Annotated in this window: 46 protein-coding genes and 1 rRNA gene (1 of these 47 running past the window's edge); 31 read left to right on the top strand and 16 right to left on the bottom strand. The window is 69.2% G+C overall.

Annotated features, from left to right (window positions below; genetic code table 11):
* From AR539_RS07020 to AR539_RS07010, 3 genes are all read left to right on the top strand, one after another.
* Positions 1 to 325, top strand: the end of a protein-coding gene (locus AR539_RS07020) for a hypothetical protein (RefSeq protein WP_157360942.1). It extends 344 nt beyond the left edge of the window; the window shows 325 of its 669 coding nt (coding positions 345-669); the start codon falls outside the window, past its left edge; it ends in the stop codon at positions 323 to 325.
* A gap of 611 nt (positions 326 to 936) precedes the next feature.
* A complete protein-coding gene (locus AR539_RS07015) occupies positions 937 to 2,295 on the top strand; it encodes a serine/threonine-protein kinase (protein WP_066434088.1) in 1,359 nt (452 codons plus the stop codon).
* Entirely contained in the window at positions 2,292 to 2,834 is a 543-nt protein-coding gene (locus tag AR539_RS07010) for a hypothetical protein (RefSeq protein ID WP_066434082.1), read from the top strand. The genes AR539_RS07015 and AR539_RS07010 overlap by 4 nt, the downstream gene beginning before the upstream one ends.
* Before the next feature lie 103 nt (positions 2,835 to 2,937).
* Here the strand turns inward: AR539_RS07010 and AR539_RS07005 are convergent, their stop codons facing one another.
* The gene (locus AR539_RS07005) at positions 2,938 to 5,151 is read right to left on the bottom strand and encodes a catalase (RefSeq protein WP_066434081.1); all 2,214 of its coding nucleotides are present in this window, start codon (positions 5,149 to 5,151) and stop codon (positions 2,938 to 2,940) included.
* A 212-nt stretch (positions 5,152 to 5,363) separates the two neighbouring features.
* Entirely contained in the window at positions 5,364 to 7,583 is a 2,220-nt protein-coding gene (locus tag AR539_RS07000) for an NADP-dependent isocitrate dehydrogenase (protein ID WP_066434079.1), read from the bottom strand.
* A 246-nt stretch (positions 7,584 to 7,829) separates the two neighbouring features.
* Here AR539_RS07000 and AR539_RS06995 point away from each other — a divergent pair, with 246 nt between their 5' ends.
* Positions 7,830 to 8,834, top strand: a complete 1,005-nt coding sequence (locus AR539_RS06995) for a trypsin-like serine peptidase (RefSeq protein WP_066434076.1) — start codon at positions 7,830 to 7,832, stop codon at positions 8,832 to 8,834.
* A gap of 307 nt (positions 8,835 to 9,141) precedes the next feature.
* Here the strand turns inward: AR539_RS06995 and purH are convergent, their stop codons facing one another.
* The gene (gene purH / locus AR539_RS06990) at positions 9,142 to 10,827 is read right to left on the bottom strand and encodes a bifunctional phosphoribosylaminoimidazolecarboxamide formyltransferase/IMP cyclohydrolase (protein WP_066434073.1); all 1,686 of its coding nucleotides are present in this window, start codon (positions 10,825 to 10,827) and stop codon (positions 9,142 to 9,144) included.
* A 152-nt stretch (positions 10,828 to 10,979) separates the two neighbouring features.
* On the opposite strand from purH, the gene AR539_RS06985 reads away from it, so the two are divergent.
* On the top strand, positions 10,980 to 12,332 hold the full coding sequence (locus tag AR539_RS06985; protein ID WP_066434070.1) for an MFS transporter: 1,353 nt from the start codon (positions 10,980 to 10,982) through the stop codon (positions 12,330 to 12,332).
* 118 nt (positions 12,333 to 12,450) lie between these two features.
* Here AR539_RS06985 and AR539_RS19800 read toward each other — a convergent pair whose 3' ends face one another.
* Positions 12,451 to 13,284 (bottom strand): collagen-like protein, encoded by an 834-nt coding sequence (locus AR539_RS19800; protein ID WP_066434067.1) that lies wholly within the window; start codon positions 13,282 to 13,284, stop codon positions 12,451 to 12,453.
* Positions 13,285 to 13,557: 273 nt separating this feature from the next.
* On the bottom strand, positions 13,558 to 14,124 hold the full coding sequence (gene purN, locus AR539_RS06975; RefSeq protein ID WP_066434066.1) for a phosphoribosylglycinamide formyltransferase: 567 nt from the start codon (positions 14,122 to 14,124) through the stop codon (positions 13,558 to 13,560).
* A gap of 39 nt (positions 14,125 to 14,163) precedes the next feature.
* Here purN and AR539_RS06970 point away from each other — a divergent pair, with 39 nt between their 5' ends.
* A complete protein-coding gene (locus AR539_RS06970; protein WP_066434065.1) occupies positions 14,164 to 14,604 on the top strand; it encodes a hypothetical protein in 441 nt (146 codons plus the stop codon).
* Positions 14,605 to 14,638: 34 nt separating this feature from the next.
* On the opposite strand, the gene AR539_RS06965 is transcribed toward AR539_RS06970, so the two are convergent.
* The gene (locus AR539_RS06965) at positions 14,639 to 15,955 is read right to left on the bottom strand and encodes a cell division protein PerM (protein ID WP_066434064.1); all 1,317 of its coding nucleotides are present in this window, start codon (positions 15,953 to 15,955) and stop codon (positions 14,639 to 14,641) included.
* Positions 15,956 to 16,209: 254 nt separating this feature from the next.
* Here AR539_RS06965 and AR539_RS06960 point away from each other — a divergent pair, with 254 nt between their 5' ends.
* Complete coding sequence (locus AR539_RS06960; protein ID WP_231728520.1) at positions 16,210 to 16,614, top strand: DUF4383 domain-containing protein; 405 nt, start codon at positions 16,210 to 16,212, stop codon at positions 16,612 to 16,614.
* A gap of 615 nt (positions 16,615 to 17,229) precedes the next feature.
* Here the strand turns inward: AR539_RS06960 and AR539_RS06955 are convergent.
* The 5 genes from AR539_RS06955 to AR539_RS06935 form a co-directional block, all read right to left on the bottom strand.
* Entirely contained in the window at positions 17,230 to 18,543 is a 1,314-nt protein-coding gene (locus AR539_RS06955) for an MFS transporter (RefSeq protein ID WP_082699230.1), read from the bottom strand.
* Between the two features lie 93 nt (positions 18,544 to 18,636).
* Positions 18,637 to 19,803 carry a phosphotransferase family protein gene (locus AR539_RS06950; RefSeq protein WP_082699229.1) on the bottom strand — a complete coding sequence of 389 codons (1,167 nt, stop codon included), beginning with the start codon at positions 19,801 to 19,803 and terminating at the stop codon, positions 18,637 to 18,639.
* Positions 19,800 to 21,038, bottom strand: coding sequence for an acyl-CoA dehydrogenase family protein (locus AR539_RS06945; RefSeq protein WP_066434057.1), 1,239 nt, complete (start codon positions 21,036 to 21,038; stop codon positions 19,800 to 19,802). Before AR539_RS06945 ends, AR539_RS06950 begins: the two co-directional genes overlap by 4 nt.
* 109 nt (positions 21,039 to 21,147) lie before the next feature.
* A complete protein-coding gene (locus AR539_RS06940; RefSeq protein WP_442854403.1) occupies positions 21,148 to 22,023 on the bottom strand; it encodes an SDR family oxidoreductase in 876 nt (291 codons plus the stop codon).
* The gene (locus AR539_RS06935; RefSeq protein ID WP_066434054.1) at positions 22,020 to 23,678 is read right to left on the bottom strand and encodes a class I adenylate-forming enzyme family protein; all 1,659 of its coding nucleotides are present in this window, start codon (positions 23,676 to 23,678) and stop codon (positions 22,020 to 22,022) included. The genes AR539_RS06940 and AR539_RS06935 overlap by 4 nt, the downstream gene beginning before the upstream one ends.
* 131 nt (positions 23,679 to 23,809) lie before the next feature.
* On the opposite strand from AR539_RS06935, the gene AR539_RS06930 reads away from it, so the two are divergent.
* From AR539_RS06930 to fdxA, 10 genes are all read left to right on the top strand, one after another.
* A complete protein-coding gene (locus AR539_RS06930) occupies positions 23,810 to 24,466 on the top strand; it encodes a TetR/AcrR family transcriptional regulator (RefSeq protein WP_231728519.1) in 657 nt (218 codons plus the stop codon).
* A 376-nt stretch (positions 24,467 to 24,842) separates the two neighbouring features.
* Positions 24,843 to 25,451, top strand: a complete 609-nt coding sequence (locus tag AR539_RS06925) for a helix-turn-helix domain-containing protein (protein WP_066434046.1) — start codon at positions 24,843 to 24,845, stop codon at positions 25,449 to 25,451.
* Between the two features lie 160 nt (positions 25,452 to 25,611).
* A complete protein-coding gene (locus tag AR539_RS06920; protein WP_066434045.1) occupies positions 25,612 to 26,946 on the top strand; it encodes an MFS transporter in 1,335 nt (444 codons plus the stop codon).
* 8 nt (positions 26,947 to 26,954) lie between these two features.
* Positions 26,955 to 28,337, top strand: a complete 1,383-nt coding sequence (locus AR539_RS06915) for an FAD-dependent oxidoreductase (protein WP_066434043.1) — start codon at positions 26,955 to 26,957, stop codon at positions 28,335 to 28,337.
* A complete protein-coding gene (locus AR539_RS06910; RefSeq protein WP_066434041.1) occupies positions 28,334 to 29,584 on the top strand; it encodes a CaiB/BaiF CoA transferase family protein in 1,251 nt (416 codons plus the stop codon). The genes AR539_RS06915 and AR539_RS06910 overlap by 4 nt, the downstream gene beginning before the upstream one ends.
* Positions 29,585 to 29,589: 5 nt before the next feature.
* Entirely contained in the window at positions 29,590 to 30,432 is an 843-nt protein-coding gene (locus AR539_RS06905) for an enoyl-CoA hydratase-related protein (protein WP_066436217.1), read from the top strand.
* 47 nt (positions 30,433 to 30,479) lie between these two features.
* Positions 30,480 to 31,454: a dihydrodipicolinate synthase family protein gene (locus AR539_RS06900; protein WP_066434039.1), complete on the top strand. Its 975-nt coding sequence runs from the start codon at positions 30,480 to 30,482 to the stop codon at positions 31,452 to 31,454.
* Positions 31,454 to 32,239, top strand: coding sequence for an SDR family oxidoreductase (locus tag AR539_RS06895; RefSeq protein WP_066434034.1), 786 nt, complete (start codon positions 31,454 to 31,456; stop codon positions 32,237 to 32,239). The genes AR539_RS06900 and AR539_RS06895 overlap by 1 nt, the downstream gene beginning before the upstream one ends.
* Before the next feature lie 31 nt (positions 32,240 to 32,270).
* On the top strand, positions 32,271 to 33,743 hold the full coding sequence (locus AR539_RS06890; protein ID WP_066434032.1) for an aldehyde dehydrogenase family protein: 1,473 nt from the start codon (positions 32,271 to 32,273) through the stop codon (positions 33,741 to 33,743).
* A 6-nt stretch (positions 33,744 to 33,749) separates the two neighbouring features.
* Positions 33,750 to 34,070: a ferredoxin gene (fdxA, locus tag AR539_RS06885; protein WP_066434028.1), complete on the top strand. Its 321-nt coding sequence runs from the start codon at positions 33,750 to 33,752 to the stop codon at positions 34,068 to 34,070.
* A 160-nt stretch (positions 34,071 to 34,230) separates the two neighbouring features.
* Here the strand turns inward: fdxA and AR539_RS06880 are convergent, their stop codons facing one another.
* On the bottom strand, positions 34,231 to 34,410 hold the full coding sequence (locus AR539_RS06880) for a hypothetical protein (protein WP_066436214.1): 180 nt from the start codon (positions 34,408 to 34,410) through the stop codon (positions 34,231 to 34,233).
* Between the two features lie 55 nt (positions 34,411 to 34,465).
* On the opposite strand from AR539_RS06880, the gene AR539_RS06875 reads away from it, so the two are divergent.
* From AR539_RS06875 to AR539_RS06850, 6 genes are all read left to right on the top strand, one after another.
* Positions 34,466 to 35,344 carry an HNH endonuclease gene (locus AR539_RS06875; protein ID WP_066434026.1) on the top strand — a complete coding sequence of 293 codons (879 nt, stop codon included), beginning with the start codon at positions 34,466 to 34,468 and terminating at the stop codon, positions 35,342 to 35,344.
* A gap of 92 nt (positions 35,345 to 35,436) precedes the next feature.
* Complete coding sequence (locus tag AR539_RS06870; RefSeq protein ID WP_066434025.1) at positions 35,437 to 36,603, top strand: glycosyltransferase family 4 protein; 1,167 nt, start codon at positions 35,437 to 35,439, stop codon at positions 36,601 to 36,603.
* Entirely contained in the window at positions 36,600 to 37,997 is a 1,398-nt protein-coding gene (locus AR539_RS06865; RefSeq protein ID WP_066434023.1) for a UDP-glucose dehydrogenase family protein, read from the top strand. Before AR539_RS06870 ends, AR539_RS06865 begins: the two co-directional genes overlap by 4 nt.
* A gap of 111 nt (positions 37,998 to 38,108) precedes the next feature.
* Positions 38,109 to 40,304, top strand: coding sequence for a sensor domain-containing protein (locus tag AR539_RS06860; RefSeq protein WP_231728518.1), 2,196 nt, complete (start codon positions 38,109 to 38,111; stop codon positions 40,302 to 40,304).
* Between the two features lie 141 nt (positions 40,305 to 40,445).
* On the top strand, positions 40,446 to 42,548 hold the full coding sequence (locus AR539_RS06855; RefSeq protein WP_231728517.1) for a putative bifunctional diguanylate cyclase/phosphodiesterase: 2,103 nt from the start codon (positions 40,446 to 40,448) through the stop codon (positions 42,546 to 42,548).
* A gap of 162 nt (positions 42,549 to 42,710) precedes the next feature.
* Complete coding sequence (locus AR539_RS06850; RefSeq protein WP_082699227.1) at positions 42,711 to 44,492, top strand: sensor domain-containing protein; 1,782 nt, start codon at positions 42,711 to 42,713, stop codon at positions 44,490 to 44,492.
* Positions 44,493 to 44,552: 60 nt separating this feature from the next.
* Here AR539_RS06850 and AR539_RS06845 read toward each other — a convergent pair whose 3' ends face one another.
* The 3 genes from AR539_RS06845 to AR539_RS06835 all read right to left on the bottom strand — a co-directional run bounded on the left by AR539_RS06845 (position 44,553) and on the right by AR539_RS06835 (position 47,101).
* Positions 44,553 to 45,395, bottom strand: a complete 843-nt coding sequence (locus AR539_RS06845; protein ID WP_066434019.1) for an SDR family NAD(P)-dependent oxidoreductase — start codon at positions 45,393 to 45,395, stop codon at positions 44,553 to 44,555.
* Positions 45,396 to 45,667: 272 nt separating this feature from the next.
* Positions 45,668 to 45,780, bottom strand: a 5S ribosomal RNA gene (rrf, locus tag AR539_RS06840).
* Between the two features lie 154 nt (positions 45,781 to 45,934).
* The gene (locus AR539_RS06835; protein ID WP_231728516.1) at positions 45,935 to 47,101 is read right to left on the bottom strand and encodes an adenosine deaminase; all 1,167 of its coding nucleotides are present in this window, start codon (positions 47,099 to 47,101) and stop codon (positions 45,935 to 45,937) included.
* 48 nt (positions 47,102 to 47,149) lie between these two features.
* Between AR539_RS06835 and uvrA the strand changes: the two genes are divergently transcribed.
* From uvrA to AR539_RS06820, 3 genes are all read left to right on the top strand, one after another.
* Positions 47,150 to 49,738, top strand: a complete 2,589-nt coding sequence (uvrA, locus tag AR539_RS06830) for an excinuclease ABC subunit UvrA (protein ID WP_066434016.1) — start codon at positions 47,150 to 47,152, stop codon at positions 49,736 to 49,738.
* Between the two features lie 254 nt (positions 49,739 to 49,992).
* Positions 49,993 to 50,673 carry a LysM peptidoglycan-binding domain-containing protein gene (locus AR539_RS06825; protein ID WP_066434013.1) on the top strand — a complete coding sequence of 227 codons (681 nt, stop codon included), beginning with the start codon at positions 49,993 to 49,995 and terminating at the stop codon, positions 50,671 to 50,673.
* Between the two features lie 359 nt (positions 50,674 to 51,032).
* Positions 51,033 to 51,959: a metallophosphoesterase family protein gene (locus AR539_RS06820; RefSeq protein ID WP_331457486.1), complete on the top strand. Its 927-nt coding sequence runs from the start codon at positions 51,033 to 51,035 to the stop codon at positions 51,957 to 51,959.
* Positions 51,960 to 51,994: 35 nt separating this feature from the next.
* On the opposite strand, the gene AR539_RS06815 is transcribed toward AR539_RS06820, so the two are convergent.
* Positions 51,995 to 52,522 carry a hypothetical protein gene (locus AR539_RS06815; RefSeq protein ID WP_066434010.1) on the bottom strand — a complete coding sequence of 176 codons (528 nt, stop codon included), beginning with the start codon at positions 52,520 to 52,522 and terminating at the stop codon, positions 51,995 to 51,997.
* A 214-nt stretch (positions 52,523 to 52,736) separates the two neighbouring features.
* On the opposite strand from AR539_RS06815, the gene AR539_RS06810 reads away from it, so the two are divergent.
* From AR539_RS06810 to AR539_RS06790, 5 genes are all read left to right on the top strand, one after another.
* Positions 52,737 to 53,639, top strand: coding sequence for an MSMEG_6728 family protein (locus AR539_RS06810; protein WP_066434008.1), 903 nt, complete (start codon positions 52,737 to 52,739; stop codon positions 53,637 to 53,639).
* A gap of 59 nt (positions 53,640 to 53,698) precedes the next feature.
* Entirely contained in the window at positions 53,699 to 54,610 is a 912-nt protein-coding gene (locus AR539_RS06805) for an SDR family oxidoreductase (protein ID WP_066434004.1), read from the top strand.
* Positions 54,611 to 54,655: 45 nt separating this feature from the next.
* A complete protein-coding gene (locus AR539_RS06800) occupies positions 54,656 to 55,066 on the top strand; it encodes a DUF1622 domain-containing protein (protein WP_066434001.1) in 411 nt (136 codons plus the stop codon).
* A 14-nt stretch (positions 55,067 to 55,080) separates the two neighbouring features.
* Positions 55,081 to 55,845, top strand: a complete 765-nt coding sequence (locus AR539_RS06795; RefSeq protein WP_066433999.1) for a YqjF family protein — start codon at positions 55,081 to 55,083, stop codon at positions 55,843 to 55,845.
* A 98-nt stretch (positions 55,846 to 55,943) separates the two neighbouring features.
* Positions 55,944 to 57,671 (top strand): HNH endonuclease signature motif containing protein (locus AR539_RS06790; protein ID WP_066433994.1); only part of this gene is annotated, 1,728 nt, incomplete at its 3' end.

Raw genomic sequence — 57,671 nt, 5'->3', positions numbered from 1 at the left:
CCTGCCGGCCGGGGACGGCCACCATGCCGGCAGCGCGCCTCCGGCAGGCTCGGCCCCTGGGGGAACCGCGCCCGAAGCTCCTGAGGGCAAGGAACGCCCCGGACCCTGGCCCAACGGGACAGGTCTGCCCGCTCCCAATGCCCTGCCGGCGGCTCCCGGTTCCGGATCCGCCAACACCCTCACGTCCGGTGGTCCCGGCAGCGCAGCCGCCTGGCTGCCCAGCCAGTACCTGGTGATCCCCACCTCCGGCTCAGAACCAATCCGTGGTCCGCTGCAGCACGTGCACTCAGCCGTCGCCGCTGACCCCGGTTCATCTCCTGACTAGTTAGCCGTCTCTGCCCTCCACAGAGCACGGCCACTCGGGCTGCCCTTGAGCGCCCGCCTACAGTCATCCAGGAGATCCCGATGGACGCCACCGTCCACTGCCGGCATTCCGGCACCCCTTTTTCGTCCTACCCACCCGACGCCCCGCCACCGGCGGCCGGCCCGCTGCATCCCGCGCGGGCACGGCACGCAGGGCCGCGTGCGCGCCATAAACCCTCCCCGCATCACCGGGAACGCCCGCCGTAGGAAGCCCGCTCCCCTCAAGTCTTGTGAGGCCGGAGCGAAGCCGTTGGGTCCGCTGGGGGACTCAACGGCCTCACAGGCTCCGGTACAGCATTCCGCCGTTGGGTCCGCTGGGGGACCCAACGACAAAGAGGCACCGGCAAAAGCATTCCGCCGTTGGGTCCGCTGGGGGACCCAACGACAAAGAGGCACCGGCAAAAGCATTCCGCCGTTGGGTCCGCTGGGGGATCCAACGGCACGTGGGATGCAGAACATCTGTCCCGCACAGCGGCCGTTGGTCCCCGGCCGCAGTGCGGGGACCGATACCCGTCCCGGTATCATTCATGAGGGGTGCCGCCTTGGCACCCGGGGGGAAGAAACGGGGACAGCGTGGACAACAGTTCGCCCACAGCCATCACGGACGAGCTCTTAAGCGGCCGCTACCGGCTCGGGGAAGTGATCGGCCGGGGCGGAATGTCGTCCGTCTACACCGCCACGGACCTGAACCTGGGCCGCGACGTGGCCCTCAAACTCTTTGCCCCGCAGTCCGCTGATCCTGACGAACTCCGCCGCCAGCAGGCCGAAATAGAGCTGCTGGCCACTTTGAACCATCCAAGCCTGGTGACCCTTTTCGACGCCGGCACGGACACCCGCATCCCGGAAGAACCCCGCCCGTTCCTCACTATGGAACTGGTGGAGGGCCAGGACCTCCGGACCCGGATCCGGCACAGCCCCCTGCCGCTGGATGAGGTCGCCGTCGTCGGCGCCGGCGTGGCGGACGCGCTGGCCTACGTGCACTCGCTTGGCATCGTCCACCGGGACATCAAACCGGCCAACATCCTCCTGGTTCCGGTCCGCCCCGGGGAACCGCTCCGGCCGAAGCTCACCGACTTCGGGATCGCCCGCCTGGTGGACGGCACCCGGCTGACCGCCACCGGGACCATGGTGGGGACCGCCGCGTATTTGAGCCCGGAACAGTCCCGGGGCGCCGACTTGGGACCGGCGAGTGACATCTATTCCCTGGGCCTGGTGCTGCTCGAATGCATCAAGGGTGAGCTCGAGTACCCCGGCAGTGCCGTGGAATCCGCCGTCGCCCGGCTGCACCGCGCCCCTGCCATCCCCGATTCTGTCCCCGCGGAATGGGCCCAGCTGATCCGGGCCATGACGGCGCTGGATCCCCTCGACCGGCCCTCGGCCCCAGACATCGAAGTGGCGCTGCGGCATGCTCTCGTCTCCCCCGGGTCGCTGCCCGGGCTCCTCGCGGAAGAGCGCACGCGCGTCCTGCCCGCCCCGCCGGCCCGGCCCCCGCGGCTGTCGCCCGCCGAAGCGGTTCCCGGCACAGGGGCCGCTCCGCTGGGCGCAACCATCCCCGCCGCTCCCATGACCGCGCCGCTGGCCCCCGCCACCCAGATAGCGCCGTTGACCGCCGCCGCCCCGTTGAACTCTCCGCCGGCCCCCGCCGGGCACGCCCCCGGCATCCGGGCCGGGCATCTGCTGGACCCGGACGCCGTCAGCGGCCAGCGGGCCAACCCGCGGTCGCTGGCGTCCCGGACCGCCGGCCGCTTCCGGCTGGCCCGCCGCCGGACCCAGATTCTGCTGGCGCTCCTGCTGCTGGCGCTGGTCACGGGGGCGGTCGCGGCCGCCGTCGCCCTCGCGGCCCCTGTTCCACCCGCCGTGGTGCCCTATCCGGCCGTCACCGGGGACCTGGGGCAGCACCTGCAGGAACTGCAGAAGAGCGTGGAGCCATGAACCTGACCTCCCCGCACCCCAACCGCATCCGGCCGCATCTCGCGGGCTGGGTCCTCGGCACGGTACTGCTCACCGCCGCCCTGGCCGGCTGCACCGCGGCGCCCGACCTGGACCGGGACGCGGCCCGGCAGCTGCAGTCCCTGGTCCTGTCCGTCACCGAGGCGGCCGCAGCCGATGACACCGCAACGTCGCTGAAGCACCTCGACGAGCTCAAGCTGCAGCTGGACGAGGCGGCGGCCCGCGGCGAGGTGTCCTTCAAACGGCACCAAAGCATCCAGAAGTCCGTCGACGCCGTCCGGGCCGACCTCAACGCCCGGCAGGCCGAAGCCGAAGCTGCCCGGGTCGCCGCCGAGCAGGAACGGGCGGTCCAGGAAGCTGCAGCGCAGGCCGCTGCGGCCGCTGCCGCCCAGGCCGAAGCCGCCGCAGCGGCCGCAGCGGCCGCAGCGGCCGCAGCGGCGGCACCCCCGCCCGCCGTCGCACCCGCGCCCGCCCCTGACAGCGGGAAGCCAAAGAGCAAAGGCAAAGGCAAAGACGGCTAGAGGTACTGCTAGACACCGCCGGCCGGCGGGAACATGAAAAAGGGAGGAGCCCGCGGGCTCCTCCCTTCTTCATTCCGGCTGACCGGTTGCCGGTGCCGGCCCTTTAGGCGCGGGCGGCCGGGAAGCGTTCCCAGGCGCGGTGCGCCGCCAGCAGGTCCGTGAGCTGGGAGACGACGCCGTCCGGGCCGTGCCCCAGGGCGATGCCGGCGGCGTCAGCCGGGATGCTCGCCGCGTCGAGGCATGTGACGGCCGGACCCCAGCCGCCGATGGCCTTGGCGTGCCGGAACATTTCCGAGAGCAGCAGCACAACCCGCGGGTCCAGCGACGCTCCCGGCTCGCCGGCCTTGGCGTCCCGCCCCTGCGCGGCATCCGGTGCCGGAGCGCCCGACGCCGCGACGATCACGGCGTCGAACTCGGTGGAGCGGGCCGTCAGGTACGTGCGTTGGACCGGCACGCCGCCGTCGGCGCCGCCCAGGAAGCCCCCGGCCGGTGCGATCACCAGCGGCACGATCCCGGCGGCGTCGAGCGCGGCCCGTGCGGCGCGGACCGCATCCAGGTCACTGTCCTCGTCGGCGATGATGCCCACCACCCGGCCGGACACCGGCCAGGACCCCCCGATCTGCGAGACCGCGGGGCTCGGGGCGGCATCCTCGACCTCTGCGGTGGGCTCCGGCGCCGGCATGCCGAGCCCGGCGGCGACGGCGGCGCACAGGGCGGCGTCGATGTTGGCCAGGGCCAGCAGCTGGCGCTGGCGGACCGCCTCTTCGCGGCACTTCCCGAGTTCGAAGGTGTACGCCTGGATCACGTGGTCCTGTTCCACCGGGGCCAGACTGCGGAAGAACAGCCGCGCCTGGCTGTAGTGGTCGTCAAAAGACGCCGGCGACTTGCGCTCCTTGACCGCTGCGGCGAGTTCTTCGGGAACGTCGATGAACGCCCCGACGTCGGCGCCGGCCAGGAACGGGCAGCCGCCGTCGAGCGAGTTCGGGTGGTACGGCGCCGCTCCCCCGTGCACCGCCGTCTGGTGCATGCCGTCGCGCAGCATGTCGTTGACGGGCGCGTGCGGGCGGTTGATGGGCAGCTGGCTGAAGTTGGGGCCGCCGAGCCGGCTGATCTGGGTGTCGATGTAGGAGAAGAGCCGGACCTGGAGCAGCGGGTCATTGGTGACGTCGATGCCCGGGACGAGGTGGCCGGGGTGGAAGGCCACCTGCTCGGTTTCGGCGAAGTAGTTCACCGGGTTGGCGTTCAGGGTCATCAGGCCGATCGGCTGGACGGGGGCCAGTTCCTCGGGGACGAACTTGGTGGGGTCCAGCAGGTCGATGCCCTCGAAGAATTCCTCCTCCGTGTCCGGGAAGACCTGGACGCCGAGTTCCCACTGGGGGTGGGCGCCGGCCTCGATCGCGTCCGCCAGGTCCCGCCGGTGGAAGTCAGGGTCCATGCCGTTGATGAGCTGGGCTTCCTCCCAGACCAGCGAGTGCACCCCCTGCTTCGGCTTCCAGTGGAACTTCACCAGGCTGGTCTTGCCCTCGGCGTTGACGAAGCGGAAGGTGTGGACGCCGAAGCCCTCCATGGTGCGGTAGGAGCGCGGGATGGCCCGGTCGGACATGTTCCACATGGTGTGGGCCTGCGCCTCGGTGTGCAGCGAGACGAAGTCCCAGAAGGTGTCGTGGGCGCTCTGGGCCTGCGGGATTTCGCGGTCTGGGTGCGGCTTCGCGGCGTGGACGATGTCCGGGAACTTGATGCCGTCCTGGATGAAGAAGACCGGGATGTTGTTGCCCACCAGGTCGAAGGTGCCCTCGTCGGTGTAGAACTTGGTGGCGAAGCCGCGGGTGTCCCGGACGGTGTCCGCCGAGCCGCGGGAGCCCAGGACCGTGGAGAAGCGGACGAAGACGGGCGTCTCGACGTCCTTGGCCAGGAACCCGGCGCGGGTGATGTTCGACGCCGACCCGTAGGACCGGAAGACGCCGTGCGCCCCCGCGCCGCGGGCGTGGACTACGCGCTCGGGGATGCGCTCGTGGTCGAAGTGGGTGATCTTTTCGCGCAGGTGGTGGTCCTGCAGCAGCACCGGGCCGCGCCGTCCGGCTTTGAGCGAGTGGTCGGTGTCGGAGAGCCGGAGGCCCTGGGCCGTGGTGAGGTACGCGCCGGACTGTGCCCGCGAGTTCGCCGGGGCGCCGGTGGGGCTGCCGGTAGGTGAGACAGCTTCGGGGCCCTGCTGGTCCGGTTTGGGCGGCAGGGGCTCCCGCGGCGTGGTGGGTTCCTCCAGCTGGGGCGGCTCCACGGAGGGGGCGCCGGGGATCTGGATGTTGTGCTCTGCTGGCATGGGATGACTCCTCAGGTAGGCAAGCCCAGCTTCGACGGTGGGCCGTGCGGCACCGCGGACAAAAACTAAGCTTGCTTAGCACCCTAGGTGACCTCACCCGCGCAGGCAACAGCCGTCCGGCGCGACGGACCCGGAAACGCCGGAGGGCGCACCGGAAAATCCGGTGCGCCCTCTGGCGTTTTGGAGCCGGCTGGACGCCGGCCGGGGACGTGCTAGCCGAGCATCGACAGCACTTCACTGAACTTGGCGGAGGGCCGCATGGCAGCAGTCACCTTGGCCTCGTCCGGGTGGAAGTAGCCGCCGAGGTCCACCGGGGAACCCTGGACGGCCAGGAGCTCGCCCACGATGGTCTCCTCGCCGGAGTCCAGCGCAGCGGAGACCGCGGCGAACGCCTTGGCCAGCTCGGCGTCGTCGGTCTGGCGGGCCAGCTCCTGGGCCCAGAACTTGGCCAGGTAGAAGTGGCTGCCGCGGTTGTCCAGCTCGCCGGCCTTGCGCTTCGGGGACTTGTCCTCGAGCAGGAAGGTGCCGGTGGCGCGGTCAAGGGTGTCGGCGAGGACCTGCGCCCGTGCGTTGCCCGTGGAGGTGGCCAGGTGCTCGAAGCTGACGGCGAGGGCCAGGAATTCGCCCAGGCTGTCCCAGCGCAGGTGGTTTTCCTTGAGCAGCTGCTGGACGTGCTTCGGGGCGGAGCCGCCGGCGCCGGTCTCGAAGAGGCCGCCGCCGTTGATCAGCGGAACCACGGAGAGCATCTTGGCGCTGGTGCCGAGTTCCAGGATCGGGAAGAGGTCCGTGAGGTAGTCGCGCAGCACGTTGCCGGTCACCGAGATGGTGTCCTCGCCCTTGCGGATGCGCTCCAGCGTGAACGCCGTCGCCTCCTCCGGGGACATGATGCTGATGTCCAGGCCCGTGGTGTCGTGGTCCTTGAGGTATTCCTCCACCTTGGCGATCATGCGGGCGTCGTGCGCACGGCCCTTGTCCAGCCAGAACACGGCGGGGGTGGCGGAGGCGCGGGCGCGGGTGACGGCCAGCTTGACCCAGTCGCGGATCGGCACGTCCTTGGTCTGGCAGGCGCGCCAGATGTCGCCCGGGGCGACCTGGTGCTCGATCAGGACCGTGCCGGCGTCGTCCACCAGCTGGACGGTGCCGGCGGAGGCGATCTCGAAGGTCTTGTCGTGGCTGCCGTATTCCTCGGCAGCCTGGGCCATCAGGCCGACGTTCGGGACGGTGCCCATGGTGGTGGGGTCGAAGGCGCCGTGGGCGCGGCAGTCGTCGATGACCACCTGGTAGATGCCGGCGTAGCTGCTGTCCGGGAGGACGGCGAGCGTGTCGGCTTCCTGGCCGTCGCGGCCCCACATGTGGCCGGAGCTGCGGATCATGGCGGGCATGGAGGCATCCACGATCACGTCGGAGGGGACGTGCAGGTTGGTGATGCCCTTGTCGGAGTCGACCATGGCCAGCTCGGGGCCGTCGTTCAGGCCCTTCTGGATGGCTGCCTCGACGTCGGCGCGGATCTCTTCGGGGAGGTCCTCGAGGCCGTTGAGGATGGAGGCCAGGCCGTTGTTGGGGCTGAGGCCCGCGGCGGCGATCTGGGCGCCGTAGGTGTTGAACAGGTCGGCAAAGTACGCCTTGACGACGTGGCCGAAGATGATCGGGTCGGAGACCTTCATCATGGTGGCCTTCAGGTGGGCGGAGAAGAGCACACCCTCTTCCTTGGCGCGGGCCACCTGGGCGGCGAGGAACTCATCCAGCGCGGCGGCGCGCATCACGGTGCCGTCAAGGACCTCGCCGGCAAGGACCGGGAAGGCACGCTTCAGGACCTTGACCGTGCCGTCTTCCTTGACGAGCTGGATCTTGACGTTAGTGTCCGCACCGATGACGACGGACTTCTCGTTGGAGCGGAAGTCGTCGGCGTCCATGTGGGCCACGTTGGTCTTGGACTCGGGGGTCCACGCGCCCATGCTGTGCGGGTTCTGCCGGGCGTAGTTCTTGACGGAGAGCGGCGCACGCCGGTCCGAGTTGCCTTCGCGCAGCACCGGGTTCACGGCGGAACCCTTGATCTTGTCGTAGCGGGAGCGGATGTCCGTTTCCTCGTCGGAGGAAGGGTTGTCCGGGTAGTCCGGGAGGGCGTAGCCCTGGCCCTGGAGTTCCGCGATGGCGGCCTTCAGCTGGGGCACGGAGGCGCTGATGTTAGGCAGCTTGATGATGTTCGCCTCGGGCGTCTTGGCGAGGGCGCCAAGTTCAGCCAGGGCGTCGTTGACCCGCTGCTCTTCGGTGAGGTAGTCGCCGAATGCGGCGATGATGCGGCCGGCCAGCGAAATGTCGCGGGTCTCCACTTCCACACCGGCCGTCGAAGCGAAGGCTTCGACAATCGGCAAGAACGAATAGGTGGCCAACATCGGCGCTTCGTCGGTGTGGGTATAGATAATCTTTGCCATTGCTCGGGCGTCTCCCTGAAGGTCTGGGTATTTCCGGAATCTTGTGTTATCTCAACACCCCTAACTTACCCGAGGGAGCAGCGTTGCCGCCTACCGGCGTCGTGCGCTCCCGGCTCCGTGACGGCAGCAACGTGCTGTGACAAGAATTGACAAAATGCTTTACACGCCCGTCAATGTCCCGTAGTTTCGTTCCATCACCGCGGCCGCCAGAGGCGGCCGCCCCGCATTCCACCGGTTAGGACACCCATGAGAACACCCAAGACTCTGGCCACCAGCCTTCTCAGCCTCTCGGCCGCGGCGCTGCTGGCACTGAGCGCCGCGGGCGCAGCGAACGCCGCCCCGGGATCCGGCAAGGCACCGGCCGAAACGTCGGGGGTCACCAGCCACACCGTCGTCGAGACCGGCGGAGCGGAATACTGGACCGCCGAGCGGATGCGCAACGCCATCCCTGGCGACGTCCTGGCCGAAAGGGCCCTGCAGCGCAGCGCGAACTCGAAGGCCGGCCTGAACCGCCCGGCGGAGGCCGGAGCGCCCGCCACCGTCGAGGTGCAGGCCCCGCAGCAGCAGGCCAAGGCCGTGGACACGAAGGCGAACGCCAGCGAGACCCCGGTCAAGCACATCGGCAAGGTGTTCTTCACCCTGGGCGGCACCAACTACGTCTGCTCGGGCAACTCTGTGTCCTCCACAAACAAGAGCACGGTGTCGACGGCGGGCCACTGCCTCAACGAGGGCCCGGGTGCCTTCGCCACCAAGTTCACGTTCGTCCCGGCCTACCTCAACGGCTCGGCACCGTACGGCATGTGGACGGCCAAGGCCCTGTACGCACCCACCCAGTGGAGCTCCGGCGGCGACATGACCTACGACACCGGCTTCGCGGTGATGAACACCCTCAACGGCCAGCGGCTCGCCGACGTGGTGGGCGCCTCCGGCGTGCAGTTCAACGCCGCCCGCGGCCTCACCTACAAGGCCTTCGGCTACCCCGCCGCACGGCCCTTCGACGGCGAATCCCTCAAGAGCTGCAGCGGCACCGCCACGAACGACCCGTACAACCCGCAGTTCAACAGCCAGGGCATCCCGTGCAACATGACCGGCGGTTCCTCGGGCGGCCCGTGGTTCATCGGCACCAGCTCCACCGGCTACCAGAACTCGGTCAACAGCTACGGCTACGGCAGCAAGTCCACCACGATGTACGGCCCGTACTGGGGCTCCGTCATCCAGCAGGCCTACAGCAGCGCATCCTCTGCCGCCTAGGACTTGCACCCAGCCACACAAGCGCGGGGTCACTCGAGGCCCATCTCCAGCAGCGGGGATGGGCCCAGGTGGCCCCGCTTTTGCGTGCGGGAGGGGCACCGGGTGCAACTACTCCCCCGGTTCCACAGGACATGCCCTCCGCACCCGCCCAAGACTGGACATATGCCCTATATGCCCGGTCGTGGCCACAAAAAATGGACATGTCCTCCCGGGAAGGGAGGACATGTCCCTTCTTTGTACGTCCCCGGGCGCATGCCCCACCGCGTGCCCGCAGAGCCCGACGGCGGCCGCCGCGCCTGCGTTGGCGCTAGTGGAAGAAGTGCCGGGCGCCGGTGAAGTACATGGTGATGCCTGCGGCGTTGGCTGCCGCGATGACCTCGTCGTCGCGGACCGAGCCGCCGGGCTGGACCACGGCGCGGACGCCGGCGTCGATCAGGATCTGCAGGCCGTCGGCGAACGGGAAGAACGCGTCCGAGGCCGCCACGGCGCCGCGCGCACGCTCCGGCGCGCCCGCCGCGTCAGCGTTGGCTGCACCGCCGGCGCCCTCCACCGCGGAATCCACGGCCACACCCAGTGAGTTGGCCCGCTCAACAGCAAGCTTGCAGGAATCGAGCCGGTTGACCTGGCCCATGCCAATGCCCACGGCAGCGCCGTTGGCAGCCAGCAGGATGGCGTTGGACTTGGCGGCGCGGCAGGCGGTCCACGCGAAGGCGAGGTCGGCCAGGGTGTCGGCGTCGGCGGCCTCACCGGCGGCGAGGGTCCAATTGGCGGGGTTGTCGCCGTCGGCGTCCACGCGGTCCGACATCTGCACCAGCACACCGCCGGAGACCTGCCGGATTTCGGAGGGGTAGCGGCCGTAGCCCTCGGGCAGGGCGAGCAGACGGATGTTCTTCTTCTTGGACAGGATCTCCACGGCCTCGTCCTCGAAGCCCGGGGCAATCACCACCTCGGTGAAGATGCCGGCGACGGTCCGGGCCATGCCGGCGGTGACCGTGCGGTTCGCCGCGATCACGCCGCCGAACGCGGAGACCGGGTCGCAGGCGTGGGCCTTGGCGTGCGCGTCCGCGATCGGGTCCGCCGCGGAGGCGGATCCCACGGCCACACCGCACGGGTTGGCGTGCTTGATGATGGCCACGGCGGGCTCGGCGAAGTCGAACGCGGCGCGCAGGGCGGCGTCGGCGTCGACAAAGTTGTTGTAGCTCATGGCCTTGCCGTGCAACTGGTCGGCCTGCGCGATGCCGGCCGGGGCGGCCTTGTCCACGTAGAGGGCGGCCTGCTGGTGCGGGTTCTCGCCGTAGCGCAGCACCTCGGAGCGCTCCAGCGCCAGGCCGGCGTACGCGGGCCAGTCGATGACGCCGTCGCCGTCCTCGTCGAGGAACTGGCTGGCGGTCCAGCTGGCCACGGCGGTGTCGTAGGTGGCGGTGTGCGCGAACGCCTTGGCGGCCAGCCGCCGTCGGGCCTTCAGGTCAAACCCGCCGGAAGCGGCGGCCGCCACCACGTCGTGGTACGAGGACGGGTCCACCACAATCGCGACGGCGGCGTGGTTCTTCGCGGCGGAACGCACCATGGCGGGGCCGCCGATGTCGATCTGCTCGACGACGTCGTCCTGCGCGGCGCCGGACTTCACCGTCTCCACGAACGGGTAGAGGTTGACGACGACGAGGTCGAACGGTTCGATGTCCATCGACGCGAGCGTGTCCATGTGGGCCGGGACGCGGCGGTCGGCGAGGATGCCGCCGTGGACGCGCGGGTGCAGGGTCTTGACGCGGCCGTCCAGCATCTCCGGGGAGCCGGTGACTTCCTCGACTTCCTGGACCGGGATGCCCGCGGCGGCGATCTTCTTGGCGGTGGAGCCGGTGGATACGATCTTCACGCCGGCGTCGTGCAGGCCCCGCGCGAGCTCCTCCAGACCGGTCTTGTCGTAGACCGAAATCAGGGCCCGGCGGATGGGGACACGGTCGATGGATACACGGTCAAGCTGCGTGAAGCTCACAAAAGTCTCCGTCTTATATCGCGGCGGGGCCGCGGGTGGTGGGGATGCGGCCAGTTTATCGCGTCGGCGCGCCGCACCTTCCCGCGCGCCGGAGTATGAAGCACGCACCGCCGGCGGGCCCGGCCACGTAGAGTTTTCCCCAGGAGGCTGAGATGAATACGTACACCACTGTGCCCAGCGGCGAACAGGTGGTCCAGGACCTGCCCTGGCGCTGGAAGGTGCAGGGCCGGATCTTCCTGATCGGCGGCCTGGGCTTTATGTTCGACGCCTGGGACGTCACCCTCAACGGAATCCTGATCCCGCTGCTGTCCAAGCACTGGTCCCTCAGCCCGGGCGAGGCCGCCTGGATCGGCACCTCGAACCTGATCGGCATGGCCCTGGGCGCCTTCATCTGGGGCACCATCGCGGACACCATCGGGCGCAAAAAGGCGTTCACCGCCACCCTGCTGATCTTCTCCGTCTTCACCGTGCTGGGCGCCTTCTCCCCCGACTTCATCTGGTTCTGCGTCTTCCGGTTTATGGCAGGGTTCGGCCTGGGCGGCTGCATCCCGGTGGACTACGCGCTGGTGGGCGAGTTCACGCCCCGCAAGCAGCGCGGCAAGGTCCTCACCGCAATGGACGGCTGGTGGCCGGTCGGCGCCGCGCTGTGCGGGTTCGTCTCCGCCGGGCTGGTGGCCCTGTATGGCGACTGGCGGCTGACGATGCTGGTGATGGTGCTGCCGGCGCTGCTGGTGTTCTGGGTCCGCCGCAGCGTCCCCGAATCCCCGCTCTTCCTCATCCGCAAGGGCCGGCGGGAGGAGGCCGCGAAGGTGATCGACGACCTCGTCTCGGCCACCGGCGCCGAGCCCCGCGCCTACAGCCTGCCGGAGGCGAAGGACGCCCCGCGGCTGTCCGCCGGCAGCGCCTGGACCCAGCTGCGCCGGCTCTGGCAGTACGACTGGAAAATCACGACGGCGGCCTGGTCCCTGTTCTTCAGCATCCTGCTGGTCTACTACCTGTCGCTGACGTGGATGCCGCGGATCCTGATCGGCGCCGGCTTCGAGGAGTACAAGGCGTTCCTCACCACCGCCTCCATGGCCGCCGTCGGACTCCTGGGCGTGGTGGTGGCGGCGCTGCTGGTGGAGCGCGTGGGCCGGAAGTGGATCCTGGCGATCACCGGCCCGCTGTCCGCGCTGACGCTGGTGATCGTCGCGTTTGTGGTGGACATCCCGACGGCGGCCGTGTTCTGGCTGCTGGTTTTCGGCTTTGTGGTGCAGGTGGCCATCCCGGTGCTCTACGCGTACGTCTCGGAGCTGTATCCGACGGAGCTGCGCGGCTCGGGCTTCGGCTGGGCGTCCACCTTCTCCCGGCTCGGCGCCGGCTTCGGCCCGCTGATCTTCGCGGCGTTCCTGTGGCCGCAGCTGGGGCTGGCAACCTCGTTCGCGATCGCCGGTGTGCTGGTGCTGCTGAGCGTGCTGTGGATGGCATTCTTCGCCCCGGAGACCAAGCAGCGCCACCTCGAGTAACGCCGCCGGGGGCTTTCGAGGGCCGGTTTCCGCCGCCCGGCACCCAGGACGCTCTCTCACTTTTGGCTGCTTTGAGGGCCTCAAAGCAGCCAAAAGTGAGAGAGCATCCGGGCGTTCGCTACTGGATGCAGGTGACGTAGACCGTCATGGCCGTCGCGGTTTTCTGGGTGACGGTCCAGCCGGTGGGTGTGCCGTTGGCGTCCGTGATCGGCTGGCTCGCCGTGGCTGCGTTGTTGCCCGTGGTCGAGCCGAGCGAGTAGCCTCCCGACACGGCCGTCTTGCCTGCGGGGCACGACGCCGAGACGGTCAGTGCCGTCGTTCCGCTGGCGGAGGCCACCGTCACACTGGTGGACGCAGCCGCACCGGTGGCACCGGTGGCCCCCATGGCTCCGGCCGGTCCAACCGGGCCGGTGGCTCCGATTTCTCCCTTCTCCCCCTGGGCGCCGGCCGCACCGGTCTCCCCAGTGTCGCCCTTCTCCCCCTGGGCGCCGGCCGCACCGGTCTCCCCGGTATCGCCCTTCTCCCCCTGGGCGCCGGCCGCACCGGTCTCCCCAGTGTCGCCCTTCTCCCCCTGGGCGCCGGCCGCACCGGTCTCCCCGGTATCCCCCTTCTCCCCCTGGGCGCCGGCCGCACCGGTCTCCCCGGTGGCCCCGGTGTCGCCCTTCTCCCCGTTCTCTCCCTGGATGCCCTGCGGGCCGGCGAGGCCCTGCAGCCCCTGGATACCTTGCATGTTCCACGAGATCGCCGTTTCCTTCTTGGAATCGCACGATCCGCCGGCGGCGAGGACCCTCAGTTGACCGCCGTTGTTGATGTTGTAGCAGCCGTTGATTTCTCCGGTGCCGGATGTGGCCGAGACGGCGTAGGCGGCGGAAATTGCTCCGGTACCGAGAACCAGGGCGGCAGTCAGGCCGAGGATCTTGGGACTGGTTTTGGCAAAGCTGAAGTGAGACACGATGGACCCCCGGGGCGCATGAGACGAATGAGACTGCGCCAGACTACGGCCCCCAAAGCCCGCGGAACCGGCGTTGGAATACTCGACTTTGGCCCTTGAGTACCCGACTTTTCGGTGGAGTACTCGGTTTCGCCGGACGGACTACTTGGTACCACCAAATGGCCCGGACGATCCGGCCCCAACGGGGGCAGAGCAGCCCGAATCACCTGGCGTTTGTCATCGTCAGCGGCCTCCGCAAGGCAGCATTCGGGAGTCGACTGGGTGTGGTTGCGGCTACTCCGCAGCGGCGAGGGAGGCCAGGGTGGAGACCAGGAGCCGGCGCTCCACCACCTTGATCCGTTCGTGCAGGGATTCCTCGGTCTCGCCGTCGGCCACCGCCACGGCTTCCTGCGCGATGATGGGGCCCGTGTCCACTCCGGCGTCGGCCCAGTGCACCGTGCATCCGGTGACTTTCACCCCGTAGGCGAGGGCATCGCGGACCCCGTGCGCGCCGGGGAACGCCGGCAGCAGGGCCGGGTGCGTGTTGAGGTATTTGCCGCCGAACGCGTCGATGAAGTCCGCGCTCACAATCCGCATGAACCCAGAGGACACCACGACGTCCGGGGAGTAGGCGGCCACGGCTTCGGTCAGGGCAGCGTTCCAGGCGGCCCGGTCCGGGTAGGCCTTGAAGTCCACCACGAAGGTGGGGATGCCGGCGGCGGCGGAGCGTTCCACCCCGTAGGTGCCGGGCCGGTCCGCGCCGACGGCGGCGATCTCGACGTCGAGCGTTCCCTCGTTGACGGCGTCGATGACGGCCTGGAGGTTGGAGCCGGTGCCGGAGACGAGGACTACGATGCGCATGGTCCTAGCTTATGGGGACGCTCGCGTAGGCTGGAAAACATGAATCCCCCGAACGACCCCGCCGGCAGCCCGGGCAGCCGGCAGCAGGGCCCGCACCCCCTCAGCGATGCGGCCAAGGCCTCCGAGGCCAAGACCCATCTCCTGTTCCGCAGCTTTATCGTGGCCGTGCTGGGATCGTTCTTCGTCTACCAGCTGGACATCAATTACCTCTGGCTGAGCGCGCTCCTGACGGCGGCCGGGACGGTGCTGGGCATCATGGTGCTGGTGCGGTACGCCCGGTACAAGGAATCGAAGTTCGTGCTCTTCGGGACCATTTCCGGGCTGGTGGTGCTGGCCGTGCAGGTGCTCCTGCTGGTGTCCTCGGCCCTGTTCTTCAACCAGGTGCGGGAGTACCAGCAGTGCAGCCGGCAGGCCCTGACCCAGCAGGCGGCGTCCAAGTGCCAGACCCAGCTGGAGAACTCACTGCCACGCTTCCGCTGACTCTGACTTCCGCTGGATCGCGGGCCGGACGGCGTCAGACGGACGAGGCCTCGAGGTCGGCTTCGCGCAGTTTCTGCTGGCGTTCCAGCCACGGTCCGGCGGCGTAACCGATCACGACGCCGACCGCCACCTCCGCGGCGACAAACAGTGCCGTTGTGAGCGGGTCCGGGCCGATGTCGGTGAGCCGGCCGATGCCGCCGGAACCCTGGGCCAGCCAGGCGAGTCCTGCCGCGAGCAGTCCGGCCACAGCGCCCACCATCACGCCGAGCACCACGGTGGAAACCGTGGCGGTGAACCAGCGGGCGCGGATCTTGATCGAGAGCCATTCGTCGAAGTGGTTTTCGCCCTCGCGGAGGAACCACCAGCCGGCCAGCGTCCCCGCGATGACGGGCACCACCAGCGCGGCCGCTCCGAAGTCCAGCGACCCGGCGGGCAGCGCGGCGAACACCGGGATTGATGGCAGCGGCCCGACGGCGGTGCCCAGCGCCCCGGCGTGCGAGCCGACGCCGAGGGCGAAGCCCGCCCCGGACGTCCAGGCGAGGGCGAACACCGCCAGGTTGGGGAGGAAGCCGAGCTGCGCAATGGTGAGCACGGCACCGCCCAGGGCGCCGGCGTCGAGCGCTTCATACACCGCGATCACGAGGTTCCAGTGGATGAACATGGTGGCGGCGAGCAGGGCGCAGCTGATGGCCAGGCTGGCCATGAGCGCCACGAAGCCTGCATTTATGGCGGACCCCAGGTAGGACCCGGCCCAGCGCGAATGCTGGCTGGTGCGGGCGAGCCAGTCCACGGCGTCGACGCCGATCAGGCGGCTCCAGGAACCGGCCTCGCGGCGGGCGCCGATCACCATGCCCAGGCCGAACGGAACCAGCGGGATGAGGGCGGCGGACCAGAGGCCCACACCGACGTCGTCCGTGCGGCAGACGAAGCCGGTGGCCAGACCGAAGCCGGCGTACATCAGCCACGAGCCGAGCAGCGCCTGCCAGAGCTGGTCCGTGTAGGACGCCCGGGCCAGCCGCCGGCCGGCGCGCCAGGCGAGGAGGAACGGGATGAGGGTCAGACCCAGCGGGGTGAGCGACAGGACGCCGGATTCGGGCTGCGCGACGGCGCCGGTGCCGGCGGTGTCGAGGAGCAGCGGAACGCCGTGGATCAGCATCCACGCCTGGCCGGCGAGCCGGGCCAGGACGTCGGGGGCGCCGTTCTGGAAACCGGCCGTAGCCCACACCGCGACAATCGGGGCGGCCACCACCAGGGCGGAGATGACGGCAGCCTGCGCGGATTCGAGGGCTCCCTGCAGCCACAAGGGCATCGGAAGTCCACGGTCTCCGGTCTGATCAGCGCGCAGTTTCATCGTGTTCCATCGTGCCACGCGCCGGGCTGGCCGCCCGTTGCGACAGGCTCAACCGGCCGATTTTGTGGGGCTTTCCACGGCCGGTTTCAGGGAGTCCACCCTCAGTTCGGCTGCCCGTTTGCCAGCGCTTTTTCCCCTACCCGGCCGTAAAATTGTTAGTGTCCGCAATCATTGGTTGGAGGCAGAAAATGACTACCGCATCTCCACATGCTCACGGCGTTCATTTCGGACGGACGGATGTCCAGAACGTCGGCATGGGTGTAGGTATTGTCCTTATCGTGGTGGGCATCCTGGGATTCATCCCCGGCGTCACCTCGCAGTACGACTCATTGGCGTTCGTTGGACCGAATTCCACGGCCCTGTTCCTGGGTGTGTTCCAGGTTTCGATGCTGCTGAACATCATTCAGGCCCTTATCGGCGTCATTGGAGTGGTCATGTCCCGGAGCAACCCCATGGGTGCCCGGAACTTCCTGATGGGCTTTGGCCTGTTGTACATCGTCCTTAGCGCCTACTCGCTCATTGTCGGAGTGGGATCGGTGGCCAATTTCCTGTCGCTGAATGTCATGGGCGCATGGGGCTTTATGGTCCTTGGCCTAGCAATGGTCGGCGCCGGCTGGCTGATGTCAAGGCATCTGGCTGACGACGCAACAGCCCGGTAAGCGAACAACCGGGAAAAAGGGAGCCGCGAATGAGTAACGTTTCATAGCAATCTGAAAATTCGTACTACCTGCTGGTGCAGACGCCTCGCGCGACTGCACCAGCTTCTTTTGTGTTTGGGGGGTGGCCGCGCGCCGGGGTGGCACGCACGTCGTTGCGGACCACCCGTTTGCCACGAATGGCCGCTACGCCATCCGGCGGGCCCTCCATTTGCCACGAATGGCCGCTATGAGACCCGGTTTAGCGGCCATTCGTGGTGATTCGGCGATGGCCTGGCCCCGCTCCCCCGACCCGGGCGCCGCACGCCCCGGCCCGCAGCACCCGTTTGCCACGAATGGCCGCTACGCCGTCCAGGCCCCACCCATCTGCCACGAATGGCCGCTAAGAGCCCTCGCATAGCGGCCATTCGTGGTGACTCGGCGAGTCAATGCGATCCACCCTGGCGGCACGCCACGTCCCGCAGCACCCGATTGCCAAGAATGGCCGCTACGCCATCCGGTGGGCCCTCCATTTGCCACGAATGGCCGCTATGAGACCCGGTTTAGCGGCCATTCGTGGTGATTCGGCGACGGCCTCCCCCGACCCGGGCGCCCCGGCCCCAGGACGCGCGCCGCCGATCAGGCGTCCTTGAGGTCGATGCCTTTGGTTTCGGGGAGCTTGAACACCGCGAGCGCCGTGGCCGCGCACAGCACGATGATGTAGGCGCTGGACAGCCAGCCCAGGTTCCAACTGTTGAAGAGGGCGTTCAGGTACGGAGCCGTTCCGCCGAAGATCGCGACGGACAGCGAGTAGGCAAAACCGATGCCCTGGGTCCGGATCTTGGTCGGGAAGTTCTCCGACAGCACCGACGCGAGCAGAGCCCCCGGGATGGCCACGATGCACAGGGCCAGGGTGGCCGCGACAGCAAGCGTCCACCCCTCACGGGTAATCATTCCCATCAGGGGGAACTGGGTGGCCACCATGGCCACGGAGAACCCGATCAGGAGAGGCCTGCGTCCGATGCGGTCCGAGAGCCGCCCCCAGAACGGCAGGGTGATGAGGGCAATCGACTGGGCGATCACCGAGGCCCAGTAGGCGGTCTGCGGATCCATTCCCCGCTGCGTGATGGCGAACGTCGAGGCGTACGACGTCCAGGTGTAGTGCGCCGCCGTGATTCCGGACGTCATGGCGATCATGAGCAAAACCGCGCGGATGACGGTCTTGCGCGGAATCGGAGCGGTCTCGGCATCCGATGCCTTGGCTTCAAAGACGTCGCTCTCCTCCATGCCCCGCCGCAGGTACAGTGCGGCCAGCGCCAGCACCGCCCCGAGGAGGAACGGGATGCGCCATCCCCACTCGGCCACCCCCGCCGTGCCCAGGGCGCTGGTGACGCCGCCGCCCACCACGTACGCCAGCACCGAACCGCCGAAGATGGCAACAAAGACGATGCTCCCCCACTGCCCGCGCTTGGCCGGCGGTGCAATCTCGGCGATGTAGGTGTTGGCGGTTGCGGACTCGCCGCCGTGGGCGAACCCCTGGGCTACACGGGCCAGGAGCAGCAGCACGGACGCCCAGATGCCCACCTGGCCGTAGGTGGGCATCAGCCCGATCAGCAGCGAGCCGCCGGCCATGATCAGCATGGTGCTGATCAGCACAAACTTGCGGCCGCGCCGGTCTGCAATACGGCCGAACACGATGCCGCCCAGCGGACGCATCAGGAAGCCCACCGCGAAGACAGCCAGGGTGGACAGGAGCGCGGAGACCGGATCCTTGGCGTCAAACATCGCCGCAGCGATGAACGGCGCGAAGACGGCGTATGCGCTCCACTCGTACCACTCCAGGACGTTGCCGACCGTGCTGGCGAACATGGAGCGCCGTTTGGATTGCCGGTCGAGTTGAAGCTGCGGCTGCCCCGACGCCGGGGCCTCCTCAAGCCGGATGGTGCTGTCCATGGTGGTTCCTTCCCTACTGCGCTGTATGAGGAATTCAAGGTGTGAGACAAAAGGTGCGGCGGCTACTGGCGTGGGGCAGGGCCCGGCCGCGCGCTACTTCAGGCGGGACGCGAGCCGCTCGGCGACGTCGAGCAGTTGCGGCACGCCGTGTTCCATGGCCGCGCCGAACCCGGTATCCCCCGGGCGTTCGCCGCGCAGCCACCGGGCGTGGATGGCCTCGCTGAAGATCGCGGCCTTCCACAGGGCAAGCGCCTGGTACCACGGCAGGGCGCCGAGGTCGAGGGACATCCGCTCCTGGTACCGCTCGATCAGGTCCCGCCGTCGGAGGTAGCCGGGCAGGCGGGTCACCGGGGTCAGCTCCATGGGGGTGAACGGCTCGTCGGCATCGGCGTAGGTGGCGGTCAGGTAGCCGAGGTCGGCCAGCGGGTCCCCCAGGGTGGCCATTTCCCAGTCCAGGACAGCGGTGACGCGCGGCGGCCCGTCAGGGGCGAACATCAGGTTCCCCGCGCGGTAGTCGCCGTGGATCACCGAGTCCCGCTGGCTGTCCGGGCGGTTCTCCTCCAGCCAGGCGGCCAGGCGCCCGACGGCGGGCAGGTCCCGGGTGGTGTTGACGTCCCACAAGGACGCGAACCGGGCCACCTGGCGTTCCAGGTAACCCTGCGGCCGGCCGAGGCGGGCGATCTCGCCGCCGGAGACGTCCAGCGAGTGCAGGTCCGCAAGGGTATCCACCAGGGCCGTGCTGGTCGCCCGGCGCGCTGCCTCGGAGTCGAGGTGCGGCGGCACCGTGTCGGTGAGGACCGTGCCGTGGAGATGCTCCATGACGTAGAACGGGACCCCCAGCACGGATTCGTCCTCGCACACGGCCAGGATCCGGGGCACCGGCACGCCCAGCGGCGCGAGGGCCAGCTGGATGCGGGCTTCCCGCGCCATGTCATGGGTGGACTTGGGCAGCGGCGGCCGGGGTCCGCGGCGGAGCACGACGTCGGCCCCTTCCCGCTGCAGCCGGAACGTCACGTTGGACTGGCCGTCGCCGATCCGCTCCCACCTGAGCGCGCCGGTTCCCAGGCCGGCGTCGTCCAGGAAGCTCCGGACGTTGTCCAGGACCAGCAGCGGTGGTCGGGTGAACGCGGCGGCCTGGTCCTGGTTGTCCACCACCTCGGGCTCGCCCGTGCCCTGGGACTGAACCGTGCCATCCGACTGAACCGTGCCGCCTGACTGAACCGTGCCGCCGGCTTGCGACGTGACGGGCGCCGGCGTCATGATGCAGCTCCCTCGTGGACCGATGCCGCGCCCAGGAACGGCTCCCCCGCAGCCACCGCACGGCGCCGCTGCGACGAGGCACGCCGGGAGATGGCCCACTTGTGGGTCTCGTTGGCGCCGTCGTAAATCCGGAACGGCCGGACTTCGGCGGCGTACTGCGCCAGCGGCAGCCCGTCGGAGACGCCGTCGCCCCCGCAGAGCTGGATGGCACGGTCGATCACCCGGAAGACGGCCTCGGAGCAGTGCACCTTGGCGATCGAGGACATCGCGGAACCGGCTTTGGGGTCGGACACCAGGAGGGCCGCGGTCTTGGCGATGATCGCGTCCGACGTTTCGATGTCGATCACGGACTGCGCGATCATCTCCTGGGCGATGCCGAGCTGGGCGATGGGCGAGCCGAAAATCTCGCGGCTTCCCGTCCGGTCCAGGGCGATGTCCAGCGAGCGCCGGGCCAGGCCCAGCCAGCGCATGCAGTGGGTGAGCCGGGCCGGCCCCAGCCGGACCTGGGCGTATTTGAAGCCCAGGCCCGCTTGGCCGAGCACGGCCTCCGGCCCCACCACAACGTTGTCGAAGTGCAGGTTCGGGTGGCCGCCGGCGATGGTCCGGTCGATGGTGTGGATCGGATCGCCGAGCCGGACCCCGGGCGCGTCCATGTCCACCAGGAACATCGTGGCGCTGTCCGCCTCCGGCCCGACGTCGGGCGTCCGTGCCATGACGATGGCGAATCCGGCGTGCTCGGCCCCGCTGGTGAAGCGCTTGTGCCCGGAGATGGTCCAGGAGTCACCGTCGCGGAGGGCGGTGGTCAGCAGGCCCGCGGGGTCCGATCCCGCGCCCGGGTGCGGCTCGGTCATGCCGAAGCAGGAGAAGGTCTCGCCGGCTGCGAGCGGCGCGAGGTAGCGCCTCTTCTGCTCGGCGGTTCCGATGATGTTGAGCATGTGCATGTTCCCCTCGTCCGGGGCCATGCAGTTGAGGACGGCCGGCCCGATCGGGGAGTATCCGGCCTCCTGGAAGATCGGGGACCACTGGTCCACCGCGAGGCCCTGGCCGCCGAACTCGGCGGGGACGTGCGGGGCGAACACGCCGGCGGCTTTGGCGGCCTCACCCAGTTCGCGACGGAGACCGTCATCCAGGCGTTCGCCGGGCCGCGGTTCGGCGGGCATCACCACCGTGCGGATGAAGTCGCGGGTGCGCAGCCGCAGGTCTTCGACGGCGGGAGGGAGGGTGCTGTGGGTCATAGGAGGTCCTTTCGGGCCGGAAGGGAAGCAGGGCGGAGGCAGGGCGGAGGCGTGCCGGCGCGCCGCGCCGTGGCGGCGGCCAGGAGGGCGTTGGTTCGGGAGCCCGCCGCTAGGCGGTGCCCCCGGCGGTGAGCAGGCCGCCGTCGACCGTAAGGATCTGGGCGGTGATCCAGTCGGCGTCCGGGGAGGCGAGGAACGCGACGGCGGCGGCGACATCCTCGGGGACACCCAGCCGCTTGAGCGGGTACTGCCCGGCGACCTCCGCCTCCTTCCCCTCATAGAGCGCCTTGGCGAACTGGGTCTTGACGACGGCGGGAGCGACCGCGTTGACGCGGATGTCAGGACCGAGTTCGACGGCGAGGGTGCGGGTCAGGTGGGAGACCGCGGACTTGCTGATGCCGTAGAGGCCGATCCCCTCGGACGGTGTGTCGCCGGTGACGGAGGAGATGTTCACGATGCAGCCGCGCCGGCCGCGGAAGGACAGCCCGGGGTGGGACAGGGCGCCCTGCACCCAGGCGAGGGTTCCGATGACGTTGACGTTGAAGACCTTGCGGGCGGCGTCGAGGTCGAGTTCGGACAGCGGGCCGTAGACGGGGTTGATGCCGGCGTTGTTGACTAGGATGTCCAGGCCGCCGGTTTCGCGGGCGATCAGGTCGAAGACGGCCTGCTGGTGCGCGGCGTCGTCCGCCTTCCCGGCGACGCCGAACGCGGTGCCGGCGGGGAAGGACGCGACGGCGTCGTCGAGGGTTTCCTGCGTCCTGGCCGTCAGGACCACCCGTGCGCCCTCGGCCGCGAGCCGGCGGGCGATGGCCAGGCCGATGCCACGGCTGGCGCCGGTCACCAGCGCGGTCTTGCCGCGGAGCCGGCTGGGGACGGAGGGCTGGTCAGGGGTGAACTGGTCAGGGGTGGATTCGGGGGCGTTGGAGTCGGGGACGTTGGATTCGGGGGCGTTGGCTGGTTCAAGGTTGGGTCCGGTCACGTTCAGTCCTTCAGGTTCAGGCCGCGGAGTTCCCGCCGCTGGATCTTGCCGGTGTGGGTCTTGGGCAAATCGTTCAGGATGTAGAGCCGGCGCGGATATTTGTAGGCGGCCATCCGTTCCTTGGCGAAGGCCACCAGCTCGGCGTCGGTGGCCTGCGCGCCGGCTTTGAGCGAGACGTAGGCCACCACCGATTCGCCACTGTAGCTGTCCGGCTGGCCCACCACGGCGGCTTCCAGGACGGCCGGGTGCTCATAAAGGGCGTCCTCGACTTCCCGGGGCCACACCTTGTAGCCGGAGACGTTGATCTGGTCCTTCATGCGGTCCACGAGGTAGATCCAGCCTGCCGCGTCCATGATGGCGACGTCGCCGGTCCGCAGCCGGCCGCCGGGCAGGGCCGCGGCCGTCTCCGCCGGTTTGTTGAGGTAGCCCGGGGTCACCTGCGGGCCGCTGAGTTCCAGCTCCCCGGGCTCCCCGGCCGGGACCGGGGTGCCGTCGAGGCCCACCACGCGGGCCACCAGATTCGGCAGCGGCACCCCGATCGCGAGCGTGCCGCTGCCGGGGTCCACCGGCGCCACCGCACCGGGCGGCACCGCGATCACCGCCGAAGCCGTCTCGGTCATGCCGTACACGTTGTGGATGTACTGGCCGAACCGGGCCTGGAAGGTGGCCACCGTGGCCGGCGGGATCGGGGCTCCGCCCGAGTAGATGTACTTCAGCGTGGCAAAATCCGCTGCCGTCGCGTGGGGCAGGTCCAGGAGCGCGTTGAAAACGGTGATGGACCCGATCACATGGGTGACGCGGTGCCGGCTGAACGCCTCGAGAACCACGTCCGGCCGGACCCGGTTGATGAAAACGAGGTTCACCGGATGGATGAGGGAGGTCACCGCAGTGGCCACCGCACCCGTGATGTGGAAAAGGGGCGCCACGGCCAGGACGACGTCGGCGGGTGCCAGCTGCTGCCACCTCGCGTAGCCCGTGGCCACGTTCAGCACGTTCCGGTGCGTGCCAAGGGCGCCCTTCGCCGGGCCGGTGGTTCCCGAGGTGTAGGTCAGCAGTGCCACGCTTTCCCCGGTGAGCGGCGGCGCCGCCGGAACCTGGCCGGCCCGGCGCCGGACGATCGCGAGCAGGTCGTCCTCTGTCCGCTCCGGCGTCCCTGTTCCGCTGAAGACCCGCGGATCATCCTCGCTCTGGAAGTCCCGGTCTGACGTGGTGACCGCCCAGGCTACACGGCTCCCGCGCAGGGTCTCCGTCACGCCGTCGAGCGCGCTGTCGAGGCACACGATGCCGACGGCACCCGAGTCGTCGATGATGGCGCGGAGTTCCTTGCCCTTGTACATGGGGTTCAGCACCAGTGCCGTTCCGCCGGCCTTCCAGATGGCCAGGAGGGACAGGGCGAACTGGGGGATGTTCTGCAGGTAGATGCCGACGGCGGTGCCGGGACCCACACCCCGCTGTTGCAGTTCGACGGCGAGGGCATCGGCGAGCGCGTCGACGTCGGACGCGGACAGCGACTGGTCGAAGTAGGTGACCGCGGTGGCGTCCGGGTCCGCGCTGACGCGCTGGGCCCAGGCCTCGTTGATGGTCTGGGCGGCCGGTTCGACGAGGGGCTCGACGCCGTCGGGGTAGAGGGCGGTCCAGGGGCGGTCTGCGGTGTGGTTCACAGCGATGAGTCTCTTCTTCGTTGAACAGAGGACGGTGAATCATTCGTGTAATGCGTATCACTTTACCGAGCGCTCGCTCGGTTTGATCGAATATAGTGTAGTTACACAACGACGGCAAGGGGTCACGGAATATGGGCGGACAGGATGCCATGCGCTCAGGGGTGTCGGCTGCGGCAGCGAGTCCGGCCGGCGGGGCCTGGCAGGATTTCTCCCCGCCGGCTCTCCGGCCGGCCCTGGCGGCAGCCCTGGCCTGCTTCATGGAGAACGGCTACCACGGGACCACCATCCGGCAGGTGGCCACCCGGGCTGGCCTGTCCGTTCCGGGGCTGTACCACCATTTCCCGTCCAAGCAGGCGCTGCTCGTGGCACTCGACGCCGAGGCCATGGCGGAACTCTGGAACCGGAGCACGGCCGCCCTGGCCGACGGCCCGCAGGCAGTGCTCGACAGATTCGACCGGCTGATCCGCTGCCTCACCCTGTTTCACGCGCACCGGGGCGACCTTGCGTTCATCGCCCAGAGCGAGATCCGCAGCCTCGAGGGCACGGCCCGCGCGGACCACATCGCGGCCCGCGACCGCCAGCAGGCTTTGCTGAGCGGAATCATCGACGACGGCGTCGCGGCCGGGATCTTCGACGCGCCCCACCCGCGCGAGACCAGCCGCGCCATCACCACCATGTGCACGGGCGTGGCCCAGTGGTACCGGATCGACGGCGAGCTCACGCCCGAGGAACTCGCGGACCGCTACGGCAGGCTCTGCCGCCTCACCGCCGGCGCCGCCGCGGGGTGACGCAACGGGGCGCCCTCGGCATTGCGGAACCTTGGCGGCCGACCTTGCTTCACACCCAGCCATTTGCCACGAATGGCCGCTATGCCGCCGATGGTTCACCCATTTGCCACGAATGGCCGCTGTGGGACCCGGTTTAGCGGCCATTCGTGGCGATTCGACGCCACACCCCGCTCCGCTCCCGGCAAGGGAATGCGCGACGGCGGTGTTGCCGCGGCTTGGCAGCCAACCCCGCACCCCAGCTCCGCACTCCACTCCGGACCACCCACAGAAACCGTACTCCGGTAAAAATCTTCACTTTAATTACGACAGAATCATTGACCTGCTAAAAATCTTCACTATAGTTGTGTGAGTCAGGTCACCAAATGAAGGACATCGAATGACCGCCGAGAGCACCACGGGCAGTGCCCCCCTTGCCACCAGCGCACTCCTTGCCACGGTTGGCAACAAGGTCCGCTCCATGCGCAAGGAAAAAGGCATGACGCTCGCCAAGCTCTCGGAGATTACGGGCCTCAGCCCGGCCATCGTCAGCCAGATCGAACGCGGCCTGGCGAACCCGTCCTTCACCACCCTGGCGCAGCTGGCCCACGGCCTGGACATCCCGGTGGGGAAATTCTTCATCGGGCAAGAAGAAACCAGGTCGCCCGTGGTCCGCAAAGCCGAGCGCCGCAACCTGAAGGGCGTCACCAGGAAATCCGTGGGTGAGGCGGTCTATGAACTGCTCACACCCGACCTCAACGGCGCCCTGGAAGCCCAATGGATTGTCAGCCCTCCGGGCCACGACACCAGCGGCACCCCTTTCCGCCACAGCGGCGAGGAATTCGGCATCATTCTCTCCGGCCGGAAGGACATCTTCCTGGACGGCGAGTGCTACACGCTCGAGGAAGGTGACTCCATCACCTTCTCCTCGGACACCCCGCACTGGTACAAGAACAGCTACGAAGAGGTATGCGTAGCGATCTGGGTTAACGCACCTCACGCGTGGTAGCGGCGCCGACCCCAAGCGGCCCCTATCGCTTCCCAACTGTCGCGGCCTGAACCGGCCCGCTGACAGTCCTTGCCACGCATTCACCGTCCGCACACCCCGGACGGCGATGCGTCATACCCTCCCCCGCCTCCCCCCAAGGCGTCAGCGTAAGGACACGTCCATGCTCGATACACCCATGCTTGACAACACCAGGCCGGACAGCGCCGTCACGGCCCAGCAAGACACCAACAACAGCAAGAAATTCACCCCCGAGGTCCGCAAAGGCCTCCTGGGCCTCGGCCTCGGCAACGCCCTCGAATGGTACGACTGGATGGTCTTCGGCCTCCTCTCCGCCTTCATCGGACCCAACTTCTTCCCCAACACCGATCCCCTCTCCGCCACGCTGAACGCCCTCGCCGTGTTCGCCGTCGGCTTCGCGTTCCGGCCGCTGGGCGGCATTATGCTCGGCACCCTCGCGGACCGGATCGGACGACGGCGGGTCATGCTGCTGTCGATCCTGCTGATGGCCGGCACCACCCTGGTGATCGCCGTCTGCCCCAGCTACGAACAGATCGGCGTCTGGGCCGGCATCATCCTGGTGGCTTGCCGCATCCTGCAGGGCATCTCCACCGGCATCGAGGCCCCGCTCTCCACCTCGCACGCCGTGGAGCTGGTGCCCGAGGGCCGCGAAGGCTACGTCGCCGGCATCATGTCCTTCTACGTCAACATCGGCATCCTGCTCGCCTCGCTGGTCAGCTTCCTCTGCAGCCTCACCCTCGGCGGCGCCGTGATGGCCGAATGGGGCTGGCGCGTGCCGTTCATCATCGGCGCTGTCTTCGGCTTCGTGGTCGTCTACCTCCGCCGCGCCCTCCCGGAGACCATGCGCCCGGAAGAAATGGCCAACAACTCCTCCGGCGCCGTCTGGACCGGGGTCCGCAAGCACTGGCTCTCGGTCCTCGCCATCATCTTCGTCGTCGGTGCGGCCCAGGCCTACAACTACGCCTGGAACGTGGGCCTGCCCAGCGCCGCCCGCAGCGGCTTCAAGGAGGACCCGACGGCGGTCTTCGCCCTCACCACCGCCCTTGGCGTGATCCTGGTGGCCGGCAGCTGGATCATCGGCAAGCTGGCCGACGGACGGTCCATGTCCCGCTGGTTCCTCATCACCCGCATCCTGGCCATCCCCTCCGTGTTCCTCATGCTGATGTACGTCCAGCCCGGCATCGGCGGCTTCGCGGCGGTCCTGCTCGGCGGTTCCGTCGTCCTGGTCCTGAACATGACCCTCTACAACGTGGTCAGCACGTCGCTGATGCCCAAGAACTGCCGCGGCACCGGCGTGGCCCTGGGCTACGGGATCGGCGTCGCCCTGTTCGGCGGCACCGCGTCCTACCTGCTGGTCTGGCTCCAGTCCCTGAACCTCACCTGGGTCTTCCCGGTGTACGTCGCCGTCCTCTCCATCCTCAGCATCGTCTTCTACCTCGCGGCCCGCCGCACCAACGGCATCTTCGTCGGAAAGTAAGGATCCCCATGAACTCCCTTGACCCCCAAAGCTCCCTGGACCTCCGCACCACGACGGCGGGCCTCACCGCCCCGGTCATCTCCCGCTCCGACGTCCTGGTGGTGGGCGGCGGCCCTGCCGGCGTCGCCGCCGCCGTCACGGCAGCCCGCTCCGGTGCCTCCGTCACGCTGCTGGAACGCTACTCCTCCCTCGGCGGCCTCGCCTCCGGCGGCATGGTCCTGGTGCTCGATGACATGATCAACGGCCAGGAAATCACCGTCACCGGCATCGTCTCCGAGTACGTCGAACGGCTGCAGAAGCTCGGCCTCGCGATCGTCCCGCCGGCTGATGACCGCAAGACCTCCGAGGAACTCTGGAACAAGTGGGGCCGCTACGGCACCTTCGATTTCCACTCCCACACCACCCCCAAGCCCGTCTGCTACGCCGCGGCGTTCGATCCGGACGGCTGGAAGCGCGTCTCCAACGACCTGGTCCGCGAAGCCGGCGTCGACCTCCGCCTGCACTCCTGGTTCTCCCGCCCCATCGTGGACAACGGCGTCATGAAGGGCGTCATCTGCGAGACCAAGTCCGGCCCGCAGGCGTTTATGGCGGACATCGTCATCGACACCACCGGAGACATCGACGTCGCCTCCCGGGCCGGCGCCAGCTACGTCAAGGACAGCTACCTCACCACCCTTGTCTTCCGGCTCGGCAACGTGGACACGAAAGCCGCCGAAGCGTTCGAGCAGGCCAACCCGAAGGAAGCCCGCGCCATCAACCGCAAGATCAAGCGCCTCCTCGGCGGCGCCTGGGAACTGTGGTGGCTCAAGACCCCCATCGACGGTGTGGTCTGGTGCAACGCCCCGCACATGACCGGGTTCGACGGCGTGGACCCGGCGGACATGACCGCCGCCGAGTTCGCCGCCCGCGACCGGATCTCCGAGGCCGTGGACTACGTCCGCGCCCACCTGCCCGGCTTCGAGAACTGCTACATGCTGGACGTCGCCTCCCAGATGGGCGTCCGGCAGACCCGCCTGCTGGAAGGCGAGTACGTCATGACCAAGGACGACGTCACCACCCGCCGGCACTTCGCGGATACCGTGGCCCGCGGCCGCGACTACTACTACCCGTACCGCTCCCTGCTGCCCAAGGAAGTGGACCAGCTCCTGGTCGCCGGCAGGCACTACTCCGCCACCCCCGAGGCGCAGAAAATGTCCCGTGAGATCCCGCCCTGCATGGCCATGGGCCAGGCGGTCGGCGTCGCCGCCGCCCTCGCCGTCCAGAACGGCACCCTGGTCCGGGACGTCTCCGCCCTGGACATCCAGGAGGGCATGCGCCGCCACGGCGCGGACCCCGGCGACGTCCCGTCGTCGAACGCCACCCTCGATGTGGACGCGGTGGTGGGGGCATGAGCACCGTCACCGCAGAACGCATGGCGGCGGCCCCCGCCGCCGCGACGGACCCCCAGTTTGCCGGCACCCCGCTTCCCCTGGACGGGATCAAGATCGTGGACTTCACCCAGGTTTTCATGGGCCCGTCCTGCACCCAGCTGCTGGGCGACTACGGCGCGGACATCATCAAGGTCGAACGCCCGGGCGCCGGGGACATCTCCCGCAACTCGTTCCCGGACAAGGACGGCCAGGACAACCCGATCTTCCTGTCCATCAACCGGAACAAGCGCAGCATCTCCGTGGACACCCGCACCGAGGAGGGCAGGGACGTGCTGCGCCGGCTGCTGGCCGACGCGGACGTGGTGGTCAGCAACTTCCGCTCCGGCGTGATGGAACGGATGGGCTTCGGCTACGAGGACCTCAAAGCGCAGAACCCCGGCATCATCTGGGCTTCCGGCACGGGCTTCGGCCCGGTTGGCCCCTACTCGCACAAGGGCGGGCAGGACGCGATCGCGCAGGCCTACTCCGGGGTGATGTGGCGGCGCGAATCGGACGACCAGAAGCCGGCGATCTACCCCACCACGCTGTGCGACTACATCACCGGCATGCACCTCATGCAGGGCATCCTGCTGGCGCTGCGCACCCGGGAGGCCTCCGGCGTCGGGCAGAAGGTGGAGGTGACCATGTACGACTCCATGCTGCACCTGCAGATGCAGGAGGCGTGCATGCAGCTCAACCGAGGCTATGAGGTCAACTGGGGCGCCATGCCGCTCAGCGGGGTCTTCGAAACCACCGACGGCGCCGTGTGCATGGTGGGCGGCTTCACCCCGGACCCGCTGGCCCGGATCTCCGAGGCCCTGGGCCTGGATGAGGACCTCACCCTGCGGCCTGAGTTCGCGGACCTGGCGCAGCAGTTTGCCCACAAACCGGCGCTGCAGGCCATCTTCCGCGAGCGCATCGCCACCAACACCACCGAGTACTGGACCTCCCGGCTGGAGGACCAGGGTCTCCTGAACGCGCCCGTCCACACGCTGGAGCAGGCCCTCGCCGACGCCCAGACGGAAGCGAACGGCATGATCGTGGAGGCCGAGCACCCCGGCGTCGGAACGGTGCGCATGCTCAACGCACCGATCCGGCTCTCCGCCACCCCGCCCACCGTCCGCCGCGCCGCGCCGCGCCTCGGCGAGCACAACGTGGAGGTCCTGCGGGAGAACGGGTTCGACGCCGGGACCATCGAGCGCCTGCAGCAGCTGGGGGTGCTCCGGTGACCGCGGTGTCTGTAGAAAGCACGACGGCGGGCCCCGCATCGGCCGCTCCCGCAGTTCCGGACGCAGTGGACGAGGTCACGCTCACCATCGAGAACCACGTCGCCACGGTGGTGATCGACCGCCAGCACGTGCTCAACGCCGTCGACGGCCGCGCGCAGGCCCGGCTCAACGAGATCTGGGAGCAGCTGGAGGCCGACGCCGACGTCCGCGCCGTTGTCATCACCGGCGCCGGCACCCGGGCGTTCTGCGTCGGGGCGGACATGTCCAGTGCCGCGGTGGACAAGACCGGGCTGGAGTACTGGGCCGGGCTGGACCCGAACGGTTTCGGCGGCCTCAGCCTGCGCACCACCCTGGACGTCCCCGTGATCGCCCGGGTGAACGGCTACGCCCTGGGCGGCGGCATGGAGATTGTGCTCGGCGCGGACATCGTGGTCGCCGCGGACACCGCCCGCTTCGGGCTGACGGAACCGAGGGTGGGGCGCCTGGCGCTCGACGGCGGCATCCACCAGCTGGTGCGGCGGATCCCCTACACCCAGGCGATGGGCATGCTCCTCACCGGGCGGAAGGCCGACGCTGCGGAGATGCAGTCCATGGGCCTGGTCAACGAGGTGGTCCCCGCGGAGGAGCTCGACGCCGCGGTACTGCGCTGGCTGGATTCAATCCTCGCCTGCGCCCCCACCTCCGTCCGGGCCGTCAAGCAGATGGTCGCCCGGACCGGGCACCTGACCGCCGCCGAGGCGCGCGGCCTCCGGCTGCCGGCCCTGATGGCGGCGCTGGACAGCGAGGACTCGGCCGAGGGCGTGCGCGCCTTCCAGGAAAAGCGCCCGCCCGTGTGGCCGGGTCGCTGAGCATGCAGCCGCTGAGAATGCAGGAACAACCAGCTAAGGAGAACCCCATGCGGGAATCACTGGCACCCGGCGTCTGGGGCGTCGTCGCCACCCCCTTCCAGGGCAGCACCCTGGACGTCGACACCGACAGCCTGGCCGGGCTGGTGGAGTACTACCAGGCCATCGGCGCCACCGGCCTCACCGTCCTGGGCGTCTTCGGCGAGGCCGCCGCGCTGACCCCGGCCGAGCGCAGCCTGGTCCTGGAGGTGGTGGTCGAGGAAACGGACCTGCCCCTCGTGGTGGGCGTGACCTCGCTGTATACCGGCGCGGCCGTTGAGGAAATCCGGGCGGCGCAGGCGGTGGCCGGCGGGCGCCTGGCCGCCGTGATGGTGCAGGCCAATTCGGCGAACCCCGCCGTGGTGGCCGCGCACCTGAACGCCATCCACCAGGCCACCGGCGCCAAGGTGGTGCTGCAGGACTACCCGCTGGCCAGCGGCGTCAGCATCAGCACCGCGTCCCTCATCAGTGTGGTGCAGGCCTGCACCGCCGTTATCGCGGTCAAGGCGGAGGCCCCGCCCACGTCCGTGGCCATCGCGGAACTCACCGCGGCGCTGGACGTGTCCGTGTTCGGCGGGCTCGGCGGCCAGGGGCTGCTGGACGAGCTCCTGTCCGGGGCGGCCGGGGCCATGACCGGTTTCTCCTATCCGGAAGCCCTCATCGCCTGCGTCCGCGCCTGGCAGGCCGACGGGTACGAGGCCGCCCGGGACGCTCTGCTCCCCTACCTGCCGCTGATCAACTTCGAACAGCAGGCCCGGATCGCGCTGCCGGTCCGGAAGGAGTGCCTGCGCCAGCGCGGCCTCATCGCCGACGCCGGCGTCCGCGCCCCGGGGGCACCGTTCCCCGAGGTGCTCCGGCCGGGCATGCTCACCCATCTGGCCGAGGCGGCCGCGGCCCTGGACGCGCGTCCGTCCGAACGGCCGGCGTCCGCACCGGCGGCGGGCTCACCGGCGGCCCAGCACCTTGCCGCGGCGGGGAGGCTCTGATGGATCTCGGCATCAGCGGCAAGACCGCGTTTGTGGCCGCGTCCACCGGCGGCCTGGGGCTCGCGATCGCCCGCGCCCTCGCGGCGGAAGGCGTCCGCGTCGCCGTCACCGGGCGCCGGCCGGACCGCGCCAAGGAGATCGCGGCCGAGCTGGAGGCCGCCGGGCACACCGCCGTCGGCATCGAGGCGGACCTGGGCACTCCCAAAGGTGCGGCGGCCGCCGTCGAACGCTGCACCGACGCGCTCGGACCCATCGACATCCTGGTGCTCAACGGCCCGGGGCCGAAGCCCGGCGCGGCCGCCACCCTCACCTCCGATGACATCGCCGCCGCGTTCGACGTGCTGGTCAAGCCGCAGCACGCGCTGATCTCACAGGTGCTCCCCGGCATGCGGGAACGGCGCTGGGGGCGGATCCTCGCGGTCGGCTCCAGCGGAGTGGTGGCGCCCCTGCCCAACCTGGCCGTGTCCAACACCGGGCGCGCGGCCCTGGCCGGCTACCTCAAGACCCTCGCCGCCGAGGTGGCCCTCGACGCCGTCACGGTGAACATGCTCCTTCCCGGCCGGATCGCCACCGACCGCGTGGCCGAACTCGACCAGGCCGCCGCCAAGCGCCGCGGCACCACCGTTGAGGAGATCCAGCTCGAGTCCCGCAAGACCATCCCCGCCCGCCGCTACGGCGAACCCGGGGAGTTCGGCGCCGCCGCCGCGTTCCTCTGCAGCGCCCCGGCGTCGTACATCACCGGCGTCGCACTCAGGTGCGACGGCGGCCTGATCCGCAGCCTCTGACCCTCTTTACCCACCACCCGAAGGAAACCCCATGACTTCCACGGCCACAGACCTCTCCGCCGGCACCGACCGCCAGCTCATCACCGCCCTGCACCTGATCAACGGCGAATGGCTGGGCGAGGCGGACACCGAGCGGATGAACCCCGCCCGCCCCGGCGAGCTCGCTGCCCTCTCCCCCAGCGGCACCGCCGCCGACGTCGGCGCCGCCACCACCGCGGCCGCCGCCGCGCAGCCGGCCTGGGCCGCGCTGCCCGCCCCCGCCCGCGGCGCCATCCTGATGACCGCCGGCAACCTGCTCCTGGAACGGCAGGCCGCGATCGCCGAGGACCTGGTCCGCGAGGAAGGCAAGACCCTCGCCGAGGCCAAGGGCGAGGTGAAACGCGCCTCCGACGTGCTGCGCTTCTTCGGATCCCTCGGCTGGGCCGCCACCGGCGAAGTCCTGCCCAGCGGCCTGCCGGACACCACCATCACCACCCGCCGCGAGGCGCTCGGCGTCGTCGGCCTCATCACCCCGTGGAACTTCCCCATCGCCATCCCGGCGTGGAAGTCCGCCCCCGCGCTGATCAGCGGCAACGCCGTGGTCATCAAGCCGGCCGAGCTCACGCCGCTCTCCGCCACCCACCTGGCCCGTGCGCTGCAGGACGCCGGGCTGCCCGCCGGCGTGTTCAACGTGGTGCACGGCAAGGGCCGCGTGGTGGGAGACGCCCTGGCCCGCGACCCGCGCATCGCCGGGCTGTCCTTCACCGGCTCGACGGCGGTGGGCCTGGGCCTGCAGGAGATCCTCAACGCCCGCCGCGCCCGGGTGCAGCTGGAGATGGGCGGCAAGAACGGCGTCCTGGTCCTGGACGACGCCGATCCCCGCAAGGCCGCGAAGGTGGTCGCCGCCGGCGCGTTCGGGCTCACCGGGCAGGCCTGCACCGCAACGTCCCGCGTCTACGTCACCCCCGGCATCCGGGCCGCGTTCCTCGACGCGCTCACCGAGGAGGCGGCCGCGTACACCCCCGGCGACGGCCTCGAGGCCGCGATGGGCGCCGTGGTGAGCCCGCAGCAGTTCGAGCAGAACCAGGCCGCGGTGCGCTCCGCCGTCGACCGCGGCGCTGTCCTCCTGACCGGCGCGCACGACGGCGATCCTGCCGGTCCGCTGTTCTTCCCGCCTGCGGTCCTCACCGGGCTGGCGTTCGACGACGCCGCCGTCACCGAGGAGATCTTCGGGCCGGTGGTGGCCGTGCTGGAGGTCCCGGACTACGAGGCCGGTCTGGCCGCGATCAACGACTCCCGGTACGGCCTCACCGCCGGGATCTGCACCGACTCGCTGGCGTTCTCCACGGACTTCGCGGCGCGGGCGCAGGCCGGGGTCATCAAGGTCAACCGCCCGACGGCGGGCCTGGACCTGAACGTCCCCTTCGGCGGGGTGAAGGACTCCTCCACCAACACGTTCCGCGAACAGGGGAAGTCCGCGCTGGACTTCTTCACGTGGGGCAAAACCGTCTACACGGGTGTGTAGCGCGCCGTGACGTACGTGATCGCGCAGCCCTGCGTGGATGTGAAGGACAAGGCCTGCATCGACGAGTGCCCGGTGGACTGCATCTACGAGGGTGAGCGGGCACTCTACATCCACCCGTCCGAGTGTGTGGACTGCGGCGCGTGCGATCCGGTCTGCCCGGTGGAGGCCATCTACTATTCGGACGACGTGCCGGACGAGTGGGCCGACTACGTCCGCGCCAACGTGGAGTTCTTCGAGGAGTTGGGGTCGCCGCAGGGCGCCTCGACCCTCGGGAACCTGGGCCGCGACCACCCCGTGGTGGCGGCCGAGCCGGCGGCGGTGCGCTGACTCTCAGCGCCGCCCGGCCCCGCCGGTTTGCCACGAATGGCCGCTACTGCGCAACACCGTTCCACCGGTTTGCCACGAATGGCCGCTAAGCACCCCCGCTTAGCGGCCATTCGTGGTGAATGGCCGATGTGGGGTCGGGTTGGGGGTGCAGAGCCACCGGCTAGAAGCGGACCAAGGAGTACGGGATGCTGGGCAAGTTTCCAGCGGTCCAAGGCCGTTCGGACTTCTCCACGGGGAGGTGTCCACGGCCGTCGCGAATCACCAGCACCACCGTGCCAACGATGGCGAGGAGTGAAACCGCCGCGAGGACAACCAGCAGCGCAACAAAGGACCCGGTCATGTCCAACACCTCTGGTACTAATTTTACGCTCGCCGGTTCCTGCGAGAATGGCCCCATGAGTGCCATCATCCTGGGCTGGGACCCGGACCGCCGGAACCACCAGGCCGCCGTCGAACGCGTCGCCGCGACCGGACTGCACCTGGGGCGGTGGAGGGTTGGCGGCCAGCTGGATGCCACCGCCGGCACGGACGTCTGGCTGCTCTTGGAGGGGGACCGCGGCCGGGGGCTGATCGGCCACGGCGTGGTGCTTCCGGAGCAGCCCGACGCCGGACCGCCGCCGTCCGTCAGCCCGCAGTCGGCTGCCGCCGGGCCGGACAGCACCGCGGTGTACGTGCACATTGCAGTGGACTCCCTGCTTCCGCCCGGCGAGCAGATTGCCGTCGGCCTCCTGGCCGAGGCCGTGCCCGGCATCCCGTGGGAAGCCGGGCACCCGGAGGGGCTGGGCGTTGAGCCGGCCGACGAAGAAGCCATCCGGTCCCTCTGGCGGAACTACGGGCCTCCCCCGGGCCTGGACCCCACCCTGCCTGCGGCCGGCACGTACCCGCAGCACGCTGTCATTAGGGCCGCGGTGAACCGCTACGAACAGGACGCGGATGCGCGGCGGGCGTGCCTGGCCCATCACGGCACCAGCTGCGCGGCCTGCGGGTTCTCGTTCGAGCAGAAGTACGGCGAAATCGGCAGGAACTTCATCCCGGTGCACCACTTGGTCCCGGCCGCCCTCCTTGGGAGCAGCTACGAGCTGGATCCCCTGGCCGACCTCGTGCCGCTCTGCGCCAACTGCCACGCCATGGCGCACGCCGGGGTGGCAACGCCCCGGACCGTGGCCGAGCTGCGCCGGATCATCGCCGACGCCGGCTTCCTCCCCGGCGCCACCGTCACCGACGAGCAACTGGAGGCCCAGCGGCAGGCCCGCCAACTCCTCGGGCCGCAGTAGCTGGTTCACGAACCACACCCGTTAACCCACTCTTCGCCCGGCCGCCACCCGTCCCACCCCGCGCCGCAAGCACGCCCGCGCAGGGTGGAGGGGTGAGGATCGCAATTGTTGCTGAGTCATTCCTGCCGCTGATGAACGGGGTCACGCACTCCATCCTGCGGGTCCTGGAGTATCTGCAGGAGCGCGGGGACGAGGTGCTGGTGATCGCGCCGTCCACGCTGGACGCGGGCGCACCCGGGGAGGTCTACGGGGCGCATGTCCACCGGCTGCCCTCGGTTCCGCTGGCCGGCTACACGAACGTGCGGGTGGCGATGGGCGGTGTCTCTCGGGTCAAGCGAATCCTTGCCGACTATGCACCGGACGTGGTCCACCTGGCGTCGCCGTTCGTGCTGGGCTGGCGCGCGGCGCAGGCCGCCCACCAGCTGGGCATCCCCACTGTCGCCGTCTACCAGACCGAGGTGCCGGGCTACGCCGGGCGGTACGGCGTCCCCTTCCTGGAGAACTGGGCCTGGGCCCGGGTGGAGAACATCCACCTGCTGGCCTCCCGCACCCTGGCCCCCTCCAGCTTCGCGCTGAACCAGCTCCGCGGCCGCGGCATCCCGCGGGTGGAGATGTGGCGGCGCGGCGTGGACACCCGCCGGTTCTCCCCGGACAAGCGCGACGCCGGCTGGCGGGGCACCGTGGCCCCGGCCGGCGAGCGCATAATCGGCTACGTGGGCCGGCTCGCGGTCGAAAAGCAGGTGCAGGACCTCGCCGCCCTCCGCACTGTTCCTGGCACCAGGCTGGTGATAGTGGGCGACGGGCCCCAGCGGCAGGCCCTCGAGGAGGCGCTGCCGGACGCTGTGTTTACCGGGTTCCTCGGCGGCGAAGAGCTGGCCCGGGCCGTGGCGTCCTTTGACCTGTTTGTGCACCCCGGCGAGTTCGAGACGTTCTGCCAGACCATCCAGGAGGCCATGGCCTCGGGCGTGCCGGTGGTTGCCACGGGCCGCGGCGGTCCGCTGGACCTCGTCGAGAACTCCCGCACCGGCTGGCTGTACGAGCCCGGCGACCTGGCCGACCTGCGCTCCCGCGTTATGGACCTGATGGGCGACGACGCCAAGCGCCGCGCGTTCGCAGCGGCGGCCCACGCATCGGTCCAGGGCCGGACGTGGTCCGCCCTCGGCGCCGAGCTGGTGCGTCACTACCAGGCGGTCCTCGCCGCCGGCGTCCCCTGCAACGGCCGAACAACCAGCACCACCCGGCAAGGAGCCGCCCTGTGAGAATTTCCGTGATCGGCTGCGGCTACCTGGGGGCCGTGCACGCGGCCACCCTCGCCTCCATGGGCCACACCGTGGTGGGGATCGACGTCGACTCCGCCAAGGTGGAGCAGCTGGGCCGCGGCGCGGCGCCGTTCTTCGAGCCCGGGCTGGACGAACTCCTCCGCGACGGCATCGCCACCGGCCGGCTCCGCTTCTCCACGGACTTCGCGGATACCACCCGCGCCCAGCTGCACTTCCTGTGCGTGGGAACCCCGCAGTCCGCAACGTCCGACGGCGCCGACCTCACCTACCTCGTCGACGCGACGGAGGCGCTGCTCCCCCACCTGCTGCCGGGGGCCGCCGTCGTGGGCAAGTCCACGGTTCCGGTGGGAACAGTGGACATGCTCAGCGGCGTCCTGTCCACCCGGCCGGACGTGCTCCTGGGCTGGAACCCCGAATTCCTGCGCCAGGGCACCGCCGTCAAGGACTCCCTGGTTCCGGACCGGCTGGTCTACGGCGTCCCCGGGCACGGGACAGCCGGCAGCGCCGCGGGAAAAACGGCCGGCACCGGCGCCGCGGTCACCGCCGCCCTCGACGCCGTTTACGGACCGCTGCTCACCGCCGGGATTCCCCGCTTAGTCTGCAACTTCGCGACGGCGGAACTGATCAAGTCGGCGTCGAACGCGTACCTGGCCACGAAGCTCAGTTTCATCAACGCCATGGCCGAACTCTGCGACGCCACCGGGGCGGACGTGACCCAGCTCGGCACCGCCATGGGCCTGGACCCGCGCATCGGCAGCCGGTACCTGCACGCCGGGCTGGGGTTCGGCGGCGGCTGCCTGCCCAAGGACATCCGCTCCCTCCGGGTGCAGGCGGCAGCCGCGGGCGTGGATTCGGTGGATCGGTGGATGGCGGTGGTGGACTCCATCAACCAGGACCAGCGGTCCCGCACCGTGGGGCTGGCCCGGGAACTGTGCGGCGGGCAGCTGGGCGGCCGCCGGGTCACCGTGCTCGGCGCGGCGTTCAAACCGGATACGGACGATATCCGGGACTCCCCGGCCCTAGCCGTCGCCCTCCAGCTGGCGTCGGACGGCGCCCATGTCACGGTGACGGACCCGGCCGCGGTCAACAATGCGTGGCGGCGCTACCCGCAGCTGCGCTTCGAACCGGCCACGGCGCAGGCCCTGGACGGGGCCGAACTGGTGCTGATGCTCACCGAGTGGGATGACTATGTCTCCCTCCACCCGGCCGTCGCCGGAGCCCAGGTGCGGCGACGGACCCTGCTGGACGCAAGAAACGTGGTGGACGCGGCTGCCTGGGAGGCGGAGGGCTGGACCGTCCGCGGCCTGGGCCGGGGCCTGGACCGCAGCAACGCGGCCGCCGCCACACACCCGGCGCCGGAACAGGCCCGCTGAAACGCGCCGCCCAACTTGGACGGCGCCCGCCCGCGCGGCCCCTATGATTTCCTGAGGGGAGGGCATGTCCATGAAATACAAGCGGTCTCGAATGCACCCGGCGGTGGCCGCGTGACGGCTTCCCCGTACCCGGCGCCGTGCCCCGAGGCCGTGCTGGACTCCTGCCCCGACGCCCTCCTCGTCGTCGCCGAGGACGGGACCATCCGTTTCGTCAACGCCGCCACGGAACGCATGTTCGGCTACACCCGTGACGAACTCCTCGGCCGGGACCACCGGATGCTCCTCGCCGAAGGCTTCCGCACCGGCCTGCAGCGCATCTTCTTCGCCCTCCGCAAGGACGCCAACGCCAGCCCGGCCGCTACCGGCTCCAACGCCGGGCCCGTCCCCGCACCTCCGTCCTTCCCCCCGGTCGAGGCCTACGGGGTGCGTCGCGACGGCACCGAATTCCAGGGCGAAGTGGCCTGCTCGCTGCTGGCCCAGGACAGCGGCGGCGACCCCACTGCCCCCAGGAGCATGGCCGTCTCCGTGCGTGACACCTCCCACCGGCTGGCCGCGGACGCCGGCCTGCGCGAGGCTATGTCCCTGCTGACCGCCACACTCGAGTCCACGGCGGACGGCATCCTGGTGGTCGACAGCGACGGCCGGATCGACGGGGTCAACAACCAGTTCATCTCCATGTGGGGCATCCCGCGCAAGCTCCTGGCCACCCAGGATGACGAGGCCGTGATGGGCTTCGTCCTGGACCAGCTCACCGACCCCGGGCAATTCGTCGAGAAGGTCAGTGCGCTGTACGCCGACCCCGCCGCGGAAAGCCACGACGAGCTGGACTTCCGCGACGGCCGGACGTTCGAACGCTACTCCCGCCCGCAGAAGGTTGCAGACAAGGTGGTCGGCCGTGTCTGGAGCTTCCGGGACGTGACCCCCGCCCGGGTGGCGCAGGACCGCATCACCCAGGCCATGGCCGACCTCGCAGCGCAGGCCGCCCAGCTCAAGTCACTCGCCTTCCAGGACCCGCTGACCGGGCTGTCCAACCGCCAGCTCTTCAACGACCACCTCGCGGCCGCGCTGCTGGGGCCGTACGGCACCGCCGTCGACGTCCTGCTGCTGGACCTGGACGACTTCAAGGAAGTCAACGACATCCTGGGCCACCACGCCGGTGACCAGATGCTGATCGAGGTGGGCCGGCGACTGCGGGAGTGCGTCCGGCCCAACGACGTCGTAGCACGCCTGGGCGGTGATGAATTCGTGGTGCTGCTGGTCGGCTCGCTGGACGCCGAGGCGGTGGCGGAGAAGATTGTCGACTCGCTGCGGGTGCCGCTCTGGATCGACGGCACCATGCTGCGCCCCAGCCTCAGCCTCGGGCTGGCGTCCATCACCGATGACGTGGTGGGTGCGTCCGAGCTGCTGCGCCGCGCCGACGTCGCAATGTACGCGGCGAAAGTGGCCGGGAAGAACAGATATATGCGGTTCCGGCCCGAGATGATGCAGTCGCTACTGGAACGCACAGAGACGGAAGCCGGCCTCCGCTTGGCGGTCGACACCGGGCAGATCTCCGTGCACTACCAGCCGATTGTTTCGTCCCGGCTGGGCGTGGTGGTGAAGGTCGAGGCGCTGGCGCGCTGGGAGCGCGACGGCGTGATCGTCCCGCCGCAGCAGTTCATCCCGGCCGCGGAACGCAGCGGCCTGATTGTCGAGATCGGCACCGAGGTCCTGCTCAAGGGATGCACCGAGCTGCGGCCCTGGCTGGCGGAGGACGCCGCGAGGTCCCTCGCCGTCAATGTCTCCGGGGTCCAGCTGCAGCACGGCGACTTCGCCGAGCTGGTGCTTGCCGTGACCTCGTCCTGCGGGGTGGACCCGCGGCAGCTGGTGCTGGAAGTCACCGAGAGTGTGTTCTTCGACGACGACTGCCACGTCATCCGGCAGCTCACCGCCCTCCGCGCGGCCGGCGTGCGGGTGGCCCTGGATGATTTCGGTACCGGATATTCCTCCCTCGGCCGGCTGCAGGATCTGCCGGTGGACACGCTGAAGATCGACCAGTCCTTCACCTCCATGATCCGCACCGGCGACGAGCACCTCCCGATCCTCAGCTGCATGATCACCATGGCCCACGGCCTAGGCCTGACCGTTACTGCGGAGGGCGTGGAGACGGCGGCGCAGGCCGAATATCTGATGAACCTTGAATGCGATTCGCTGCAGGGGTTCCTCTTTGCCGAAGCGGAACCTGAGCCCGCCCTGGCATCCGCCATCACCCGGTCCGCCGGCGCCTTTGCCGCGCTCCGGGGAGGCCGGGTGTCCGGGCGCCGGTGACCCGCGGAAAGTCCCGGTCCGGAGGTGCTGGACAACGGCACACCGGACCCTATGATGCAGGAAACGCTTTCGTCCGCGGCGCAGCCGCCGGGCTTCTTTGCACGTCCGTCAACATCCGTCGCTTTGGGGGCCGGTATCGCCGTGGGAACTGGGATTGAAAAGACCCTGCTTGAGCAGGGCCCCGATGCGTATCTGCTGCTGACGTCGGACGGCACCATCGCGTTCGCGAACCCGGCGGCGGAGCGGCTCTTCGGCTATCCGCGCGAACAGCTGCTCGGCGTCGGGCACGGCGTGCTGCTGTCGGAGGACGAGCGCGGCGGATTCCTGCGGGTCTTCGGCCGGCTGGGACGTGGCAGCAGCGCCGGCCGGCGCCCGTTCGCGGCGGCAGGCCGGCACCGGGACGGCAGCGATCTGTCGCTGGAGATCACCTGCTCATTGGTGACGGTCGACGGCGGCACAGCCATGGCGGTTGCCGTCCGGGACGGCAGCCACCGGAAGGACACCGATTCGGGCCGCCGCCTGGCGGTCTCATTGCTCGATGCAACGCTGGAAACTACCGCCGACGGGATTGTGGTGGTCTCCAGTGAGGGGCAGATTACCGGTGTCAACGACCAGTACCTGAAGCTGTGGGGCATGCCGCCGGAACTGATTGCTGCGGAGGACCCGGACGCGCTGGTCACCTTCATCGCACGGCAGCTGCTGGACCCGGACGCCTTCCTGCAGAAGGTCGCGGAGCTTTACGCCGACAGGTTCAAACAAAGCCACGATGTGCTGGAGTTCAAGGACGGCCGCATCGTGGAACTCTACTCCCGTCCGCAGAAGGCCGCCGGGACGATCGTGGGCCGGATCTGGAATTTCCGTGACATCACCAGCCGGCAGCGCGCCCAGGACCAGGCTCGCCGCGCCATGGAGGAACTCGCCGAGCAGACGGACAAGCTCAAGGAACTGGCCTTCCAAGACCCGCTGACAGGGTTGGCCAACCGGATGCTCTTCAACGAGCGCGCCGCCGCCGCGCTGCTGACACCCGGACCCGTGCACGTCCTGCTGCTGGACCTGGATGACTTCAAGGAAGTCAACGACGTGTTGGGGCACCAGGCCGGCGATGAAATGCTGGTAGAGGTTTCGCGGCGGCTGCAGAAGTGCGTGGGGCCGCACGGAACGGTGGCGCGCCTCGGCGGAGACGAATTCGTGGTGCTGCTGGTGGGCTGCAATGACGCCGACGCAGTGGCGCATCGGATCGTGGCCGCGCTGAACGCCCCGGTCTCCATCGAGGGAACCCTCATGCGGCCCGGCCTGAGCCTGGGCGTGGCCTCGCGCGGCGCCGGAACCATGACGTCCTCCGAGCTGCTGCGCCAGGCGGACCTTGCCATGTATGCGGCCAAGGAAGCCGGCAAGAACTGCTACGTGCACTTCCGGCCGGAGATGCACGCCGCGCTGCTGGAACGCACCCAGCTGACTGCCGGGCTGCGGCGGGCCGTGGAGTTGGGGCAGATCAGCGTGCATTACCAGCCCGTGGTGTCCGCCGAGCAGCTGCAGGTCGTGCAGTTCGAGGCACTGGCCCGCTGGCAGTGGGAGGGCAGGCTGATGCCGCCGGACCAGTTCATCCAGACGGCGGAGCGCAGCGGCCTGATCCGGGAAATCGGGGCGGAGGTGCTGCGGCGCAGCTGCGCCGAACTGCAGCCCTGGCTCGCGGAAGACCCGCGGCGGACCCTCGCCGTGAACGTCTCCGGCGTGCAGCTGCAGCACCCGGACTTCGCCGAGCGCGTCCTGGACATCGCGGCGTGGAGCGGCGTGGACCCGCACCAGCTGGTCCTGGAGGTGACGGAGAGTGTGTTCTTTGATGCCCAATGCCATGTCATCACCCAGCTGGTGACCCTGCGCGGGGCCGGGATCCGGGTAGCCCTGGACGACTTCGGCACGGGCTATTCCTCGCTGGGCCGGCTGCAGGAGCTCCCCGTGGACATCGTGAAGATCGACAAGTCCTTTGTCTCCATGCTGCGGACCGGGACGGAGAAGTTGCCCATCCTGACATCGATGATCCACATGGCACGCAGCCTCGGACTGAAGGTCACGGCCGAGGGCATCGAAACCCCGGAGCAGGCCCGCTACCTGATGGATCACGGCTGTGACGCCCTGCAGGGCTTCCTCTTCTCCCGGCCCGAGCCCGGGTCACGCCGGGAACTTGGCATCCGCAACTCCGTCGCCGCCATTGCGGCGCTGGAAGGTGTGCCGCTGCCGGGGTAGGAGCGCGAACCGGGCGCTGGCGGCGACACAATCCGGGCCGCGTCATTGCGCGTGCCGCTGGGGGCGTCCGCGACCACATATGATTCAGGAAGCGCAGCCCGCCGGGTTCTCACTGAGGCGGCTGCTACTTCACATCCGTCGCTTGGGGGGCAGGCAAAACACATGGAATCCGGACTCGCACAATTGCTGCTGGAGCACAGCCCGGACCCGCTGCTGTTGCTCGCCTCGGACGGATCCATCTCCTTCCTCAACGCCGCCGCGGAGGACCTCTTCGGGTACTCGCGGGCGCAGCTGCTGGGGACCCATTCGTCACTCCTCCTGGCAGAGGACTCCCGTGAACCGTTCCGCGGTGCCGTGGCAGCTTTGGCCCCGGCCGCGCCCCGCTCACGCAGGCCCTTCACCGGTGCCGGCCGCCGCGCCGACGGCACCGAAGTCCCCGTCGAGATCACGTGTTCGCTGCTGCCCGACGGCGGTAATGGCCCTGGCGCGGCGGCGCGGCCGGTGGCCCTCTCGGTGCGCGCCGGGCACCGCCAGGACACACCCGCCGGCAACGGGCCCGGCGGCACTGCAGCGGACGCCGCAGCGCCCCGCCGTCGTAATCTTTCTTCTCCGGCACCCGCGGCCTTCGCCGAACCCGACGACGCGCTCCGGGCCGGGGTGCTGCGTGATCCGCTGACCGCGCTGCCCAACGGCACCCTGTTCAACGAGCGGCTCGCAGCGGCGCTACGCCGGCCGGACCCCGTGGACGTGCTGCTGTTGAACCTGGACGACTTCAAAAACCTCAACGACATGCTGGGCCGCTCTGCCGCCGACGAAATGCTGGTGGAGGTGGCCAGCCGGCTGCGGAACTGCGTGCGTCCGCACGACACCGTAGCCCGGCTCGGCGGCGACGAGTTCGTGGTCCTGCTGACCGAGTGCCTCAACGCGGAAGCGGTGGCCAAACGGATCGCCGAGTCGCTGTACGAGCCGCTGCGCGTCGGCGGTTCCTTGGTGCGGCCGGGCATCAGCATGGGGCTGGCGTCCAGGACGCCGCAGACGCTCGACGGCGCGGAGCTGCTGCGGCAGGCGGATGCGGCCATGACGGCGGCCAAGACCGGCGGCAAGAACACCTGGCTGCGGTTCCGGCAGGAGATGCTCGGCACGGCAGCGGCCAAGGCTGACGGCCGGGCCGGGCTGCGGCAGGCGGTGGAGCTGGGCCAGATCTCGGTCCACTACCAGCCCGTGGTGTCCCCCGGGCTGGGTGCCGTGGTCCAGTTCGAGGCGTTCGCGCGCTGGGAACGGCACGGCCGGCTGGTCCCCCCCAACCAGTTCCTGCCCGTGGCCGAACAAAGCGGCCTCATCCGGGAGATCGGCGACGAGGTCATGCGCCGGGCCTGCGCGGAAATCCGGCCCTGGCTTGCCGGCGATGCCGGTTACAGCGTGGCGGTGAACGTCTCGGGCCTGCAGTTCCAGAACCGCGACTTCGCCACCGACGTGCTGGCGATCGTGGCGTCCACGGGGGTTGATCCGCGCCAGCTCATGCTGGAACTGACCGAAAGCGTGTTCTTCGAATCCGATTTGGACGTGCTGCGCCAGTTGCGCCAGTTGCGGGAGGCCGGAGTGCGGATTGCGATGGACGACTTCGGCACGGGCTACGCGTCCCTGGGCCGACTCAAAGGGCTGCCCCTGGACAAAGTCAAGATCGACCGCTCCTTTGTGGCGATGATCAAAACGGGCCAAGAGCAGCTGCCGTTCTTCGACACCATGATCAACGCCGCCCATTCCCTGGGCCTCAGGGTCACTGCCGAGGGCATCGAGACGGCGGCGCAGGCCAGCTACCTGATGGACCGCGGCTGCGACTCCCTGCAGGGTTACCTCTTCGCCAAGCCGGCACCCGCCAGCGAGCTCGCCGGGACGATGGAGAGCGCGCTGACGGCCATCGACAAGGTCGAAGCCGGCCGCTAGTCCGGGTGGCCCGGCGCTGGCCGGCCGGCTTTCCCTTCGCTAGAGCCGCTCAGGCCTGGATCAGCGGGGGTCAAGTTCGTCGAGGTCCGCGCCAACCATCGCGGCGCTGCGCTCCCACAGCTCCTTGGCGAGGCCGGCGTCGTAGGCCTGTTTGTTGGCCTTCGCCAGCGCCCGCTTGGCGTAGTAGGCGCCGGAGGTCCAGTCCTGGCCCGGGGTGGACGTAGCGAGCCACACGAGCGTGTCGGCGCCCTGGTCGGGAGTCAGCATGAACCTGTTGAGGAAGGTTTTGTAGGCGTGCCGCATGCGGCTAGTGGACTCGGCCGCGAAGTTAGTGGCCACCACGCCGGGGTGGAATGCGGCGGTGCTGATGCCTTCCGCGGCGTAGCGGTGGTGGAGCTCGGTGGTGAAAAGGATGTTGGCAAGTTTGGCGGTGCCGTACGCGCGGTTGGTGGAGTAGTTCGTGGCGCCATCCAAGTCATCCACGTCCAGCTTGCCGAAGCCGTTGGCGGCGCTGGAGGTGTTGATGACGGTGGCGTTGCTGGCGGTGAGCACGTCCATCAGCTCGAGGGTGAGCAGGAACGGAGCCAGGTGGTTGATCTGGAAGGTCTTCTCGTACCCGTCCACGGTGAGCTCGCGCCGGCCCATGATGCCGCCGGCGTTGTTGGCCAGGACATCGATCCGCGGGTACTTCGCCTTCAGCTGGGCGGCGAGTTGACGCACCTGTGCCAATTCCGTGAAGTCGGCAATAAAGTAGTCGGCGCCGATCTCTTCCGCAATGCTCCGGGTCTTCTCCGCGGAACGCCCGACGACGACCACGCGCTCTCCCAGCCTGCTCAGGGTCCGCGCCGCGGACGCGCCAATGCCGTCGCTGGCGCCGGTGATAACGATGGTCCGTGCGGTCATGAAAAAGTCCTCCGGGCAGATGCGGGATGTGGCTGGTTGAAACGAGCCTACCGAACCCCAACGACCCCGGCCCGGCCAGGGTTCCCCGACCACACCGATGCTCCCTCACCTATGGCGGCCGTACCGCTGACGCTCCCTCACCTATGGCTGCCGTGCCGCGGACGCTCCCGCACCTATGGCGGGGGTATCGCGGAGGCTCTCGCAGGTGTGGTTTTCGGGTTGAATGCGGGAGGACCCCCGAACGGTGTTCGGGGGTCCTCGACCTAATGATGTTCCGGCGGTGACCTACTCTCCCACACCCTCCCGGGTGCAGTACCATCGGCGCTGTGGGTCTTAGCTTCCGGGTTCGGAATGGGACCGGGCGTTTCCCCCGGTCGCAGCGAAACTCAACCGCCGGCCCCGGCCCACCCTCAACCTCGAGACCCCAGCCAACCGGCTGAACCAGCTGCTGCGAACCGCGGCATGAACCCTGGCGTTGCTCCGACTACTTGACTTTGCCGCGGTTTTAGCCACCACAAGTGATAGGGCAACCCGGGGGTTTAGCGCCCGGACGCCGCCAGCTCGGCCAGCAGCTCCGTCTTGCGTTCCTCGCTCGCGAAGGAGGACCGGATGGAGTTCGCGGCCATCCGCACGCAGTCGAACTCGGACAATCCGATCACGGACTTCAGCTGGGCGAAGTTATCGTCCACGTAGCCGCCAAAATAGGCCGGATCGTCCGAGTTCACGCTCACGTTCAGCCCCGCCGCGAGCATGGCCGGCAGCGGGTGCTCCTTCAGGGTGTCCACGGCCCGGAGCCGGACGTTGGACAGCGGGCACACGGTCAGCGGCATGAGTTCGTGCACCAGCCGCTCCACCAGCTCCGGGTCCTCCATGCAGCGGATGCCGTGATCGATCCGCTCGACGTCCAGGAGGTCCAGGGCGTCAATGATGTACGACGGCGGTCCCTCCTCGCCGGCGTGCGCAATCCGGTGCAGCCCGGCGTCCTTGGCCCGGGCAAACAGCCGCTGGAACTTGGCCGACGGGTTGCCCACCTCGGCCGAATCCAGGCCGATGCCTGCGATGGGCGCGTTCAGGGCGAGCAGCTGCTCCAGCACCTCTAGCGCCGAGTCCTCGGACAGGTCCCGCAGGAACGCGGCGATCAGCAGGGTGGAGATGCCGAATTCCTGCTCCGACACGGCCAGCACCGACGCCACACCGTTCACGCAGGTCTCAAGGGCCACCCCGCGGGACACATGCGCCTGCGGGTCCAGCATGATCTCGGCGTGCCGCACCCCGGCGAGCGCGGCGCGGGACAGGTACGCCCGGGTCATGTCCGCGAAGTCCTGCTCGGTCTGCAGCACGGCCATGTTCGCGTAGTACAGGTCCAGGAACGACTGCAGGTCGGTGAACTCGTACCGCGAGCGCAGCTCGTCCAGGTCCGCATAGGGCAGCTGGATCCCGTTGCGTTCGGCCAGCGCGAAGATCAGCTCGGGCTCCAGGGTGCCCTCGATGTGCAGGTGGAGTTCGGCCACCGGCAGCGGGCCGTGCACCTCCTCGGGCACCTCGGCGAATTCGGGCACCTCCGGGGTGGCGGGTGCTGGGTTGTCCTGTGCGGTGTTGTCCTGTGCAGCGCTGACCGGGGGCGTGTTGTTCTGCGCAGGGCTGTCCGAAGCAGGGCTGTCCGGTCCAGCGCCCGCGGCGGCCGGGACGCCGTCGTTAGTTTCCATTGGGTAAGGATATGCCCGCGGGCCGCAGACACCGATAGAATCAATTCGATGCACCTTGATCAGCAGGCTTCCGATCCCTCCGGCGGGACTTCCGCTCCCAACCACACCACGGACGGCTTTGTCCGGGTCCGCGGCGCCCGGGAAAACAACCTGCGGAACGTGGACGTGGACGTGCCCCGCGACGCGATCGTGGCGTTCACCGGGGTGTCCGGGTCCGGGAAGTCCTCACTGGCATTCGGCACCATCTACGCCGAGGCCCAGCGCCGCTACTTCGAGTCCGTGGCGCCCTACGCCCGCCGGCTCATCCAGCAGGGCCACAACCCCAAAGTGGAGATGATCACCGGGCTGCCGCCCGCCGTCGCGCTCCAGCAGCGCCGCGGGACACCGAGTTCGCGTTCCACCGTGGGCACGGTCACCACACTCTCCAACTCGCTGCGCATGCTCTTCTCCCGCGCCGGCAGCTACCCCGACGGCGCCAGCCAGCTTGATTCCGACGCGTTCTCGCCCAACACCGCCGCCGGCGCCTGCCCGGAATGCCACGGCCTGGGCATCGCCCACACCGTCACCGAATCCTCGCTGGTCCCGGACCCGTCGCTGAGCATCCGCGACGGCGCCATTGCAGCCTGGCCCGGTGCGTGGCAGGGCAAGAACCTCCGCGATATCCTCACCCACCTGGGCTACGACGTCGACACCCCCTGGCGGAAACTGCCCAAGAAGGACCGGGACTGGATCCTCTTCACCGAGGAACAGCCCGTGGTGGAGGTGACGCCGCAGCGAGACCGGGTGGCCAAGCCGTACAAGGGCCGCTTCTGGAGCGCCAAGAGCTACGTGCTGCACACCCTCGCCGATTCCAAGAGCACCACCATGCGCGACCGGGTGCTGCGCTTTATGGAAACCGGCCCCTGCCCCGTCTGCGGCGGCAGCGGACTCACCCCCGCGGCCCTGGCCGTGACGTTCGCCGGACGCACCATCGCGGAACTCAACGCGGTGCCCATGAGCGACCTGGCCGAGATCATCCGCCCCACCACCGAACTCACCACGGCCGGAACGGCGTCCCGGAAGCAGACTTCCGGCGAGGGCAATGAGGTGGCCGTCGCCATCACCCGGGACCTGCTGCAGCGGGTCACGGTGCTGCTGGACCTCGGCCTGGGCTACCTCGCGCTGGGCCGGTCCACCCCCACACTCTCCCCCGGCGAGATGCAGCGGCTGCGCATCGCCACCCAGCTCCGCTCGGGGCTGTTCGGCGTGATCTACGTGCTGGACGAGCCTTCCGCGGGCCTGCATCCGGCCGACGCCGAACCCCTCCTCGCGGTCCTGGACCAGCTCAAGGCCTCCGGCAACTCGGTGTTCGTGGTGGAGCACAACATGGACATCGTCCGCAGCGCCGACTGGCTGGTGGACGTCGGCCCACGCGCCGGCGAGGGCGGCGGCGAGGTGCTCTACAGCGGCCCCGTCGCCGGGCTCGCCGACGTGGATGCGTCCGTGACCCGGCCCTTCCTGTTCCCGGACGGGTCTGGCTCCGCAGAGGGTTCCGAGGAAACGCTCGACGGCGGCGCGCGCCGCCGTGGCGCGGCCGGTGCCCGCCGGGAAGCCGGCGGCTGGCTGGAGCTGCGCGACATCACCCGCCACAACCTGCGCGAGCTCGACGCCGATTTCCCGCTCGGCGTGCTGACCGCGGTCACCGGCGTCTCCGGCTCCGGCAAATCCACCCTGGTCAGCCAGGTCCTGGCCGAGGTGGTGGGTGCCCGGCTGCACCCGGAGGCAGACGCCGCCAAGGGTGCGGACGAGCTGGAAACCGCCGAGGCCGCGACTGAGCCGCTCTCCGTGGGACCGGTCTCCGGGCTGGACCAGCTGGACCGGCTAGTCAAGGTGGACCAAAAGCCGATCGGTCGCACCCCGCGCTCCAACCTCGCCACCTACACCGGCCTGTTCGACGCCGTCCGCAAGGAATTCGCGGCCACGGACGAGGCCAAGGCCCGCGGCTTCGGCGCCGGCCGCTTCTCCTTCAACGTGGCGGGCGGCCGCTGCGAGACGTGCCAGGGCGAGGGGTTCGTCGCCGTCGAACTCTTGTTCTTGCCCGGCAGCTACGGCCCCTGCCCGGAATGCCACGGCTCGCGCTACAACCCGGAGACCCTGGAGGTCACTTACCGCGGCAAGAACGTTGCGGAGGTCCTCGGCATGACGGTGAACGCCGCCGCCGAGTTCCTGGCGGACGTCCCCGCCGCTTCCCGCAGCCTGCAGACGCTGCGCGAGGTGGGCCTGGGCTACCTCCGGCTCGGCCAGCCCGCCACGGAGCTCTCCGGCGGCGAAGCCCAGCGCATCAAGCTCGCCACCGAGCTGCAGCGCACCCAGCGTGGGCACTCGCTCTACCTGCTGGACGAGCCCACCACCGGCCTGCACCCGGCCGACGTCGAGCTCCTGATGGCGCAGCTGCACCGGCTGGTGGACGCCGGGAACACCGTGATCGTGGTGGAGCACGAGATGGACGTGGTGGCCGCGGCGGACTGGGTGATCGACCTCGGGCCGGCCGGGGGCGACGCCGGCGGCAAGATCATCTCGGTGGGCACCCCTGCCGCCGTCGCGAAGTCCAAGAAAAGCCGGACAGCGCCGTACCTTGCCAAGGTGCTGGGACGCTGACTTCTAGGCGCCCGGATGGCCGCCGCGTGATTCTACGGGCGGGGCCGGCAAAAATAACGTCTTGATAACGGCGGGCACCTGCCCTAGCCTTGGGTGCATGCCCGAGGACCGGGTAGTGAATGCCCGGTGCTGCCACCACCAGATACTGCCCGACCGGTAGACACCGTCATGACCTCTATCGTCAGGGGCGGGCAGTAGTGCGATAACGTCCGGGGACGGACCGAGCACCGGTGGCCCTCAGGAGCATCTGTCCCATGAAGAAATCCACCTACAGCACTGCCGCGCGCCGCGGAGCCACCCTTGCGGCCGTCACGATGGCCGGCGTCGCGTTGTCAGCGTCGGCCGCCAACGCGGCGGTCCCCAGCACTACCTCCAGCACCGTCTGGGATTCGCTGGCCCAGTGTGAGAGCAGCGGCAACTGGGGCATCAACAACGGAAACGGCTACGCCGGCGGGCTGCAGTTCAGCCCGGGCACGTGGGCGGCCTACGGCGGAACGGGGTCGGCGGCCAACGCCAGCCGTGAACAGCAGATCGCTGTCGCGGAGCGGGTGCAGGCAGGCCAGGGCTGGGGAGCGTGGCCCTCGTGCGCTGCGAAGCTGGGCCTGAGCGGCGGCGCGGTGGCTCCGCAGAGCGCGCCGCAAGCGGCCGTTCCTGCACCGGCCAAGGCGCCGGTGCGCAGCGTCGCCCCGAAGGCTGCCGCTCCGGCGGCCGCTGCCAAGGCCGTTGCCCCCGCGAAGGCCGCCGCGCCCCGCCACGCCGCGGCCGTTGCCCTGAGCGGTGAGAGCTACACCGTCCAGAGCGGCGACACGCTCAGCAAGGTCGCGGAGAAGCTCAACATCGCCGGGGGCTGGCAGCAGCTGGCCGACGCCAACGCCTCGACCATCAGTGACCCTGACCTGGTGTTCCCGGGGCAGGTGCTGCAGCTGCCCGCCTGACCTGGCCGTAACTGACCGATAAACCACGACGCCGGAGCGTTCCCCACGCGGGAGCTCCGGCGTCGTGGTTTAACTTGTGGCCCGTGGTCGCGTATCGAGCCGTTGCTGCCTGGCTCCGGCGGGCCAGGGGCCGGCCGTCCAGTGGTCACCGCAAGGTGGTGACGGCATCATTACCAATACGGGACGAAATTTTTACCGCGCCACTCTGCCGTTGAGGAATGGTCATGGCTGCTAAACCGGGAAGACGAAGAACGGCCGCAGCCCTCGCTGCATGCCTGTGCCTGATGTTGGCGGGCTGCCAGCCGGGCTCCCCCGAACCCGCCCCGCCAACTGCGCCGGGGCCTGGTCCAGCTCCGGAGATTTCGGGGGGTTCCCTGCATTTCACGGCGCAGGGCGACATCGGCGTAAAAAAGTCTTCCAAACAGGTGCTGGACACGATCGCCGGCCTCAGGCCGCAGTTGAATCTTGCCCTCGGCGACTTCAGCTACAAGGCCGGTATCGAGCAACAGTTCTGCGACATGGTCAAGGGCAAGCTGGGCCCGGGCTTCCCCTACCAAGTCATCGCAGGCAACCATGACAGCGACGGCACGGATGGCGACATCGACACCATCACCAAGTGCCTGCCCAACAAGCTCCCGGGCCTGCAAGGGGACTACGGGACGCAATGGTACGTCGATGTCCCCGAAAAGAACCCACTGGTGCGGCTCATCATGGTCTCCCCCGGCATCCCCTTCGAGGACGGGCAGGATTTGGACTATTCCAGTGGCAGCGACCGCTTGGACTGGACCACCAAGGCCATCGATGGGGCCGCAGCGGCCAACATCCCCTGGACCATCCTGGGCATGCACGCCACCTGCCTAAGCGTGGGCCGATACGACTGCCCGGTCGGCCACGAATTTGCCAACATGCTGCTGGCCAAGAAAGTCGACCTGGTCCTCACCGGCCATGACCACATCTACCAGCGCACCCATCAGCTGGCGCTCGGCCCGGACTGCCCAGCTTTGGTTCCCGATACGTTTTCCCCGGGCTGCATCGCCGATTTTGACGACACCTTGGTCAAAACCGCCGGGACCGTGTTCACCACCACCGGTGTGGGCGGTGAAAGCCTCTACGATGTGCACAAAGACGACTCCGAGGCAAAATATTTCGCCGCCTTCTCCGGCAAAAACCGCAGCCCCGCCTTCGGCACCCTTGACGTCGTCCTGACAGCAGACAAGCTCTCCGCCAGGTTTGTCCCGGCCGACGGCTACACCTTCACCGACGCATTCAGCATCGCCCGGCAGTAAGGCCGGCAACCGGGAAGGAGGGGAACCTCCCGGGGCTAGGCGGCGACCGGAAGTTCGCGGATGATCCGGACTTTCCAGGCGGTGTCGTCGCTGGTGTCGAGCAGCGCCACGGTGCCCATGGCGAGGTGGAGGGCGACCCGCTTGGCGGCGAGCAGCTCCAGGTAAAGGCTTTCGTTCATGCGGGCCGGAGCGTCGATAACGTACTTCACGGCGTCGCGGACCTTGCGGTAGTTGTCGCTCTTCTCGCGGTGCAGGTGCAGCTCCAGCATGCGCCGCTGCTTGATCTTCGGCTCGTGCCGGTTCAGCCAGGACACCGCGGCATGGACTCCGACCACCACGGTCAGCGAATAGACGTAGATTTCCCACCCGCTGGACAGCAGGAACAGGGGAAGGTTGGCGATGGCCACCACCGCGATGAACAGGCGGAGTGCCACCAGGCGGCGCATGGTCAGCGCCACGGAGGCCATGGCCGCGCCGAATCCGTGCTGCTCTTTGCGGGCTGCCGCGGGATCGATGGTGAATTCTTCCAGGACCAGGATGCCGTTCGCTTCGGGGCTCAGCATCCGTCCGTATTTGGGCAGGGGTGCGGGCGCGGCGGGCGCCTCAGATGCGGTTAAAATATTCTTCGACATTGGAGAGTCCTCGGGCGCGCAGGGGTTCTTTGTGATAGTTTACGCGCCACTTACGGCGCCCGTCTTGCCCGTTCCGAAATGTGAACACCCTCACCCGCGGCCCTCCCCAATTGGCGCATTGGCTCCGTGGCCTCAAACTGGACTGATGCAGACTTTTCTCCCCTTCCCCGATTTCCAGCAGAGCGCCGCGGTCCTGGACCGCGCCCGGCTCGGCAAGCAGCGCGTCGAGGCGCTGCAGACCCTGCGTGCGCTGGTGATCCCGGAGTACGGCTGGCAGTCGCACCCGGCCATCCGGATGTGGATGGGGTATGTTCCCGCGCTGACCCTGTACGGCCTGGCGATGGTGGACGAGTGGACCGCCCGCGGCGGCGCGGACACCACGCGCGAGAAGATCATGGAATTCGCGCCGCAGGCCGCCCACCCCGGCTATGCCGACAAGATCCCCATGCCGCCGTGGCTGGGCAACCCCGAGGTGCACCTGAGCCACCGCTCCCGGCTGATCGCCAAGGACCCGCGGTTCTACACGGAGCTGTTCCCGGACACGGAACCGGATCTGGAGTACGTGTGGCCCGAGCCCAAGCACGAACTCCTGCCGGAGGATCCCACCGGGGACCGGATGTGGGTCCTCCGCCTGCCGCTCGGTGACACCGCCCCGGACAAGCTGGACACGGTAAGCCTGCCGCTCGTGGGCCGGGCGAAGGCTGTTGCCGACGCCGGCGACGATGACTACCAGTTCGTCTACGCGGACTCCGGGTCCCGCCGGCCCAAGGTGCGCAAGCTGCCGCCGAAGCAGCTCGTCAAGAAGCCCACCCGCAAACGCCAGCAGCAGGAAGAAGCGTTCAACACGCTTCCGGGCAAGTCGACCATCGCGATCCCGTTCGACGACGGCGCGTCCTTCGCCGTCGGCAAGGTGCTGGGCCGCCCGATCACCGTGAACGGCCGCTTCGCGCGCCACTTCGAGGTGGACGAGATCCTGAAGCGCTCGGACTTCGATTACCCGGCGCTGCTGCAGGATCCGCGGGTGTTCTTCCCGATCCCGGCGCGGTAGCCGGACGACGGCGGGGCGGGCCGGTTCTGGCCGCCCCTTCCGGCTGGCAGACTGTTCCTATGACTGTACTAATGGCCGGTTGCGGCGATCTGGGCACCGAGGCAGGGCTGAGGTTCGCCGCGGCAGGACACCGCGTGGTGGGCTGGCGGCGTTCGCCGGACAAACTTCCGGCCGCCATCGAAGGTGCCGCGGCTGACCTGACCGCCCGCGAACTGCCGCCCGTCCCCGCGGACACCACCGCCGTCGTCGTCGCGGTCGCAGCAGACTCCCCCACGGAAGCCGCCTACCGCGCCGCGTATGTGGACGGACTCTCCAACGTGCTGGACGCCGTCCTCGCCTCGGGTGCGCCGGTGCAGCGGGTGCTCTTTGTCTCCTCCACAGCCGTCTACGGCGACGCCGGCGGGGACTGGATCGATGAAAGCACGGCGCCGGAGCCCGGCGGGTTCTCCGGCCGCATCATCCGCGAGGCGGAGGAGCTGCTCTTCAGCCGGCTGGACGGAACCGGGATCACGCCGGTGGTGCTGCGCCTGGGCGGTATCTACGGCCCGGGCCGGACCCGGCTGATCGACCAGGTGCGCGGCGGGACTGCGGTGATTCCGGCGGAGCCGCGCTTCACCAACCGCATCCACCGCGACGACGCCGCCGCCGCAATTGTCCACCTGTGCACCATGGAATCCGTGCCGGAGCCCCTGTACTTGGGCGTCGACAACGAACCTGCCGAAATGGGCGAGGTCCTGCGCTTTCTGGCCGACGAGCTGGGACTCCCCCAGCCGCCGTCGGCCGCCGCAGAGGAGGCCCCCGACGGCGGCTCGGGTAACGGTAGCTCGCGGAAGAGTGGCGAACCGTCCCGGGGTGGCAACAAGCGGTGCAGTAACGCACGTCTGCGGAGCACCGGGTTGGAGTTCGCGTACCCCAGCTTCCGTGAAGGTTACCGGGACATCCTGGCCGGCGTAGGCGTACGGTACCCCTAGGACTTACCGGGTCAAGCCGCCAGTACGCTTTCCAGGACGGGGACTATGGATCTTCAGGCGATCATCGAAGCCGCGGGCCGGTACATGGATGTGGCCGGCGTTGCCGTCATGGTGATCGGCGCCGTCGTTTCCATCCCGCTGGCGATCCGCGGATTCCAGCCGCGGAGGCTGCCGGAGGGGGCCGAACCGTTCTCCGTGTACCGGTCGTACCGGCAGCTCCTGGGCCGGTCCATCCTGCTGGGGCTGGAACTGCTTGTGGCGGCCGACATCATCCGCACCGTCGCCGTGGCTCCCACTTACGAGAGTGTGGGCGTGCTGGCCATCATTGTGTTGATCCGGACGTTCTTGAGCTTTTCCCTCGAGCTGGAAATCACCGGCCGCTGGCCCTGGCAGAAAGAGCCCGAACCATCCTCCGCGTCGGCAGCGGGCACAAGCCCCTCCGGACACCCGGGCTGAGGGACTCTATCCTCATGGATCACGATCCCTGGCCTCTCGCCCCCGAACTTCCCGCCCCGGTCATCATGGACCAGCGGTGGTCGGACGCGGTCTTCCTGCACTGGCGCATCCCCGACGCCGTCGCTGCCGCGTTTATGCCGCCCGGAGTGGCGCCGGACAACTTCGACGGTTCGGCGTGGGTGGGGCTGATCGGCTTCCGGATGGAGGGCGCCGGTCTGGGGCAAGGTCCCGCGATTCCGTACTTCGGAAGTTTCACCGAGATCAACGTCCGCCTCTACTCCCGCGAGCCGGACGGCACCCGCGGTGTGGTCTTCCTCAGCCTCGACGCGACGCGGCTGGCTGTGGTGCTGGCGGCGCGGGCGGCCGGTATTCCGTACGTCTGGTCCCGGTCGGGGTTTCGTGGGGTGGGTACGGGCGCCGCTGCGGGCGCTGCTGTCGGCCCGGCGGGCCGGCCGGGCGGGTCTGTCGGCTACTGGGTGCAGCGTTTTCGGGCTGGGGCGCGTTCCGACTTCGCCGTCGCCCCGGAGCCCGACGTCGAAGCCTCAGATCCGTTGTCCCTCCACCTCACTGCCCGGTTTGGTCTGCACACCCGGTTCCGGGGCCGGACCCTGTACGTTCCCAACACGCATCAGCCTTGGCCGCTATACCGGACGCAACTGACTCACTGCGAGGATCAGCTGGTTGCTGCGGCCGGCATCCACGTTGAGGGTCCGCCCGAATCAGTGCTCTTCTCCCCCGGCGTCCGGACCCAATTCGGCCGACCCCGGTTCCTGGAATAGCAGGCAGGCCTGGGCGCTGCCGGCAAAGTATTGGCCACTCATCCGGGCCCGACGCCGGCCGGCGCTATTTTGTCGTAGGTCGTTACTAGTGTGGGTTTATGGAAACCGTCAAGGATTTCATCACCGTTGAGGACTCGGGCCGGGACAACGTTCCGGCCGGGGACTCCGGTGCGGAACGTGTTGTGGGAGCCGACGGCAGGGACCGTCCGGGCCGCTTGAGCACCGCCGAAGCTTTGGATGCGGCCCTGGCGCTCCTGCAGGATGTGGGCCCGTCGGCGGCCGGGGACTCCGCGTTGTGGGACTTCCGGGAGTCGGCGGATTTCACGGGCAAGGTCGAGGAGCTCTCGCGGTTTGTGGAGCACTTGCAGGTGGTGGGGGCTGGTGCCGTGGACCGGAGCAGGAAGCACGCCGCGGCCGTGGCAGCGAAAGCCAGCACGTCGTGGACCACCGGCTGGCGTGACGACACCGGTAACGCGACGACACCCGCTACTCCGGATGCTGCTTCTGAAGGTGTGACGGGTTGGCGCGACGACATCGGCGATGCGACGACACCCGCGACGACGGATGCTGCTTCCGAAGGTGTGGCCGGCTGGCGCGACGACACCGGCACCGCGACGACACCCGCGACGACGGATGCTGCTTCCGGTGCCGCGGCTGACTGGCGCGATGACTCAAGCTACGGAACTCCGTTAGCGGGACTGGCAAGGGATGCCGTGGCGGCCGGCGCGTCGGGTGCCACGGCCGCGGCGAGCGTGGCGGCCGCGGAGGCTGCTGCGGTGGTGGATGACGGGTACCGGAACACCACGGAGTTCTTGCGGGGCCGGTTGCGGATCAGCGCCGCGGAGGCCCGCCGCCGGCTGGCCTTGTCCGGGGAGCTGTTGCCGCGGTGGGGCTTCACCGGGGAGGTGTTGCCTGCGGTGCGCGGGGAACTCGGGGCTGCTGTCGCGTCCGGGGAGGTCGGCTCCCGGTCCGCGACCATCATCACCCTGGCCCTGGACCGGGTCCGGCATACGTGCGCTCCGGAGGCCGCGGACCGGATGGAGTATGCCCTGACCCGTGTAGCGGTAGAGAATGACCCGGATTTCCTGGCCCGGGTGGCCCGGAAATGGGTGGATGCGCTCGATCAGGACGGGGCCGAACCGTCCGAGGAACTCCTGCGCCAAGTTCAGGGCGCCTTTATCCGCAAACCCCGCCACGGCCTGCACCACCTGGAGATCTTCGCAACCACCGAGCAGTTCGAACAGCTCGTCACCGTCATGAACACCGGCACCAACCCCCGCGCCACCGGCACGGGAGCCGATGCCGCGGACGGGGGTGCCGGTGACGGTGTCCCGTTCGACCTCCGCACCCAGCCGCAGAAACGCCTCGACGGCCTCGTCGGCGCCTCCAAAGTCGCGCTGGCCGCCGGCGGGCTGCCCGCGACCGGAGGGCTCCGGCCCCAGGTCATGGTCACCATCGACTACCGGGACCTGCTCGCCCGCCTCGACAGCCTCGGGAACACCGGGAACACCGGGAACATGCTGTTCACCGGGCCCGTGACGGCCTCCACGGTCCGGAAGATCGCTTGCGACGCGGACATCATCCCGGTCCTGCTCGGCGGGAACGGCCGGATCCTCGACATTGGCCGCACCTCCCGGGTGTTCCCGCCCCACATCCGCAAGGCCCTTACCGCCCGCGACCTCGGCTGCGCGTTCCCCGCCTGCACCATCCCCGCCACCTGGTGCGAGGCCCACCACATCACCTACTGGTCCCGCGGCGGCACCACCGGCACCGACAACGGCGTCATGCTCTGCTCACGCCACCACCACCTGATCCACAAAGAACAA

This window comes from Arthrobacter sp. EPSL27 (genome assembly GCF_001512305.1).
GTDB lineage: Bacteria > Actinomycetota > Actinomycetes > Actinomycetales > Micrococcaceae > Arthrobacter.
Note: the sequence above shows the minus strand (reverse complement) of the source record. Positions and strands in the feature narration are given on the sequence as shown.

Bases quoted from the DNA above. Each gene is read 5' to 3' on its own strand.
- AR539_RS06810 (WP_066434008.1), top strand. From the start codon at position 52,737: ATGCAGACTTTTCTCCCCTTCCCCGATTTCCAGCAGAGCGCCGCGGTC.
- AR539_RS06835 (WP_231728516.1), bottom strand. From the start codon at position 47,101: ATGGAAACTAACGACGGCGTCCCGGCCGCCGCGGGCGCTGGACCGGAC.
- AR539_RS06815 (WP_066434010.1), bottom strand. From the start codon at position 52,522: ATGCTGAGCCCCGAAGCGAACGGCATCCTGGTCCTGGAAGAATTCACC.
- AR539_RS06930 (WP_231728519.1), top strand. From the start codon at position 23,810: ATGGGCGGACAGGATGCCATGCGCTCAGGGGTGTCGGCTGCGGCAGCG.
- AR539_RS06985 (WP_066434070.1), top strand. From the start codon at position 10,980: ATGAATACGTACACCACTGTGCCCAGCGGCGAACAGGTGGTCCAGGAC.
- AR539_RS06845 (WP_066434019.1), bottom strand. From the start codon at position 45,395: ATGACCGCACGGACCATCGTTATCACCGGCGCCAGCGACGGCATTGGC.
- AR539_RS06910 (WP_066434041.1), top strand. From the start codon at position 28,334: ATGAGCACCGTCACCGCAGAACGCATGGCGGCGGCCCCCGCCGCCGCG.
- purN (WP_066434066.1), bottom strand. From the start codon at position 14,124: ATGCGCATCGTAGTCCTCGTCTCCGGCACCGGCTCCAACCTCCAGGCC.
- AR539_RS06800 (WP_066434001.1), top strand. From the start codon at position 54,656: ATGGATCTTCAGGCGATCATCGAAGCCGCGGGCCGGTACATGGATGTG.
- AR539_RS07005 (WP_066434081.1), bottom strand. From the start codon at position 5,151: ATGCCAGCAGAGCACAACATCCAGATCCCCGGCGCCCCCTCCGTGGAG.
- AR539_RS06875 (WP_066434026.1), top strand. From the start codon at position 34,466: ATGAGTGCCATCATCCTGGGCTGGGACCCGGACCGCCGGAACCACCAG.
- AR539_RS06970 (WP_066434065.1), top strand. From the start codon at position 14,164: ATGAATCCCCCGAACGACCCCGCCGGCAGCCCGGGCAGCCGGCAGCAG.
- AR539_RS06915 (WP_066434043.1), top strand. From the start codon at position 26,955: ATGAACTCCCTTGACCCCCAAAGCTCCCTGGACCTCCGCACCACGACG.
- uvrA (WP_066434016.1), top strand. From the start codon at position 47,150: ATGCACCTTGATCAGCAGGCTTCCGATCCCTCCGGCGGGACTTCCGCT.
- AR539_RS06805 (WP_066434004.1), top strand. From the start codon at position 53,699: ATGACTGTACTAATGGCCGGTTGCGGCGATCTGGGCACCGAGGCAGGG.
- AR539_RS06965 (WP_066434064.1), bottom strand. From the start codon at position 15,955: ATGAAACTGCGCGCTGATCAGACCGGAGACCGTGGACTTCCGATGCCC.
- AR539_RS06955 (WP_082699230.1), bottom strand. From the start codon at position 18,543: ATGGACAGCACCATCCGGCTTGAGGAGGCCCCGGCGTCGGGGCAGCCG.
- AR539_RS06960 (WP_231728520.1), top strand. From the start codon at position 16,210: ATGGGTGTAGGTATTGTCCTTATCGTGGTGGGCATCCTGGGATTCATC.
- AR539_RS06900 (WP_066434039.1), top strand. From the start codon at position 30,480: ATGCGGGAATCACTGGCACCCGGCGTCTGGGGCGTCGTCGCCACCCCC.
- AR539_RS06945 (WP_066434057.1), bottom strand. From the start codon at position 21,038: ATGACCCACAGCACCCTCCCTCCCGCCGTCGAAGACCTGCGGCTGCGC.
- AR539_RS06895 (WP_066434034.1), top strand. From the start codon at position 31,454: ATGGATCTCGGCATCAGCGGCAAGACCGCGTTTGTGGCCGCGTCCACC.
- AR539_RS06825 (WP_066434013.1), top strand. From the start codon at position 49,993: ATGAAGAAATCCACCTACAGCACTGCCGCGCGCCGCGGAGCCACCCTT.
- AR539_RS07010 (WP_066434082.1), top strand. From the start codon at position 2,292: ATGAACCTGACCTCCCCGCACCCCAACCGCATCCGGCCGCATCTCGCG.
- AR539_RS07000 (WP_066434079.1), bottom strand. From the start codon at position 7,583: ATGGCAAAGATTATCTATACCCACACCGACGAAGCGCCGATGTTGGCC.
- AR539_RS06795 (WP_066433999.1), top strand. From the start codon at position 55,081: ATGGATCACGATCCCTGGCCTCTCGCCCCCGAACTTCCCGCCCCGGTC.
- AR539_RS06850 (WP_082699227.1), top strand. From the start codon at position 42,711: ATGGAATCCGGACTCGCACAATTGCTGCTGGAGCACAGCCCGGACCCG.
- AR539_RS06925 (WP_066434046.1), top strand. From the start codon at position 24,843: ATGACCGCCGAGAGCACCACGGGCAGTGCCCCCCTTGCCACCAGCGCA.
- AR539_RS06995 (WP_066434076.1), top strand. From the start codon at position 7,830: ATGAGAACACCCAAGACTCTGGCCACCAGCCTTCTCAGCCTCTCGGCC.
- AR539_RS06880 (WP_066436214.1), bottom strand. From the start codon at position 34,410: ATGACCGGGTCCTTTGTTGCGCTGCTGGTTGTCCTCGCGGCGGTTTCA.
- AR539_RS06950 (WP_082699229.1), bottom strand. From the start codon at position 19,803: ATGACGCCGGCGCCCGTCACGTCGCAAGCCGGCGGCACGGTTCAGTCA.
- AR539_RS06920 (WP_066434045.1), top strand. From the start codon at position 25,612: ATGCTCGATACACCCATGCTTGACAACACCAGGCCGGACAGCGCCGTC.
- AR539_RS06890 (WP_066434032.1), top strand. From the start codon at position 32,271: ATGACTTCCACGGCCACAGACCTCTCCGCCGGCACCGACCGCCAGCTC.